45 protein-coding genes (2 of these 45 only partly in view) are annotated in these 57,671 nt (G+C 64.0%); 16 read left to right on the top strand and 29 right to left on the bottom strand.

Going from position 1 to position 57,671, the window contains the following annotated elements; genetic code table 11:
• Together ATE67_RS02540 and ATE67_RS02535 are read right to left on the bottom strand one after the other, a co-directional pair.
• Positions 1-597 carry the start of an ATP-binding protein gene (locus ATE67_RS02540; RefSeq protein ID WP_058815091.1) on the bottom strand. The gene continues 708 nt to the left of window position 1, outside the view, so only the first 597 of its 1,305 coding nucleotides appear in the window; the start codon lies at positions 595-597; its stop codon lies off the left edge, out of view.
• Positions 590-1,300, bottom strand: coding sequence for a response regulator (locus ATE67_RS02535; RefSeq protein ID WP_058815090.1), 711 nt, complete (start codon positions 1,298-1,300; stop codon positions 590-592). Before ATE67_RS02535 ends, ATE67_RS02540 begins: the two co-directional genes overlap by 8 nt.
• Before the next feature lie 176 nt (positions 1,301-1,476).
• Here ATE67_RS02535 and ATE67_RS02530 point away from each other — a divergent pair, with 176 nt between their 5' ends.
• The 4 genes from ATE67_RS02530 (at position 1,477) to ATE67_RS02515 (ending at position 4,374) form a co-directional block, all read left to right on the top strand.
• Positions 1,477-1,986: a hypothetical protein gene (locus ATE67_RS02530; protein WP_058815089.1), complete on the top strand. Its 510-nt coding sequence runs from the start codon at positions 1,477-1,479 to the stop codon at positions 1,984-1,986.
• A 103-nt stretch (positions 1,987-2,089) separates the two neighbouring features.
• Positions 2,090-2,557 (top strand): EF-hand domain-containing protein, encoded by a 468-nt coding sequence (locus ATE67_RS02525; RefSeq protein WP_058815088.1) that lies wholly within the window; start codon positions 2,090-2,092, stop codon positions 2,555-2,557.
• A 32-nt stretch (positions 2,558-2,589) separates the two neighbouring features.
• Complete coding sequence (locus ATE67_RS02520) at positions 2,590-3,369, top strand: sterol desaturase family protein (RefSeq protein ID WP_231728018.1); 780 nt, start codon at positions 2,590-2,592, stop codon at positions 3,367-3,369.
• A gap of 135 nt (positions 3,370-3,504) precedes the next feature.
• Complete coding sequence (locus ATE67_RS02515; protein ID WP_058815086.1) at positions 3,505-4,374, top strand: TauD/TfdA dioxygenase family protein; 870 nt, start codon at positions 3,505-3,507, stop codon at positions 4,372-4,374.
• An 86-nt stretch (positions 4,375-4,460) separates the two neighbouring features.
• Here the strand turns inward: ATE67_RS02515 and ATE67_RS02510 are convergent, their stop codons facing one another.
• The 4 genes from ATE67_RS02510 to ATE67_RS02495 form a co-directional block, all read right to left on the bottom strand.
• On the bottom strand, positions 4,461-5,582 hold the full coding sequence (locus tag ATE67_RS02510; protein ID WP_082660155.1) for a serine hydrolase domain-containing protein: 1,122 nt from the start codon (positions 5,580-5,582) through the stop codon (positions 4,461-4,463).
• 39 nt (positions 5,583-5,621) lie between these two features.
• Positions 5,622-5,954, bottom strand: a complete 333-nt coding sequence (locus ATE67_RS22085; RefSeq protein ID WP_058807261.1) for a PaaI family thioesterase — start codon at positions 5,952-5,954, stop codon at positions 5,622-5,624.
• Positions 5,955-6,019: 65 nt separating this feature from the next.
• Positions 6,020-6,439, bottom strand: a complete 420-nt coding sequence (locus ATE67_RS02500) for a PaaI family thioesterase (protein ID WP_058815084.1) — start codon at positions 6,437-6,439, stop codon at positions 6,020-6,022.
• Between the two features lie 172 nt (positions 6,440-6,611).
• Positions 6,612-7,535: an extracellular catalytic domain type 1 short-chain-length polyhydroxyalkanoate depolymerase gene (locus ATE67_RS02495; RefSeq protein ID WP_058815083.1), complete on the bottom strand. Its 924-nt coding sequence runs from the start codon at positions 7,533-7,535 to the stop codon at positions 6,612-6,614.
• Between the two features lie 531 nt (positions 7,536-8,066).
• Here ATE67_RS02495 and ATE67_RS02490 point away from each other — a divergent pair.
• The 3 genes from ATE67_RS02490 to ATE67_RS02480 all read left to right on the top strand — a co-directional run bounded on the left by ATE67_RS02490 (position 8,067) and on the right by ATE67_RS02480 (position 13,538).
• On the top strand, positions 8,067-9,695 hold the full coding sequence (locus ATE67_RS02490; RefSeq protein ID WP_197411866.1) for a long-chain fatty acid--CoA ligase: 1,629 nt from the start codon (positions 8,067-8,069) through the stop codon (positions 9,693-9,695).
• Positions 9,696-10,119: 424 nt separating this feature from the next.
• Positions 10,120-12,726: a TonB-dependent receptor gene (locus ATE67_RS02485; protein ID WP_058815081.1), complete on the top strand. Its 2,607-nt coding sequence runs from the start codon at positions 10,120-10,122 to the stop codon at positions 12,724-12,726.
• A complete protein-coding gene (locus tag ATE67_RS02480) occupies positions 12,726-13,538 on the top strand; it encodes a hypothetical protein (RefSeq protein WP_058815080.1) in 813 nt (270 codons plus the stop codon). Before ATE67_RS02485 ends, ATE67_RS02480 begins: the two co-directional genes overlap by 1 nt.
• A 117-nt stretch (positions 13,539-13,655) precedes the next feature.
• On the opposite strand, the gene ATE67_RS02475 is transcribed toward ATE67_RS02480, so the two are convergent.
• From ATE67_RS02475 to ATE67_RS02445, 7 genes are all read right to left on the bottom strand, one after another.
• A complete protein-coding gene (locus ATE67_RS02475; protein WP_082660153.1) occupies positions 13,656-15,002 on the bottom strand; it encodes a DUF1254 domain-containing protein in 1,347 nt (448 codons plus the stop codon).
• Between the two features lie 87 nt (positions 15,003-15,089).
• Positions 15,090-16,328: a serine hydrolase domain-containing protein gene (locus ATE67_RS02470; RefSeq protein WP_231728016.1), complete on the bottom strand. Its 1,239-nt coding sequence runs from the start codon at positions 16,326-16,328 to the stop codon at positions 15,090-15,092.
• Positions 16,329-16,386: 58 nt separating this feature from the next.
• Entirely contained in the window at positions 16,387-17,934 is a 1,548-nt protein-coding gene (locus tag ATE67_RS02465) for a carboxylesterase/lipase family protein (protein WP_082660151.1), read from the bottom strand.
• Between the two features lie 54 nt (positions 17,935-17,988).
• Entirely contained in the window at positions 17,989-20,229 is a 2,241-nt protein-coding gene (locus ATE67_RS02460; RefSeq protein ID WP_058815076.1) for a TonB-dependent receptor, read from the bottom strand.
• A gap of 92 nt (positions 20,230-20,321) precedes the next feature.
• Positions 20,322-21,530 carry a hypothetical protein gene (locus tag ATE67_RS02455; protein WP_156416862.1) on the bottom strand — a complete coding sequence of 403 codons (1,209 nt, stop codon included), beginning with the start codon at positions 21,528-21,530 and terminating at the stop codon, positions 20,322-20,324.
• 101 nt (positions 21,531-21,631) lie between these two features.
• Positions 21,632-22,642: a GntR family transcriptional regulator gene (locus tag ATE67_RS02450; RefSeq protein ID WP_197411864.1), complete on the bottom strand. Its 1,011-nt coding sequence runs from the start codon at positions 22,640-22,642 to the stop codon at positions 21,632-21,634.
• Positions 22,629-23,693, bottom strand: a complete 1,065-nt coding sequence (locus tag ATE67_RS02445) for a TauD/TfdA family dioxygenase (RefSeq protein WP_058815073.1) — start codon at positions 23,691-23,693, stop codon at positions 22,629-22,631. Before ATE67_RS02445 ends, ATE67_RS02450 begins: the two co-directional genes overlap by 14 nt.
• A 95-nt stretch (positions 23,694-23,788) precedes the next feature.
• On the opposite strand from ATE67_RS02445, the gene ATE67_RS02440 reads away from it, so the two are divergent.
• The 4 genes from ATE67_RS02440 (at position 23,789) to ATE67_RS02425 (ending at position 29,025) form a co-directional block, all read left to right on the top strand.
• Complete coding sequence (locus ATE67_RS02440) at positions 23,789-25,048, top strand: spinster family MFS transporter (RefSeq protein ID WP_058815072.1); 1,260 nt, start codon at positions 23,789-23,791, stop codon at positions 25,046-25,048.
• Positions 25,041-26,543: a carboxylesterase/lipase family protein gene (locus tag ATE67_RS02435; protein ID WP_058815071.1), complete on the top strand. Its 1,503-nt coding sequence runs from the start codon at positions 25,041-25,043 to the stop codon at positions 26,541-26,543. Before ATE67_RS02440 ends, ATE67_RS02435 begins: the two co-directional genes overlap by 8 nt.
• Before the next feature lie 210 nt (positions 26,544-26,753).
• Entirely contained in the window at positions 26,754-27,578 is an 825-nt protein-coding gene (locus ATE67_RS02430) for an enoyl-CoA hydratase/isomerase family protein (RefSeq protein WP_331458737.1), read from the top strand.
• Between the two features lie 46 nt (positions 27,579-27,624).
• On the top strand, positions 27,625-29,025 hold the full coding sequence (locus ATE67_RS02425) for a GntR family transcriptional regulator (protein WP_058815069.1): 1,401 nt from the start codon (positions 27,625-27,627) through the stop codon (positions 29,023-29,025).
• 385 nt (positions 29,026-29,410) lie between these two features.
• On the opposite strand, the gene ATE67_RS02420 is transcribed toward ATE67_RS02425, so the two are convergent.
• The 10 genes from ATE67_RS02420 to ATE67_RS02375 form a co-directional block, all read right to left on the bottom strand.
• Positions 29,411-30,430, bottom strand: a complete 1,020-nt coding sequence (locus ATE67_RS02420) for a sugar kinase (protein ID WP_331458736.1) — start codon at positions 30,428-30,430, stop codon at positions 29,411-29,413.
• Positions 30,427-31,224 (bottom strand): 2-keto-4-pentenoate hydratase, encoded by a 798-nt coding sequence (locus ATE67_RS02415; protein ID WP_058815068.1) that lies wholly within the window; start codon positions 31,222-31,224, stop codon positions 30,427-30,429. The genes ATE67_RS02420 and ATE67_RS02415 overlap by 4 nt, the downstream gene beginning before the upstream one ends.
• The gene (locus ATE67_RS02410) at positions 31,224-31,970 is read right to left on the bottom strand and encodes a FadR/GntR family transcriptional regulator (protein ID WP_058815067.1); all 747 of its coding nucleotides are present in this window, start codon (positions 31,968-31,970) and stop codon (positions 31,224-31,226) included. The genes ATE67_RS02415 and ATE67_RS02410 overlap by 1 nt, the downstream gene beginning before the upstream one ends.
• Positions 31,971-32,050: 80 nt before the next feature.
• Entirely contained in the window at positions 32,051-33,001 is a 951-nt protein-coding gene (locus tag ATE67_RS02405; RefSeq protein WP_058815066.1) for an alpha/beta hydrolase, read from the bottom strand.
• 2 nt (positions 33,002-33,003) lie between these two features.
• Positions 33,004-35,892 (bottom strand): TonB-dependent receptor, encoded by a 2,889-nt coding sequence (locus ATE67_RS02400; protein ID WP_231728015.1) that lies wholly within the window; start codon positions 35,890-35,892, stop codon positions 33,004-33,006.
• A 115-nt stretch (positions 35,893-36,007) separates the two neighbouring features.
• Positions 36,008-36,847 carry a rhamnogalacturonan acetylesterase gene (locus ATE67_RS02395; protein WP_058815065.1) on the bottom strand — a complete coding sequence of 280 codons (840 nt, stop codon included), beginning with the start codon at positions 36,845-36,847 and terminating at the stop codon, positions 36,008-36,010.
• Positions 36,847-37,599 (bottom strand): SDR family NAD(P)-dependent oxidoreductase, encoded by a 753-nt coding sequence (locus ATE67_RS02390; RefSeq protein ID WP_058815064.1) that lies wholly within the window; start codon positions 37,597-37,599, stop codon positions 36,847-36,849. Before ATE67_RS02390 ends, ATE67_RS02395 begins: the two co-directional genes overlap by 1 nt.
• Before the next feature lie 13 nt (positions 37,600-37,612).
• Positions 37,613-38,896, bottom strand: coding sequence for an MFS transporter (locus tag ATE67_RS02385; protein WP_058815063.1), 1,284 nt, complete (start codon positions 38,894-38,896; stop codon positions 37,613-37,615).
• Positions 38,893-41,055, bottom strand: coding sequence for a heparinase II/III domain-containing protein (locus ATE67_RS02380; RefSeq protein ID WP_058815062.1), 2,163 nt, complete (start codon positions 41,053-41,055; stop codon positions 38,893-38,895). Before ATE67_RS02380 ends, ATE67_RS02385 begins: the two co-directional genes overlap by 4 nt.
• Positions 41,052-43,235 carry a polysaccharide lyase 6 family protein gene (locus ATE67_RS02375; RefSeq protein ID WP_058815061.1) on the bottom strand — a complete coding sequence of 728 codons (2,184 nt, stop codon included), beginning with the start codon at positions 43,233-43,235 and terminating at the stop codon, positions 41,052-41,054. Before ATE67_RS02375 ends, ATE67_RS02380 begins: the two co-directional genes overlap by 4 nt.
• Positions 43,236-43,412: 177 nt before the next feature.
• Here ATE67_RS02375 and ATE67_RS02370 point away from each other — a divergent pair, with 177 nt between their 5' ends.
• On the top strand, positions 43,413-46,445 hold the full coding sequence (locus ATE67_RS02370) for a TonB-dependent receptor (RefSeq protein WP_058815060.1): 3,033 nt from the start codon (positions 43,413-43,415) through the stop codon (positions 46,443-46,445).
• A gap of 625 nt (positions 46,446-47,070) precedes the next feature.
• Here the strand turns inward: ATE67_RS02370 and ATE67_RS02365 are convergent.
• Both ATE67_RS02365 and ATE67_RS02360 read right to left on the bottom strand, forming a co-directional pair.
• Positions 47,071-47,964 (bottom strand): alpha/beta fold hydrolase, encoded by an 894-nt coding sequence (locus tag ATE67_RS02365; RefSeq protein ID WP_058815059.1) that lies wholly within the window; start codon positions 47,962-47,964, stop codon positions 47,071-47,073.
• Between the two features lie 5 nt (positions 47,965-47,969).
• Positions 47,970-50,306, bottom strand: coding sequence for a TonB-dependent receptor (locus tag ATE67_RS02360; RefSeq protein WP_058815058.1), 2,337 nt, complete (start codon positions 50,304-50,306; stop codon positions 47,970-47,972).
• Positions 50,307-50,508: 202 nt separating this feature from the next.
• On the opposite strand from ATE67_RS02360, the gene ATE67_RS02355 reads away from it, so the two are divergent.
• On the top strand, positions 50,509-51,138 hold the full coding sequence (locus tag ATE67_RS02355) for a TetR/AcrR family transcriptional regulator (RefSeq protein WP_058815057.1): 630 nt from the start codon (positions 50,509-50,511) through the stop codon (positions 51,136-51,138).
• A 308-nt stretch (positions 51,139-51,446) separates the two neighbouring features.
• On the opposite strand, the gene ATE67_RS02350 is transcribed toward ATE67_RS02355, so the two are convergent.
• The gene (locus ATE67_RS02350) at positions 51,447-52,070 is read right to left on the bottom strand and encodes a GntR family transcriptional regulator (RefSeq protein ID WP_058815056.1); all 624 of its coding nucleotides are present in this window, start codon (positions 52,068-52,070) and stop codon (positions 51,447-51,449) included.
• A gap of 67 nt (positions 52,071-52,137) precedes the next feature.
• Positions 52,138-53,343 carry a CaiB/BaiF CoA transferase family protein gene (locus ATE67_RS02345; RefSeq protein WP_058815055.1) on the bottom strand — a complete coding sequence of 402 codons (1,206 nt, stop codon included), beginning with the start codon at positions 53,341-53,343 and terminating at the stop codon, positions 52,138-52,140.
• A gap of 522 nt (positions 53,344-53,865) precedes the next feature.
• On the opposite strand from ATE67_RS02345, the gene ATE67_RS02340 reads away from it, so the two are divergent.
• The 3 genes from ATE67_RS02340 to ATE67_RS20900 all read left to right on the top strand — a co-directional run bounded on the left by ATE67_RS02340 (position 53,866) and on the right by ATE67_RS20900 (position 56,530).
• On the top strand, positions 53,866-54,825 hold the full coding sequence (locus ATE67_RS02340; RefSeq protein WP_228765587.1) for a DMT family transporter: 960 nt from the start codon (positions 53,866-53,868) through the stop codon (positions 54,823-54,825).
• A gap of 208 nt (positions 54,826-55,033) precedes the next feature.
• Positions 55,034-55,921, top strand: a complete 888-nt coding sequence (locus ATE67_RS02335; RefSeq protein ID WP_228765588.1) for an IclR family transcriptional regulator — start codon at positions 55,034-55,036, stop codon at positions 55,919-55,921.
• A 63-nt stretch (positions 55,922-55,984) separates the two neighbouring features.
• Positions 55,985-56,530 (top strand): TIGR02444 family protein, encoded by a 546-nt coding sequence (locus tag ATE67_RS20900; RefSeq protein WP_082660146.1) that lies wholly within the window; start codon positions 55,985-55,987, stop codon positions 56,528-56,530.
• On the opposite strand, the gene ATE67_RS02325 is transcribed toward ATE67_RS20900, so the two are convergent.
• Both ATE67_RS02325 and ATE67_RS02320 read right to left on the bottom strand, forming a co-directional pair.
• Complete coding sequence (locus ATE67_RS02325) at positions 56,478-56,837, bottom strand: c-type cytochrome (RefSeq protein ID WP_058815053.1); 360 nt, start codon at positions 56,835-56,837, stop codon at positions 56,478-56,480. The two genes, ATE67_RS20900 and ATE67_RS02325, sit on opposite strands and share 53 nt — an antisense overlap.
• A 22-nt stretch (positions 56,838-56,859) precedes the next feature.
• Positions 56,860-57,671: the 3' portion of an FAD-binding oxidoreductase gene (locus ATE67_RS02320; RefSeq protein ID WP_058815052.1), read on the bottom strand. Its footprint extends 649 nt past the window's final position; 812 of the gene's 1,461 nt are visible here — the last part of the coding sequence; its start codon lies off the right edge, out of view; its stop codon occupies positions 56,860-56,862.

Below are 57,671 nucleotides of genomic sequence, written 5' to 3'. Positions count from 1 at the left end.
GCCTCCGGCATCTATCGGCTCGGGCGGATGATCGGGGCTATAGGCGTCGACAGCTGCAGTCAGGCGCCGCAATGGTCGGTCGAGACGGCGCTGGATCAACAGTCCCGCGAGCGAAGCGACGACGAAGGCGACACCGAGCGCGGTCAGGAGGCTGAACATGGCGCTCCGCTTGCGCGGCGGCGTCATACTGACCCAATATTCCTCGCGCCCCAGCGTCAGGCGCACCCATAATCGGTCGCCGGGATCGGTGATCCAGTCGAGACTCTCCTGTCTGTCCAGGCGTCCCGCGAGGGCACGCATGAAATGGACTTCAATGATCGACGGGAAGCGTCGCCCGTCCGCAGGCGGATTCGCGAGTGGCCGAACGAGCAGATTGTCGCCGCGATTCAGGTCGGCGAGCACTGCGGCGCGGCGCGACCGCGGCATGTCGGCCATGGCGTTAGACAGCGCTTCGATCATGTCGGCCGTCACGTCCGCGACACGGGCAGTCTGCGGTCCGATGACAAGCAATTGCACAAGCAGCCCGGCAAGCAGCTGTCCCGCCAGCACGATGCCGACCAGCATCGCGACCTTTCGCTTCGCGAAGCGCTCAACCATCCGGGCTGCAGGTCAGCATATATCCTACTCCCCATATGGTGCGCACGAAGCGTGGCGCATCTGCGTCATCGCCGATGGCCTTGCGCAGACGGCCGACCTGGACATCGATCGCGCGGTCGCTGATTTCTGCATCGCGACCAAGCGCGCGATCGATGAGCTGGGCACGGGTGAGCGGACGCCCGGCGCTTCGCGCGAGAGCCCCCATCAGAGCGAATTCCCGCGATGAGAGCGCGACGGGGTTACCGTCGCGCAGCACCGTCATCGCCGAGTAGTTTATCGTGAAGGGGCCGACGATCACCGTCTCGTCGCGCGACTGGGTGCGCGCTGGGGACAGTCGGCGAAGCAGGGCGTTGATGCGGGCGACCAGCTCACGTGGCAGGAAGGGCTTACCGAGATAATCGTCCGCCCCCATCTCGAGGCCGATGACCCGATCGACGGGATCGCCCCGCGCGGTCAGCATGATGACCGGAATGCCGTCGCCGCCTTCACGAAGACGGCGCAATATTGCGAGGCCATCCTCTCCCGGCATCATCAGGTCGAGGACGAGGAGGTCCGCGGGCTCACGCTGCAACCCCGCCTCCATGGCGCGCCCGCTATCCGCCACGCGAACCTCGAAGCCATGTTCGCGGAGAAAGCGCTGCAGCAGGGCTCTCAGTTCCGGGTCATCGTCGACCACCAAAATGCGGGGCGCCTTGCCGTCCATCCGCGCACAGTGCCAGCAAGCCCGCGCCCGGGCCAGTGCAGAAGATGTGACAAGTCATGACAGGCGCGCGCACCCGTCGCACCCTGTCGCAACTTGGCTCATCGGCGACATCATCATGATATAGTTTTGCGCGATGAGGGGGCGTTCCCATTGATACAACAGACAGGAGTATCGGCATGACCAACACCCCGAAAATGTTCGCTGCCCTCGCAGCGACACTGGCCCTCGCCGCGGCGGGCACCGCCGACGCCCGCCAGGGCTCGATCAAGGCGCGGGGCGCAAACGGCTCGGTTTCTGCCAAGAGCGGTCCCAATGGCACGATGGTCCGCGGTCGCGGAACGGTCCAGAATGATGACGGCTCGGTGACGACCCGCTCCGGCGGCGCCTACCAGGGGGCGAACGGAAGCCAGGCCAAGCGCGCTTCGACCACGACGGTCTCGCCCGACGGATCGGCCAGCCGGAGCGGCGAGGCCTATGCCAGCGGTCCGAACGGCAGCGCAAGCAGCGCCGGCGGCTTCCAGCGAGACGCGAACGGAAACTGGTCTGGCGGGCGTACGACGTCGGCCACCAACGCGAACACGGGTAACAGCTATTCCGGATCGACGGCGATCGATCCTGCAACAGGCAAGCCGGTGCACAGCGCAAGCTGCACCGATGCAGCCGGCACCGTCATACCCTGCCGCTAACCGGGGCCGCCTTACCCCCTCCCCCCGGTATGCGAGGGGCGGCCACCGCGAGCCGCCCCTCGCTTTTCCGGCCGCCTGTTCCTCCCTTGCAGGAGATTCGGTCATGAAGATGAATGCCAAGTCCATCCACGCCCTGCGCAGCGCCTCGCTCGGCCTTGCACTTACGCTCTCGCTCGTCGCGAGCGCCGGGAGTGCGCAGTCTTTCCCCGGCGCCCCGGGGAATTTCGATCGCGTCGAAGAGCAACTGCGCGCCGCCGACAAGAATGGCGACGGCTCGGTCAGCCGAAGCGAATATAGGCAACAGCGAGCGGCGCAATGGTCCAACCTCGACCGTGACGGCGACGGCGTCTTCAGCAAGGACGATTTGCCGTCATTCCTCCAGTCGCGCTGGGATGGCGAGCGGATCGCCGATTTGCGACGGCAGTTCGATCGAAACGGCGACGGCCGCATTTCCCGGACCGAGTTCGTGGACGGACCGATGCCGGGATTCGATCTCGCCGACGCCAACCGCGACCAGCTGGTCACAGAAGCCGAGATGAAGGTCGCCGCCCAGAAATTCAAGGCGAAATAGCGATGCGGCTTGCGATGCAATATCCGGTCGTGATGGTCGCCATGCTGCTTCTTATCGTCGCCGAATTTGCCTGGCGGCGCGCGGGCAGGGGTTATGATTTGCGCGCGGCGCTCGCGAGCTTCGGCGTAGCGATCGGGCAGGCAGCCATCCGCCCGGTTACCGGTATTGCGACTCTTGCAATCCTGCAGGCCGCGCACGGCTGGGCCCCGTTCCGCCTCCCCGTCGATGACTGGCGGACATGGGCGGCAGGATTTTTTGCAGTCGAGTTCACCTACTACTGGTTTCACCGCGCGAGCCACCAGATACGCTGGATGTGGGCGACCCATGCCGTGCACCACAGCACGCGCGAACTGATCCTGCCTTCGGCGATCCGCCTCGGCTGGACAGAGTTTTTTTCGCTCGGCTGGCTGTTCTTCGCGGCGCTCGCGCTTGCCGGTTTCCCACCTGTCGTGATCGGTGTGCTCCTGGGGTTGAACCTGATCTATCAGTTCCCGCTCCATACCGAGGCGATAGCCAGGCTTGGACCGCTCGAATGGGTGTTGAACACGCCCTCGCACCATCGAGCCCATCACAGCAGCGACGCCGCCTATCTCGACTGCAATTTCGGCGGCGTTACGATCATCTTCGATCGCCTGTTCGGCACGTTTCGCGCGGAACCCGTCGGCGGAGGGCTCACCTACGGTCTCGTCAAGCCGGTGAACTCGAACAACCCCCTGCTGATCGCGCTTCATGAATGGGGTCGCATGTTCTCCGACATGGTGGCCGCCCGGGGCTTCGCCGCCAGGCTGCGGATCGCAATCGGGCGGCCCTGACGCCGAAGCGTGGGACGTCGCGGGTCGCGCCAACGAGGCTATATTGTCAATAATCGACATAGCTGATATTGCGCGCGGATCGATCCGGTCCGAGGCGGTGCCGAAAGAGCGGAGTAATGTCTCGGAGCCGACGCTATGCCCGCCAGCCGCGCCCATCTACGGACCTTCACCCCTGCCAGCGATCCCTATCGCGAGATCGCGGTCAAGAGACTGACGCCGGCCATTGGTGCGGAGATTGGCGGAGTCGACCTCGCTGCGCCGATACCGGACGCCGTCTTCGCCGAGATCGAACGCGCTTTCGCGGAGAATCTCGTGATCTTCTTTCGCGACCAGACGCTGACGCCCGAGGCTCATCTCGCGTTCGGCCGCAAATTCGGGGAGCTCCACGTCCACCCTGCCGCGCCCAGTGAAGCCGGACATCCCGAGTTGATGGTGATCGCGACCGACGAGAATAGCCCCCGCGCAAATGGTGAAGGCTGGCACTCGGATGTGTCGTGCGATGCGGAGCCTCCGCTCGGATCGATGTTATACATCCGCACCTGTCCCGAAGTCGGAGGCGACACGCTGTTCGCGAACATGTATGCGGCGTACGATTTGCTGTCGGAAGGCATGAAGCGCCGCCTCGAAGGCCTGCAGGCCGTTCACGACGGGGAGCATGTCTATCGCGGCCTCTACGCGAACTTGGGTGTCACCGATCGGCCGGTCTATCCGCGATCGGTCCATCCGGTTGTCCGCACCCATCCGGTGACGCGGCGCAAAGCGCTCTTCGTCAATTCGGGGTTTACGACCGCCATCGTCGGCCTGTCTCCGGACGAGAGCGACGCGCTGCTGCGATATCTCTTCGGTCACCTAGCCCATCCGCTATTCCAGTGCCGGTTCCGCTGGACGCCCGGCACTCTCGCCTTTTGGGACAATCGCTGTGCCCAGCACCAGGCGATTTGGGACTATTGGCCTGAAAGGCGTTATGGAAATCGCGCGACGATCAAGGGCGACGCCCCTTTCTGAGGCGATTATGCGCGGCCGCCCGGCCATCTGTCGTAGCAGCGATTCGACGCCTTGCTGCCCCGCCGGCCTGGCCCGGAACCGACGCTTCAGTCCAGCAAGAGCCTGAGGAAGTCGGCATCGGACCATTTGGTCGCGGGGTCCGCGCCGGGGCCGAGCGCGGCGAGGTCGAGCCGCGCCTGGCGCACGATGACAAGTCCGCGCGAAGGGATGACGTATAGCCGTTGGTCTCCGGCCCCCGCCGCGAGCACCAGGTCGCGAGGCAGTTCGGCGGCGCGGCGGCCGATGTCGGTCGACGCCGTGACGGGATCGGCACCTGGCGCAATATGGGGGAGCCACCAGGTGAGGCCATAACCGGGATTGGCCTTGCTGCCTTTGAACAGCTCCGCGAATGCCCCGGGATCGACGAGCGATTTCCCGTCCTTCGTGCCGCCGGCGCGGATGAACTCACCAAATTTTGCCCACTCGCGCGCCGTCAGGACCATCCCTTGCGGCAGCAGCGGATTCCCGTCGGCACCTCGTCGCCACTGCGCCACCGTGATTCCCAATGGCTTCAATATCCGGTCACCTAGATAGGTTTCGATGTCGCCCGGCCGGCCGGCGGCGACAAGCTTGCGCCGGAGGACCTCTCCGAACAACTGCATCGGGGCCGGCCCATAATGAAATTCGGTTCCGGGCGCGGCGACCAGATCCTGCGCGGCTGCTTCCGCATATGTTGGCGGCTTGCCGATCGCGCTGACCTGTCCACCCGTCATCGAAAGGAGATGCCTCAAGGTGACGTCCTTCTTCAAGGGGGTCCCGGACCATTCCCTGATCGTTGCGGCGACCGGCTCGTCGAGGGTCAGAAGACCGTCCTGCACCGCCGCTGCGGCGATTATCCCGACAAAGCTCTTCGTCCCGGACCAGAGTTCATAGGCTTCCTCCGCGGCGCCCTTATGGGTGTCACAGACGATTGCTCCATTCTGCAGGACCAGGACGGACAGGCCCCGGCGGCTGTCCGAATAGGCGGTCGCCGCCGCGCAGCCGGCCCCGGTCGCGGCGATCGCGTGGCCGGGGGCTGCCAACGCCAATGCCGCGAGTATAATCCTGTATCTTGCCATGAACCTGCTCCCACCTGCTCGGCTTTGCCTACATTCTGGCCGCGCCTGCCGTTTGTGAGAAAGACCGCGGCCATTGTCAATAATTGGCAAAGAACCGGCCGGGATCGGCATTCGGAGACATGGCACCGATGTCGCGAGACATGCCTGCCCTCAGATTCTGAACTCGCACTGCGCAGCGCAAATCGGCTTGTCCGGCCCGAGCTGCCACGCCTCGCCGTGAACGACGGCAACACGGCGGCCAATGCGCCTCACCTGTGGCTTCGAGAAGGTCGGGACCGGGCCAGCGCTGGCGATATATTGCAGGTTGATGCTGATCGGGCGCGGCGGTGTGTGAAGCCCCGCAACCCGCGCCAGTTCAGCGGCGCAGCAGAGTTCGAGAAAGGCCGCTATCGCCCCGCCATGCAGCGCCGGGAGCTGCACGTTGCCCACCAGCCTCTCGCGTTCGACAAGCCTATAAAGATGCGCGCCATCGCTTTCGTCCATCTCGACCCCGAGGAAAGCCGCGAACGGAGAATGGGCGAGGATGTCACCTGATGGGAACGGCTTGTTCACGGCGAGGGGTGCCTCCTGAATGCGAAACTTCCCTGAGCGGCGGCGACGAGCGCGCCGGGGTCCGTATCCCACACGTCTGCACGCACGAAGGCGATGTTGCGGGTCATGTGGTAGCAGCGCGCCTCGACCGTCACGGACGATGCCGTAGCGGCTGGCCGTACATGGTCGATTTTGAGGTTGAGCGTCGAGATTACGACCTGTCGATCGAAGCGAGCCATCACGGCCATCCCGCATGCCTGGTCGATCAGTGTCGCGATCGCGCCGCTGGCAAGCAGCATGGCGTCCTCAAAAGCAGCGAGGTCGTCGCGCCAGGGCAGTCTCATTACCGCGCAATCGGAGGATATCGTCAGAAATTCGAGGGCGAGGGCGCCGCTCCATGGTGTAACCCGGTTGAGCATCTCGGGCCGCGACGTCATGCGTCACCCTTCTGCGGATATTCCCCAGGCCCGGTAGCCACGGGGCGATGCACGCTCGTGCTGACGATCCGGTGAACCGATTGCATACCGCAGAATCCCGAGGTGTCAGACCGCAGCTCGCCCGGAGAAAGCAGCGGTACGTGCCCGAAGTCCGGGACGAACTGCGGATCGTTCATCTCCTCGGGAGCGCCAGGAAAAACTCCACTATCGCACGGCTTGCGTCCATGTCCCGGTTCGTTTTGCCGATGAGGAAGACCGGGGCATATTGCGGCCCCCCGGGCCAGCTGTGGCCCCCGCCCACGACCGATACCAGCCTTACGGGGGCGCTGAGCGGACAGGCACGATAGTCCGTTGCGACGGTCGACGCGGATTCGGCGCGCCTCGTGGCCGCAGCATTGTTTCGCACCGTCATCGTGCCACATCGATTTTTCTCCGCCCAGAATTTCGCGCTGTCGTTAGCGGACAGGACGATACCGCCCTGCCCCCTCCCGCCGAAGTCTTCAACCTTCCCGCCGCCATAGGGCACGATCGGATCGGCGTCGCCGCTGATCTGCAGCAAGGCCACGGCGCGCCGGGGGTTGCACACCGCCGCATAGTTGGCGGCGAGCATCCCGGCGACAGCAGCGACAGCCGCAATCCTGTCGGACATGTCGCAGCCCAGCCTGTGCGCCATCATGGCTCCGTTCGACATACCCGTCACGAAAATGCGGCCGCGGTCAACAGGGTGGCGGCGCCCCACATCATCGAGGACCGCCCCGATAAAGCCGACGTCGTCGACCTTGCTTTTGACCGTTGCGCGGCCGTCGTTCCAATGTTTGCCGATGCCGTTCGGATAGACCGATATAAAGCCCCGTGCATCCGCCAGCGGATCAAGCCGTGCGAGCTTGACCATGCTATCGGCCTGTCCCCCGCCCCCATGAAGAATGACCACCACCGGATAGCCGCCTTCGGGCGGAGCCTTGGCCGGGACATGCATCAGGTAGCTGCGTTTCAGTCCGCCATGATCTATCGTGACTGCTGTGTCGGCTTCGACGGCGGAAGCGTGCGAAACGCCGCTGCCCGACACCGGCAGGGCCATCAGGGCGGCCGCGACCATGAAGTATCTCCGCATTGCTCAAACTCCCCCTTCGGTCCGCCAACGGAATTCCCCCGCTCGCTGCCCAGTTCGACTTCTGAGCGGGCCGGGCTGTCGTCCCGGGCAAGCTGGCTCGCCGGACCATTTTCCATCGCCGTCACGAGCAGACAGGCTCGTTTGACACTTGTCAATAATCGACCTAGCTTGCCGTCACAAAAGATGAGAGACAGGAGGAAGGCCGGATCAAGCGCCGTTGGCACGGGGAGCGTTAGATAACGGCAATCGTGCTGCCAGCATTTTGACGAAACGTTGAGCGAGGCAGGTGGAACAGTCGCTCCTGGATTGCAGCCGCTCGGAAGCTGAGATCATCATGGCAACCGGCCGTGTCGATGCCGAGGGCCGATATATTTGTACCTGGACGAAGAGGTCAGAGCAGGCGCAGGTCGATGATCCCTGCAGACGAGGTACTCGATTCTAGCTCGATCACCCGATATCGAGCAATTGAAAGGCGCTTTAAAGCATCGACCGCTTGGCAGCGAAAAGGGAGGCGGAATGACTATCGCGGGGCAAATGCAGCCGACCCAGCTCCTGGTCGGATCGATTCTGGACTATGCGGCGAGCGCGCACGGAACCCAGACGATCGTTTCCCGGGAAATCGGCAGCGACAGAATCTGGCGTTACACCTATTCCGGACTCGCTAGCCGTGTGGCGAAACTGGTCAACATGCTCGATGTGCTTGGCGTCCAGAGCGGCGAGCGTGTGTCGAGCCTTGCCTGGAACTCGCACCGCCACCTCGAACTCTTCTTCGGCGTACCCGCATTGGGCGCGGTCCTGCACACAGCAAATCCACGCCTGTCGGACGAGCAACTTACATATACTCTAAACCACGCCGAAAGCCGTATCCTCGCATTCGATGCCAATCTCGCGCCGCTGGTCGAACGAATCGCCGACAATCTCGAGCATATTGAACATTTTATTCAGCTTTCTGACGGATCCGCCGATCTCGGCGGCGGCCGCGAGGCCAAAGCCTATGAAGCGCTGATTGCCGCGGCGCCGACCGGTTTTAGCGCTCCGGCGATCGACGAAAATGCCGGAGCTTTTCTCTGCTATACCTCGGGGACGACCGGCGAACCTAAAGGTGTACTCTATAGTCACAGGTCAGTCGTGCTGCACGCCATGGGCGCCGGCCTCGCAAGCGCATTCGGCCTGACAGCCTTCGACAGCGTAATGCCTTGCTCTTCGCTCTATCATGCTACGGCCTGGGGCTTGCCCTTCGTCGCGCCGCTCTGCGGATCGAAGCTAGTGCTGCCGGGGGATCGCATGGATGGGCCAAGTCTTCAGGCGCTGATCCGGGACGAGGGTGTGACCTTTACCGGAGGCGTGCCGACGATATGGACGATGTATCTCGCGCATCTCGATGCAGCGGGCGAAGGGGTGGGCTCGCTGAAGCGCATCATGATCGGGGGTTCGGCCGTGCCTCGCGCCATGGCCGAGAACTTCAAGTCTAAGCATGGCGTAGATGTGCTTCAACTATGGGGAATGACCGAGACCTGTCCGCTTGGGGTCATAGCGACCCCGACCCCGGCGATCGCGGCGCTCGGGCCAGACGAGATGCAGGATATTCTCTGGACTCGCCAGGGCCGACTTCAGTTCGGCGTCGAGGTTCGCCTCGTCGGAGAGGATGGGCAGTGCTGCGACCATGATGGACAATCAGCGGGCGCCCTGCAGGTCCGGGGACCGTGGGTGGTCGAACGCTATTATCGTCAACCGGCAAGCTGTACCGGCGACGGGGACTGGTTTGACACAGGGGACGTCGCGACGATCGACCCGTTCGGCTTCATGCGCATCACGGACCGCACCAAGGATGTGATCAAGTCGGGAGGCGAATGGATCAGTTCGATCGATCTCGAAAATTGCGTGGCGGGCTGCAGCGGGGTCAAGGTTGCCGCGGTCGTCGGCATCCCGCATCCCAAGTGGGAAGAGCGCCCGCTGCTTGTCGTCGAACCGCATCAGGGCACAATTCCCGACGAGGGTGAAATTCTCAAGGCCCTGTCGCTGGAGTTTGCAAAATGGCAACTGCCTGACCGCATCTTGTTCGACACGGTTCCGCTGACCGCAACGGGAAAGATCGACAAGAAGTGCCTGCGCGATCGCTACGGCGATATTTTCCAGGCCGAGTGACCCAAGGCAGGACGGGAGGCCTCTGAGAGGACCCGACCCTCGCGGGCCGGGCACCCTTGTTCCCGCTGCCACGCCCGCAGGGAGACCTGGCAGAAGGTGTAGACCGCTGGGCGGCTGAACGGCCGGTCGAGCTTCGGCTGCACCGGCAAGGGCTGGAGCCGGTATCGAGCGACGCTGCCCGTATCGCAGCGTTCGCCCTCCAGCACCGCCGCACAAAATTTGTAGCTGCCGTGCTACGGCCCAGCATCCGTCGCCCCGTCCCGGTCGGCGCCTTGAGACCGCTGCACTGGCGTTGGACGCTGCAATCGGAGGTTGATGACAACCGCTGTTATATTTCCTTCTCGTTACTGACGCGGCTCCTTCTCCGACGTGTCGCAACCAGACCCTACTGGCCGTGGCGACACTGCTGGCGGGGACCACGACCATGAACCATTCTCTCCCGAAACTGCGGGCCGCACTCCTTTTCACCGCGGCCCTGATTCCTCTACCGCTTCTCGCCCAGACCGAACCCATCGACGGGGCGGCCGACCCAGATGGCGATTCCATCGTTGTGACCGGCCAGCGCCGCGCGCAATATGAGGCGACCGCCGAAAAGCGCGACGCCTTCATCGTGATGGACGCGATTTCGTCGGACGATATCGGCAAGCTGCCCGACCATAATACCGCCGCCGCGCTGCGCCGCATTCCGGGTCTGTCGGTGCAGGAGGATCAGGGCGAACCGCGCTTCCCCGTGCTGCGCGGGCTTCAGTCGACCTATAACCGCACGACCGTCGACGGGGCGCTGGTGTCGGGCGTCGATTCGTCGGGCCGCACCGTGCCGCTCGACATCATCCCCTCGGTGATGGCGGCGCGGATCGAGGTCATCAAGACGGTGACGCCGGAGAATGACGCCAACGCCATCGGCGGCATCATCAACATCGCGACGCGCAGCGCCTTCGATGCAAACCGTGCCTTCTTCAACGGCGTCGCTTCCTATGGCGTCTACGAACAAAATGGCGACGTCCGTAACAGCAAGCCGTCCTATCGCGTCGCCTTTGCGGCGGGCACGACCTTTGGCGCGAACGACGAATGGGGCGTGGTGATCGGCGCGAGCCAGGAACAGCTCGATTACGACATTCCGCAGATCGAGGTCGCGAGCCCGTCGGTCCGCGAATATACGGCGGCCGGCGCGCCAGTGAACTCGGGTGCGGCGAACGGCAACGGCATTCAGGTGCCGACCCAGCACCGACTCTTTTGGTATAACAACACCAAACAGCGCACCGGCGGCAATGTGAAGATCGAATGGCGCCCGTCGGATCGCTTTCGCTGGGAATTGTCGGGTGTCATCGCGCGCACCGAGGACGACGAAGAGCGCATCGAATATCGTATCGAACCGATCGGCAATGTCGCGAACCAGACGCCGACCAGCGGCGATTTCGCGCGCGGCCGCATCATCATTCAGCTCAACCAGCCGATCACGAAGCGCCTCGTCGCGCTCGGCCGCACCGCCTTCGACTGGGATGCCGGTGAGAAGCTGAAGGTCGACGGCGACGCCGTCTTCTCGCTCGGCCGCCTGCGCGTTCCCAATGAAAGCATCGAATTCCGTACCCGCGACGCCGATGGCACGCGCTATGCCTTTCACTTTGACACGTCGGACTTTTATCCGGTGTTCACCCCGACGAACGCGGCCGCGGCGGTCGACCCGACCAACTTCTATCTACAGCAACAGCGCAGCGACCTTCAGAAATCGCTGGAGAAGAGCGGCCAGTTCCGTCTCAACCTGACCTATGGCGACGACAGCTATGACGGCGGGTTCAAGATTAAGACGGGCGGCGTCGTTCGCCTGACCGACCGTGAGAACAGCAACCCGCGCACCGATTATCGTGCTGCGACCGGCTTTACCTACACGCTCGACAAGGTCGTCGCCGACGGTCCGACCAAAGCGATCCGCGATCAATTCTATATCCCGATCCGCATCGATGCCGGTGCCTTCCCCGCCTTCTACGAAGCGAACAAGGCCAGCTTCACGACGACGGTCGCATCGGCCGCGGGCAATTACGACGTCAGCGAGGATGTCTATGCCGCCTATCTTCAGGGCAGCACCCGTATCGGCAACGTCACCTTGCTTGGGGGGCTGCGCTATGAACGCACCGATGTTTCGTCGAACGCCTTCCGCGCAGTCGGCTCGACGCTGACCGAGATCACGACCGACGGCAGCTATGACAATTGGTTGCCGAGCTTCCATATCCGCTGGGACGTCGCGGATCGTTTCGTCGTGCGCGGTGCCTATACCAACACGATCGGCCGTCCCGATTACGGCTCGATCGCCGCGACCGAAACACTCAGCTTCGATGGCAGCCAGCCGACGCTGTCGCGTGGCAACCCTGGGCTGAAGCCCCGCGAAAGCCGCGGCTTCGACCTGTCGTTCGAATTCTATCCCAAGGATGGTGTGATCTCGGCCGCGCTGTTCCACAAGAAGATCAAGAACGAGATCTTCACCCTGTCCAACGTCGAACGGATCGACGTGGGCCGCGGGGTCGAGGATGTGCAGGTCTCCGAACCGCGCAATGCCGAAAGCGCGACGATAAAGGGACTGGAGCTCAATCTCCAGCAGGCGCTGACCTTCCTGCCCGATCCGTTCGACGGGTTCGGCGTCAGCGCGAACGCGACCTTCCTCGATACGAAGTTCACCTTCCTGACCAGTGTCGGGCCGCGCGTGACCGGGCTGTTCCTGCAGCCCGACACGGTTTGGAACGCGTCGGTATACTATCAGAAGGACAAGTTCGAGGCGCGCCTGTCGTATAACTATATCGGCGGCTTCCTCGAAACGATCAACGACACGATCCCCAACGCCGATCAATATTGGAAGAGCCGCGGCACGCTCGACGCGAACCTCAACTTCCGCCTGACGCCGAATGTCACGCTCTACGCCGAGGGTCAGAATCTCACGAACAAGGGCCGCCGCGAGCTCGTCGGGCCGGGACAGGCCTATCTCCAGGAATCTGCCGAATATGGCCGCACCTTCTGGTTCGGCGTAGCAGCGAACTTCTGATGCTCGGCGCGCTTCTGCTCCTCGCATCGACCGCAGCAACGCCTGCCGCCGTCGTTCCGCAGGGGGAAGCGGCCGAAACCATTCGCCGCATCCCTGCAGCAGAGGCGCGGCAAGGTGTAGCCGCCGGTCCCGCCGGCATCTACGCCGTCGCGAACTGGACGATCGCGCGTTACGACCGCAAGACCGGCGAACGCGTGACCATGTGGGAGGGCGATCCCGCCCGCTATCCGCACATCAATAGCTGCGCGCTGCTCAAGGGCGAGTTGGTGTGCGCGGCGTCGAACTTCCCCGCGGTGCCGCAGGCCAGCTCGGTCGAAATCTTCGATCCCTTCACGCTCGCGCACAAACGCACGGTATCGCTGGGACAGGGCACGGGCTCGCTGACCTGGGTCGACTGGCACGACGGCCACTGGTGGGGCATGTTCGCCAATTATGACGCCAAGGGCGGCGAGCCGCCGCGCGACCACCGTTATACCACGCTGGTCAAATACGATCCCGAGTGGCGCCGCACAGAAAGCTGGGCGCTGCCCGCGACGATCCTCGAACGGATCGCGCCGATGAGTATTTCGGGTGGCGGCTTCGGGCCCGATGGAAATTTGTGGCTGTCGGGACACGATTTGCCCGAACTCTATGTCACGCGGCTGCCCAAAGGGGGCGCAACGCTCGACCATATTGCGACCGTGCCGATGGAGGCCGAGGGACAGGCGATCGACTGGGACGAAAGCCAGCCGGGCGTGCTGTGGGGGATTTCACGCAAGAGCCGGGCGTTGATCGCAATGCGCGTGGCGGCGGTCGACAGCCGCGGCCGCTGAGGCGACCTGCTGCCACCAGCCCGGGGTGGCGGGACGTCCGCGCACCGGTGGCTCACGGTTCAGGGGCGTTTCGGGGCGCAACCCAACGGCCAACGTCGCGACCCCTAGATGAATTGGTCAGGCAACGCGCTCGATCGCCGGGAGCCGCCATGCGAGCGAACGAAGAGCGGGCAGCGCGAGATAGCCCCGAAAAAGCGGCCGGAAGGCACCGGCGGGTGTTGGCAGCCAGTTACCGGCCATGGCCGCCTCAGGCGCTTCGCGCTGAAACAATATGTCGATCGAGCCATCGCGATTGGGACGGATCGACCGGGTTCGGTCACCTATCGAATAGCGGGAAATGGGATTGGGAACGAGATACAGCCGACCGTCAGCCTCTTCACTGTACATGGTGAGCGACCAGAAGGCCTTCACCGGAACGCCCCCGGGTGGCAGGCGGAGACGGTAGTTCCGGTCGCCTCGCAGTGCTTCGCCATGATCGTCAGCGAGCCCGTGAGCGTAAAGCGCCTCCTCCGGCGGCAAGGCGGCGAGGCCCACGAGTGCGACACGCGCTCGCTCCTCGTCGTTTTCCCCAAAGTCGCCCGTCGCGTCGGCGGAGTAGCTCCAGCCATCAATTCTCCGCTCATTGGACGACGCGGCGGCTAGCCGGGTCAGCCCGTCGGCAATCGCGGTGCGCCACGACCGAAGCAGGGGCGCGGACCAATCTTGTGCAGGCGGCATGGCGCCCGAGAACTCGGGAAACCGCCTTGCTCTTAGTGCACGCGGGTCTCCGGGGTCGCATCGATCGAGCATCGCCTTCACCACCGCGAGGAAATTTCCGGCATCGGCTATGTCACCCGGCTCGACCGGCAGGATCGGTCCGTCCTTGCGGGTTGCCGCATCCTCGATCCGGATGGCGTCCTGAAGCGCATTGACCGCAGCGACATCTTCGGGTCCGTCGATCAGAATGCGGATCAACATCCAGACGTCCGAAGTCGCGGCACGAACAGGATAGGCGCCCTCGGGAACCGCGCCTTTCGGCCAGCCGGGCGGTATAATGGCAAACCGTCCGCCCCTGCCTCCCGATGCCCGTGTACCTGCAAAGAAGAAGTTATCGGTGAAGGCATCCATGAACGCCGCGCTGAAATAGCGGTCCGGAATGTCCGGTATCTCGACAACGACCGGGCCGCCCGTGAGATCAATTCGGGCATTTGTGACGAGGCAATCATTGTTGACGGCGGTTATTTGCCGCATGGCGGGATCAGACAGGGTGCGCCGACTCATCGGCCTGTTGAGAATCCAGGCCCCTCCCGCAGTCCGCGGCCTAGCCGAAACATAGGCGGTGCGGGCGAACTCGAAAAGCGGAAAGCCGGCGCAGAAGGCTGCGAAGCGATCCTCGGCCGCGGTCACCGCAGCGACCGCCTCACCACCGGGAATGACCGCAGCGGCGGCGGCAAAGCGGATCATGTCGCGCCTGCTTACTGTCATGGTGCGCGCCTGGCCCACGCTAGATGCAAAAGGACGACGCGGCGGCTGCTGCCGCCGCGCCGAGGTATTGCTCCCTCGGAGGTGAGGTCAGGGAGCCGGAGTACGGTTCGCGATCGCAACTTCGATCAAATCCTGCATGACCTGCTCGAGCTCGACGCCCTTGCGGTCGCCGCCGGTCGAGATTTCCGTGGCGATCAGGCCATAATAGCCGGTCTGGCGATCGATCCATCCGGTCCATCCATAGGCCCCTGGCGAGGAATTGATCTTCGAGGTCGCGCAGGCCGCTGGGGTATCGCATTCGACGAAGGAGCCGAGCGCATATTCCCAGTTGGTCGCGCCGGACGGAACGAACAGCCGCGGCAGGCCAGCCGTTCGCTGCTGCGTGAAGGCAGTCATGTCGGTCACGAATGTGCCGCTCAGAAGGGCGCGCAGGAGCTTCGCATAATCGCGCGGCGTCGAGTAGGCGCCGCCGGCGATCCACGGATTGGTCGGGGCACTTCCGCCTGGATCGTACCAGACCGTGGAGGTCATGCCGAGCGGCGTTGTCACGTGCTGGCTGAACAGCTCGTGGAAATTGCGCTGACGCGCGGGGCTCGTCCCGGGCTGGATACTGGTGTCCTTCGCCTCGAGATAGGCGGCCGCGATCTGGATACCGTGCGGCCCGTAGCTGTACTGGGCGCCAGGCGCATTGCCTGGCCTCAGGCTGTCATAGCGCAGGTCATGGATGCTTTTCGCGCAATTGTAGAGCGTCCAGGTCGGAAGCAGCTGGCATCCGCCGACCAGCGGGCTCGCATTGAAGCCCGAGGTCATGGACAATGTGTGCTTCAGCTTGACGTCCTTCTTGGTGCCGCTCGTCGTCCAGAAGGCAAGCGCCGGGGCCATGGGATCCTCGAGCGTGACGATACCCGACTGGACCATTCGCATGGCGAGCGCTCCGGCCATCCATTTCGAAGCCGAGGCGAGCGGGGTTACGCGATCGATCCCGAAGCTCCCCTTCTCATGGGTGAACAGATATTCCGGATCGTTGGCGTTGCCGACGATAAAAAAGCCGTTCGCGACCTCCGTGTCGGCTTCGATCGCGGCTTCCAGCGCCGTCCAGTCATAGGTATAGCCTCCGACCGTGGTCGACAGGCTGGCGCTCGCAGCGGGTGCAGCGGCGGTCGCGCTTCCGGATGCCCGGGCCATGGGGGCCTGGGGAGGCAGCTGCACCATCGGGCGCGCGCCGTCCTCCTCCCTCTCACCAAGGACGGATTGCGCGGCAATCGCGCCCGCGCCGATCAAGGCGGCACCGGCGGCGCCCCAGACCAATATTCTCCTCTGCACCATATTCTCTCTCCCAGCTTCGTTGCACGTCGTCGAAACGGAGCCCGCGGACCCGTGGGCGCTATGGAGCAGTGCCCGATGCTTCGGCATGCACCTTCAGAAGATGATCGATCTGCGCCTTGCGAAAGCCGGAAGCCACGATCGGGTTCGGAGCGAGCAGGGCCAGACGGTCGTCAGCCGCGTCATAACGCGGCCAATCCGGGACGAGCGCGCAGCGCGGATTTCCGAATTTCGCGAAAGCCACCCAGCATTCGGACATTGCGGCGCCGAACCGGCGGTCCTCTTCGCCGATCGGTCCCGCGAGCGACGCGAAATAGTCCAGCGATCCGAACAGATAGGGAATTTCGGAGCCATGGGCGGCACCTTTCGCCTGCGAGCGACGACCGGCCGCGACATAGTCGAAATGATAGAGAAAGGAGGGCTTGCCCCGTGCCGTGCGTGCGGCCAGCCATCGCGCCGGCCCGACGAACCAGGCGTCGCCGAGGATCTGGCGTGCAAGTTCGTCTTCGGCGAGACCAGCGCCATAGGCTGACCGCCCCCCCGCCTGGTCGGCGCCGAGATAGACCATCGCCATCGCGGGCGGCACACCCATTGCGAGGATCACGCTGGCCTCGTTGCTGTTTGCGCCGACGAGGAGCGGTACATCGACCGGTTCACCCTTGGCGAGCGTCCGCCAGGGGGCTTCGCGAATGAGCGTCCCGTCGAGTATGGGGCCTGTCATCTCCCCCGGTGACCGGACTTCGCTTGCGGAGACCAGCGCGGCGACGGGAAGCGCGCGCAAATCGGCTGCCGATGCTCCGGGTTTGGCTCCAGCCCGGACCGCCAACGCGGCGCCGAGGGCTTCCTGCTGTGCGAGCGGTCGCGGGTCGAGGAGGCCGACACCCGACTGGACGATCGCGCGCGCGAAGAGCCCCTTGGCCTGCTCCTGCGCGAGGATCGTCGTTACGCCGATCGCGCCGGCCGACTCCCCGAACAGCGTTACCTGCTTCGGATCTCCGCCGAAGGCCGAAATATTCGCCTGGACCCAGCGCAGCGCCGCCAGCTGGTCCATGAGACCATAGTTGGCGAGCGCTTCACCCTTTGGCCTGGCGGCGCTGAGCGCGGGGTGAGCATAATATCCCAGCGCACCGAGACGGTAGTTGATGGTGACGAGAACCACGCCCTGGCGCGCGAAGGCGGAGCCGTCGAAGGCCGGAAAGACACCCGATCCGAGAACATGGGCGCCGCCGTGGATCCAGACCATGACCGGGAGTTTGCGCGCGTCCTTGGGCCGCCAGACATTGAGTTGGAGGCAGTCCTCGGACTGAAGGTCCGCGACACCACCGGCGACGAGGGCGGGCACGACCCGCTGCGGGCAGGCCGGTCCCGGCCGTGAAGCATCGCGGGAGCCCTTCCACGCGGCCGCGCGCTGGGGCGGACGCCAGCGCAGGCTCCCGGTCGGGGCGGCGGCAAACGGGATGTTGTAGAAGCGATCGATCCCCGATGCGCTGCTGCCGACGAGCCTGCCCTGTGCGAGGCCGACCGCCGGCCCCGCGTCGCCTGCGAAGGCGGACGCGGGACAGAGCAAGCCGGCGGCCAGGCAAAGTCCCAATGATCTGCTCAGCCGCAATTCGGCCTCCTCATTTCTGCTGCCAGGTGCGAAGGCCTCCTCCGCCGTGCCGTGTCAGAAGGTTATGCGACCCTCGACACCGATTACACGCGGCTGGCTGTAGCGATTGATCGTGGGGGCCTGAGCGACATAGTAGAGCTTGTCGAACAGGTTGTTGGCGAAGGCGCTGATGTTGACCTTCCCGAACTGTACGCCGACGCGCAAGTTCACCAGAACATAATCGTCAAGATCGACCGAGGTGGCCGTCAGCTCCTGCTTGCCGCCCCATTGACCGCTCACGAGGACATTGCTCGTCAGCGCGACATCCTTGGCGACGGGATAGCGAAGGTTGAGATTGGCGGAGGCGAGCCAGTCCGGCACCTGGGCAAGGTCGAGCCCGTCATAGCGTCCGCTCTTGACCTTCCCGCCCTGACGCGACCCGCTGAGCGCGAGGCGGCCATTGCCCTCCCCGAGATCGAAGCCCTGCGAATATTCCGCTTCGATGCCCCAGCTCTTCGCATCGCCTGCATTGGCGAGATAGGTTACGGCGGCCACCGGGCAGGTGGGATTGGTGAGGGCGCAGCCATCGTCGAGTTGGGCGATCAGATCATCCAGCTCGGTATAATAGCCGGCGATCGCGAAGTAGCCGCGGCGAAGGGGGCTGCCCTTGATGCCGACTTCATAGCTCCGGCTCCCCTCGCTCCCGAACGGCACCTGAACAGGGCTCGGCGCGCGCGGATCCGACAGGCGGGTGTTGAAGCCGCCGGCGCGGTAGCTGGTTCCCACCTTACCATATGCCAGCACGTTCGGCGTGAGCTTGAACGACAGGGTCGCATTGTAGGAAAGATTGTCGTCGCTCAGCTTCCCGTCGATAATGCGGCTCGGCCCGCCGGTCGGGAGGCCGGTCGCCAGATCGTAGAGCCGCGCCGTGATCGACCGGCTGTCGCTGGTGTAGCGAAGTTCGCCCGTGATGTTGATCGTGTCGGTGATGTCGAAGCCGAGCGATCCGTAAGCGGCATAGCTTTCGAAGTGGAGGCGCGACGGCGCGATGTTGCCCGGCGACGGGTTGGCGAGCGTCGGCGTCCGCGTCGTGGTCAGCGAGAAATCGCTGTCGAGAATCAGCGCCTCCGCGCCCAGGAGCCAGGCGAAGCGCCCGCCCGATCCGTTGACGTGGATGTCCTGCGAGAAGCTGTCGGTGGTATCGATCACAAACGACCCGCTGCTGGGATCGATCGGCGTCAGCGCGCCGACCTGGCCCGCTGCCCGCGCACGCGCCAGCTCGGTCGGGCTGACCGCGTCGTTGTCGAGGTCATATTCTGAATGGCGTTTGCGGAAACTGGTCGTGGAACTGAGCTCGGCGCCGCCCAGATCGACGCGCACCAGGGCCTGCAGTCCGTCGATATCCTGAACGGCGCGCGGGGCGGTGCTCCAGGGATAGCTGAAGCGGTCCTGGATATAACCTCCCGGAAAGCCCGGCGTGCCGGCCGGGATGAAGATCTGGTAGTGGATGCTGGGCGTCGTGAGGCGCTGCGTCTCGGCGAGAAGCACGACATCGACGGGACCGCGTCGAAGGCGGAGCTGGCCGCGCAGACCGTGGCCCTTCTGCCGATCGAAATATACGTCGTTGTCCGGATTGTAGAAAAAGCCCTTGTCCTGCTCGACAAGGTCGCCGCTTATGCGCAGCGCAGCGCCTTCGCCAAGCGGCACATTGACTGCGCCCTGCAGCTGGAGGCTGTTGTTCTCGAAGGCATAGCGTGCGCTCGCCCACCCCGAGAGATCGAACTCCGGCTGTGCCGAAATGATGTTGATCGCGCCGCCGACGGCGTTGCGGCCGTAAAGGGCGCCCTGCGTCCCGCGCAGCACCTCGACGCGACCGATATCGAGCATGTCGAGCCGCGAGAAGTTGCGGCCGCCGACGGGGCCGCCGCCGATATAGGCCCCGTTGCGGTAGAGGCCGATGCTCGGATCGCCGTTCGTCGCCCGCGCCGTCGACGATGCGCGAATGGAAATTTCGGAGGTCAGCGACGAGTTGAGGTTGTTGAAACGAACGCTCGGCTGATCGGCCAGGAGTTCGGGGGTCGACGTCGCGCCACCGCGATCTGCAAGCGAGGCTGCGTCGATGACCGAGGCCGCCGTCGGGACGTCGGCGAGCCGCTCCTCGCGCCGCCTCGCCGTTACGACGATCGAGCCGTCATCGACGGCGGCCGACGCGGTGTCAGCCGGGGCGGGCGCGTCGCTTTCCTGGGCCAGAGCCGGATCGGCGCCGACGACCCAAAGGGCGGCCGAACAAAACAACGTGCACGCGTAGCGTCCCATAAATCCCTCCCATGTCATTTCTCATTATTATCGATAATTTTGAACATCGATATAATTCTGTCAAGCCGATTCTGCCCGCCTCGCCTCTCTAATCAGCGATGAGCCGGAACCAGCGCGGAGATCAAATCGCGGATCCCGCGTGCCGTAGCGGCAAGCGGCTCGGAGGCGACGACGTCCAGCGTATCGGTCGCCGCATGATGATGTCTGTGGGCGCCGAACACGCCGGCATGCCGAACATAGCCGGCGCCGATGACCTCGGCGAGTTCGCCCGCCACGCCCTGCGAAGACGGATAGGCCATCTCGAGTCCGGGTTGCCCCTTGAAGATCGCGCGCGCGCGATCGACGAAGTCCGCCGAGGTCATCAGGAAGCGGTAGGGGTCCGCACTCGGCAGCGGCAGAAGCGCGGACGGCGTTTCCTGAAAGTCGCGCGTGGCGACATTGGCTCCGAGGTGGAGCCAGAGGTCGGTCTCGGCCGGCGGCGGCCCGATGCTCTCGACGACGTGGCTGGCTCCGAGATTCTCATACTCATGTCCGCTGTTGCAGAGGAACAGCAGACTGTGACCGGTGAAAATACGTGGCATCCAGTCTGCCAGCGCCAACCAGACGGCGATCCCGGGACCCCGTTCGCCGGCGCAATCGGTCCAGCCCGAACGGGGGGTCGAGACGACGATCCAGCGGCGGCCGGCGCGCTCGACACGCCCTATTATATTGTCCGCCCGGCGAACGCCCCCGTCGCCCGTTATCGTGAGGCTCGCGCGCGTGCCGTGGCGAGCCGCTTCGATTACGGGCGCCGCATGACGCGGCGCGAGGAGGGCTATCGGCCTGTCGGAAAATGGCCCGTCCGCGGGAGCATTCAGCAGAAGCGCCTCCCCGCTCGGGCCGGTCGTGACGAGGATAACCCCGCTGGCTCCACGCGCGAGAGCGTCGGCCAGTGGCTCGCGCACGGCCCGGTCCAGCAAACTCGACCAACGGCGGTACGGGAGCCGGATAACCGCGATCGCGCCGTCGAGCCGCCCGCCGGCTTCGGCCAGCCGCAGCGCCGCTTGAACCCCCCGGGGCTCGGTTACGGCAGCCAGCGGCTGCGCCGCGAGCCCGATCTTGATATCGCCGAAGGCGAGCTCGCAGACGGAGCCATCGAACCAGGGCACCTCGAATCCTTGCCGTTCGACGTTGAAGCCCGCGACTTCGAGGCGCTTCGCGGTCCAGTCGGCCGTCCAGCGGTCTCCAGCTCCGCCCGACCTCTTGTTGCCAGCTTCCGCATAGGTTCTGACGTCCGCCAACAGTCTTTCGGGCCCGAACATCGCTTCACCCCCGGTTGCAGCGCCAGCTGTCGTTGCCTCGAACGCCAGCGGAGCGGCGAGCCCGGCCTTGAGCAGCGTCCGCCGATCGGTCCGGACGCGGGTCACGCCGACTTCGCGCGGCGACGGCTCGCTCTCGGCTTTGAGTGGCGCGCCTTATACTCCTCGAGGGCCTGCTCGAAGCTCTCCTGCGTCACACCGATCAGGGCGCGTGCGGCCGCGTCGGCGGCATCGCCGTCGCGGGCCACGATATGGCGGCATAGCGTCTCGTAGAGCGCGGCCGAGCGCCGCGCGGCCTCGTTGCCATGGGTCTCGATATAGCTGTTGGTGTAGACATTATGCTGCCATCGCGCGAGCAACGCGACGCGGTCGAGGAGTTCGAGAGCGAGCGGCGCATTGCTGCGCTTCGCGATGAAGCGGCCGATGCGGTTCGAGACGTTGAGATGCTCAAACGTATTTTCGGTGCGCAATGTGACGTCCTTGTATTCGACAAGGCGATGCATGAGTTCGCGGCCGTCGCGGTCGCTCATTTCCGCGCAGGCAAGGCGGCAGGCCACGCCGAACAGCGCCTTCCAGAGCTCGTAAACCTCGTCAGCGGCATGTTGGTCGAGATCGATCACGAAGGCGCCGCGCCAGGGGACGACCTTCAGGAGACCTATGTTTGCCACCTGCCTGAACGCCTCGCGCACGGGGGCGTGACTGACCCCGAAGCGCGCGGCTATCTCGCGCTCCCGGATCCAGGCTCCCGGCGGAATGCGCCAGGCCACGATGTCATCTATCAAGAGACGCGCGATCACCCTGTCCTGGGTCGGCGCGCTATCATCGTCGCCAGTATTTCTCGCCATGAAGCTCCGCTCGAATTCCGTTCCGGGTCCATTGTGTTGGCACAATGTTTCCCGGAAATCGATGATTGCGAGAGGCATTATTATCGATAATTTTATTTTTTCACAAGCGGTAGTGCGCCATCGGCATTCAGCCTTCAGGTGCCGGCTTCGGCGCCATGCTGCGGGGCCCGGTCGCCGGCCGATCTCCGTCCGGCCCAAGGGCGTTCGCCGCGGCAGCGAGGGAGGCAGGCGATCGCCCGCGGTCGGCGGAGGATCGCTATCGTGCATCATCGTCCAGCTCCTCGCGCCGCCGCTGGCTGGCCATGAATTCGCGCGTGGTTCGGAACGACGGCGGCAGCGACCGGCGCTTGCGGCGCATCGTCGCCCAGATCCGCAGCATGTGTCGCCTGCGTTCCGGCTCGACATGGTCCTCGAACGCAGTCCGGGCATGAAGGACGGTGTAGTTATTGGCGATTTGAAGGTCTCCGGGGACCATCACGAACTCGAAAAAATGCGCCGGGTCGTTCAGCGCCGCATCGAGCGCGTCGAGCGCGGCGACTTGCTGCGCCGTCAAACGCGGGACACCGGGCATGGCTTGCGCGAGATCGATATAGCCGCGCTTGTGCAGAATATTCAGCAACCCGCGATGCTCAGCGAAGATGGGCACGGCCTGCACCGGCCGTTCGGGGCCAAGTTCGCCGCGGGTATCGAAATAGAATTCATGCTGAAGGACGAGCGCAAGACCGGGGTCGCGGGCAATGACGGCATTGAAGGCCGCCCCGGCGCTCACGATGCGGCTATGACCGCCCGATTTTCCCGCGTTGCGGCAGAGAAAAAACAGGGCGTCGGACCCGTCTCCGTGGAACTGCAGCTCGACGTTCGTCTGATAGCCCCGGATATTGCTGCTGCGAAAGGCGGTACGCGCTTCGGCTTCGTCGGCGAAACTCTGCTCGGCGCGGACGTGATGCAGTCGCTTCCCGCTGGCGTCTTGCGGCTCGGGATAGCCCATATGGCTCACGATGCCCCAGAACAGCCGTTCGACATCGGCAAGCTCGAGCCCCTCGATCGGGACATTGCGCAGGAGCGCAAAGCCCGGCCCCCCTTCGATCCGGTCGATGATCGCGTCGAGCCGGCGCGCAAAACCGGGCAGCCGGAAAGTCTCGGGCCCAATCTCGTCGCGCGCGACGCCCATCCGGTTGACATCGGCGAGAGCTGCCAGGGCCTCGGCCCGGTCCGCCGGGGACAATTCGACGATCCAGCTCCGGTCGCTTTCGATATCCGCCGAAAGCCACACCGAAGGCCCGGTAACCGGCGTCGTGCGAACTGAGTCGGTCTGGATCATTCAGCTTGTGTATTGTCAATAATCGACATTGGCTATAGGAATCTTTCACGCGGCCCCAATGGGCCCGGAGACAAATAGGTGAAGCGGGGGTGGTGATGGCATCGATTGCGAAATCCGGAACCTGGACGGGCCGGCTCGCCTATTTCCTCTTCCTGATGTTCCTGGTCTCGACCCTCAACATGGCCGACCGCCAGATCATCGGTATCGTCGCGGAGCCGATCAAACGCGAGTTCGGCCTTTCCGATACGCTGCTCGGGCTGCTCGGCGGCACTGCGTTTGCGCTGGTCTATCCGCCGCTTGGCCTACCCATCGCGCGGCTGGCCGACCGCTTCAACCGCCGGAACATTCTCGCGATCTGCCTTGCCTTCTGGAGCGGGATGACCGCGTTGTGCGGCGCCGCTACGGGCTTCTGGTCGCTGCTCTTGGCGCGCGCGGGCGTCGCGGCAGGGGAAGCGGGTTACGCGCCCTGCACGCATTCGCTCATCGCGGACGAAGTCGATGAGCGCTACCGTGCTACGGCGTTCGCGGTGCTCGTGACCGGCATCTCGGCGGGCGGCTTTCTCGCCTCGGCGCTCGGAGGCTATGTGGCACAGGAATATGGGTGGCGGTGGGCTTTCGCTGCAATCGGAATTCCGGGCCTGCTTCTCGCCCTGCTCGTTCGCCTGACCGTCCGCGAACCGCCCCGAACCGTCGCACCGCGCGGCGCGACGGCCTGGAGCGTCTATCGCAGGCTCCTTACCAACCCCGCCTTCTCCTGGTGCATTGCCGGTTCCGCGTTGCATCTTGTCGTAACGTACGGGCTCGGTGCGTGGGCGGTGGTCTGGTTCGTGCGGGGTCATGACATGCCGCTCGCCACCGCAGGCCTGGCTTTGGGCGGCCTCGGCGCAGTCGCCGGTGCGCTGGGGAGCTTCTCGGGCGGACTGGCAGGCGACTGGCTGGCCCGGCGCGACAGGCGCTGGCTCGGCTGGTGGCCATCGATCACGGTGCTGATCGCGGCGCTCGTCGGAGCGCCGGCTTTCCTCACGGACAATGTTGCGCTGGCCATCGCCGGCGTCACGCTGGCGGTATTTATGAACGCGCTCTACCAGCCTTCGACCTATGCGTTGGTGCAGGGCGTCGCCGACCCGGGCGCGAGGGCCAGCGCCGCAGCGCTGATGATCTTCGCCCAGAATATTGTCGGGCTCGGACTGGGGCCGGTTGCGATCGGCGTCGCCAGCGACGCGTTGACGCCGGCAATGGGCGAGGCCGGCCTGGGACTGGCACTCGCGGGGGTCTTCTTATTCAACGTGCTGGCCTGCATCGCCTATTTCATGGCCGCCCGCTTTTTGCGAACCAAAGGAAACGACGATGCATAAGATCCTCATCTCGGTGCTGCTCGCCGCCGCACCCGCCAGCGCGTCCGAGCCGGTTCGACGCGACACGCCGCAGGGCGTGGTCGAGGGCCGAAGCGACAATGGCATAGAGATGTTCAAGGGCATCCCCTATACGGCGCCGCCGCTGGGACCGATGCGATGGCGCCCGCCCGGTGATCAGCCGCACTGGACGGGCGTCCGCGACGCCTCCGCATTCGGCCCGGTCTGCGTCCAGAAGGCTCCGGCCACCGCGCGCGTTCTCGCCTCCAGCCCCCAAAGCGAAGACTGCCTCACGCTCAATATCTGGCGCCCGGCCGATGCGAAGAATGCCCCGGTGATGGTCTGGATCCATGGCGGGGCGAACATGTTCGGGTCGGGATCCGAGCCATTCTACGATGGAGCCGCCTTCGCGCGGCGCGGCATCATTTTGGTGACGATCAACTATCGGCTGGGCTATCTCGGCTTTTTCGGTCATCCCGCGCTCAAGGAGGGCGGCGGCAACCTCGTCAACTATGGTCTTCTCGACCAGATCGCCGCGCTCAAATGGGTCAGGGACAATATAACGGCCTATGGCGGCGACCCGGCGCGCGTCACCATGTTCGGAGAGAGCGCGGGCGGCGGCGCAGTCCTGAACCTGCTCGCCGCTCCTTCGGCACGCGGCCTCTTCGCGCAAGCGATCGTGCAGTCCGGCGGGGGGCTTCCGGCTCGCAAGGACGCCGGGGACGCCACAAAGGCCGGACAGGCGATCGCCGCGGCCCTCGGCCTGAAGGACGCGACTGCCGATGCGCTGCGTGCCTTGCCGGCGGAGCGGTTCTTCGATGCTGCCGTTCCCCGGCCGGAGCCGGGTTTCGGCGCGGTACCGGGAGGTGCAGAGGTGGCGGAACCTCCGCTCGCCGCAATTCGCGCGGGGCGTGCGGCGAATGTGCCCCTCTTGATCGGCGTCAACAGCAACGAGGGCAGCCTGGTCGACAGCTGGGGTATGAAGGACGAGCAGGTGCTGGCGCTTCTCGGGGGCCGCGCGCCGGTCATCGCGGACGCTTACGGGTCTGCGACGACAAATCGCGGCGACTTTGCCCGCAGGCTGTATGGCGATGTGATCTTTCTTTATCCTGCGCGTGCGATCGCGCGGGCGCAGCAGCGGCGCGCGCCGGTCTGGCTCTATTATTTCGACTATCTGCCGGAGGGCCTCCGCGCCCAGCAAAAGGGCGTGAACCATGCGGGCGAGATCCCGTTCGTCTTCGACATGTCCGCATCGCTGGCGCAGATCCCGCGCACGGAGCGGGACTTGTCCTTCGCAAAAGGCGTGAACGGATGTTTCGCCGCCTTCGCGACGGGGGGCAAGCCCTCGGCGTCGCCCTTGTGCTCGGCGTGGGCGCCCTATGACGCTAAGGCCGACAACTGGTTTGTTTTTCGTGACCCGCCCGCCGGGGCCAACCGCTTCGCGGAGCGGCAGCTCGACGCCATTGGCGCCGTCCTTCGTCAGCTCGGGCTGGATTGATATTGGCTGGCGTTCGTCGAACTGCCCCGCGAGGCGGGGCAAGAGGCAGCCGTTTGCCTGCCGCGCGGCTTGCTTGTCCTGTCGCTGAAAATTCGGGGTGGACGATCAGGCCGCGCGGCCGCTGGCAGCGCGCGCACGCCTGCATATGATCGAATTCTTACGGCACGGATCGCAGCGGAACCCGGCCAGGCCGCCTGCGGGTTCTCGCCAATGCCCCCATCCCATCGCGTACCGCGCGCCAGGCTGACAAGGAGAGACAAGATGCTGCGTATCGAGGAAGATGGCGGGATAGCCGTCGTTCGGATCGACAGGCCGGAAGCGCGAAACGCCCTGAACGCGGAAACGCTTTCCGCCTTGACGGATACCGCGCGGACCCTGGGTCGGAGATCCGACATTTCCGCCGTTATCTTGACGGGCACCGACAGGTTTTTTTCCGCTGGCATCGACCTCAAGGCCGAACCGAGAGCTTCAGCTACGCTTCTCGAGCGGCGCGATGCCGCGCGCGCGGGTCCTGATCTGTGCCGTGCATGGGAAGCGATCGAGGCCGTGACGATCGTTGCCATCGAAGGCTATTGTGTCGGCGGGGCCTGCGCGCTCGCACTCGCGTGCGACTTCCGCATCATGGCAGCGGGCGCGATGATGCGGCTTCCGGAGGTCCCGCTCGGCATGAACATGAGTTGGGGGACCCTGCCAAGGCTGGTCGCTCTGATCGGGCCTGCACGGGCAAAGGTTTTCGCGCTCTTCGGAGAGCCTGCCCATGTATCGGAGTGCCTGGCGTGGGGGCTTGCCGACCGCTCGGCCGAGCAAGGCGAGGCCTTGGCCGAGGCAAGGCAATGGGCCGAGCGTGTCGCAGCGCTTCCACCACTACCGGCGCGCATGACCAAGGAGGCGATCAACGCCAGCGCCAACGCGCTGAGCGCCGCGGCAAGCTTCATGGACCGCGACCAGTTTCTCCTCACGTCGCTCACCGGCGATTTCGGTGAGGGGGTCGCCGCCTTTCTGGAGAAGCGCGCGGGGCGCTTCCGCGGGGACTAGTAATGTCGCTGCATATCGACATATAGCCTCCTTGTAGGGGAAAACAGTGGTCGAGCCTAAACCAGCGGGACGCGTCGCGGACAATCGCCTCGCTCCGGACGATGTCGTATTCGTTGCCCTCGAACGGATTATCGAAGGCGCTCTCGTCGCTGGCGCGCGCATAACCGAGCGTTGGATTGTCGACCAGGCGGGCGTGACGCACGCGCAGGCGCGCGAAGCCCTTCATCGCCTCGACAAGCTCGGCGCCCTCACGCTCTCCGCGCGCCGCGGCGCAACGCTGATACGTCCCGATCATGTTGACCCGTCCGACATCCGGCCGATCTGGCTTGCACTGCTCGGGATGGCAGGCCGAAAGGCTGCGGGGCGCGAAGTGGTCGCGCCAGCGCCCGTCCTCAGGACCCCGTCAGCCCGCTGGCCGCGATATCTGGCCTTGCGAACGAATATCGACCTGATCGGGCGAGCCGCCGGAAGCGAGCGACTGACGCACGTCCTGCAGCGGCTGGCGCTGCAAAGCGTCGTCGGCCGTGGCGGTTTCGGCGCGATCGCCCCGGACGCCGTCGCGCAATTCGCTGCCAGCGTTGCTCGCGGGGCGTTCGACGAAGCCGCGCTCAACGCCAGTTTCGAGGAAAGCTCTCCGCGCGCTCCCGCGCGTGACGAGGCGACCTCATTGCCCCGCGCGGTCGGCAGCGCAATCATCGACCTCGGCAACACCGCTTCCTCGGCGCGCACATATCTCGACCGGATCGCGAAGCGCCTTTCGCTGTCGCCAACGGCCGCGCCCTCGACGTCGGATCAACTCGCCTCTGCGATCCTGCAACGAATCCAGTTCGGCGAGATCAGACCCGGGGAGGCGGTGCGGGAGCTTCCGCTCGCCCAGGAATTCGGCGTCAGCCGGGGACCCGTGCGGGACGCACTGCGCGCGCTGGACCGCCAGGGCATCATCGATATCGAGGGGCGGCGCGGCGCATTCGTCCAGCGATTTGCGGCACGGGATGTTGCCGACCTTTTCGAGATCCGTGCGACCGTATCGGGGGTTCAGATGGCGGAAGCGGCAATCGCCCCGGACCGTCCGGACTGGATCGATGATGAACTGCGCGCGGGCGCCGCCCTTCTCGATGAAATCGCGCATGATCCGGATAGTCCGCTCGGAAACTATATCGTAGTCCGCCGGGCGCTGGCGATGGTCACGCTCGCTGCCGGAGGAAACATTGCCGTGGGACGATTGGCGGCCGAGCTTGAGGGCCAGGTTTCGATCCTATGGACCACGGTCCTCAGGAAAAGCCGCCAGGTCGCCTCTGCCAGGACCTGGCGATCCATTGTCGAGGCGATAATTTCCCGGGACGCAAGCGCGGCGAGGTACAACGGACAGCGCATCGTCGAGGAGGCCGCGGTCGAGGCCCTGAGCGAAGCGAGAGCGATCGAGCGGCGAAGCGCTCCCGGTCCATGACCGGCGATATGGGCTGTCGCCCTTCCCGCTGCGAGGTTCGAGATTGGGACCGCGTATGCGCCCGGCAGGCTTTGTCCAGACACGGAAGGTCCGGTTGCATTCGTGAGGGTGCGGAAGGCTGGTCCCTCTGCCCGTGTCGAGGAGCGACATTCGGCCGCGCGCAATGCTGCCCTGGCGCAAGGGCGCAGCGCGCGATGGTCCGGACGCGGGGACATTATTTTTCATCGGCAAGGCCTTCGAGCCCTGGAAAGAAAATCGCGGCTGCTACGCCCGTCCGCGGTCCTGTGACGCCGGTTCGGCCGCTTGTGCCATGGCTGGCAGCGACGCCGCCGCTTCTCGCTTCGCGAGCGCTACACGCGTCGCCGACCCGCCATGCGGGCAGCTTCTAGCGCGAGATATCCTGCGCATGATTGGAGGCGCCATCGACGGCTGCGCGTGAAAATGGCGCGAAATCCCCGCGAATGCCGTGCTTGAGGACTGCCAGCGAGAGGCCGTCGCGCGCCGCTTCTGCGAGGCCCCTGCCCGCCCACAGTCCGTCGAGCGCGCCCGCCGCAAAGGCATCGCCAGTGCCGACCCGGTCGATCACCGGCGCGACGAGAACCGAATCGGTCGAACCGCCCTCGTCGCGCGTATCGACCCGGGCCACGAGCCGGTGCGCGTCAGGCCCGATGATTTCGCGAGCCGTCGAGGCAACATATTCGAGGGCTGGAAACGCCTCCAGCAACCCCAGAGCCGCTTCGCGCCGCCGGGTTTCTCCATCACCCGAAAAGGCCCGTCCCAACAGCAGCCCGGCGTCGCGATGATTGCCGAACAGCACGGTTGCGTGTGCAACGATCGGCTTCAGTATCGCCGCCGGTTCAGGCTGCCAGCGCTCCCAGAGCCGGCCGCGCCAATTGCCGTCGAACGAGACCCCGATCCCGGCAGCGCGAGCCCGCGTCACGGCATCGAGTGCCGCCTCGGCACTCTTCGGTCCGAGCGCAGGGGTAACGCCCGAAAGGTGCAGCCATCCCGCGCCTTCCAGCAAACGATCCCAGTCCCAATCGCGCGGCCGCATCTCCGCAAAGGCCGATCCGGCGCGGTCGTAGACCACTTGGGCCGGGCGCATCGGGCCGCCGGGGAGATGATAGTAGAGGCCGATGCGGCCCACAGGCCGCGGCACCGCTGCGACATCGACGCCGTGGCGGCTAAGTTCGCCCAGCACGCCGTCCCCCAGGGGCCCCTCGGGGATCGCGCTGATCATTTTGGTGCGGCGCCCGAGCGCCGCAAGCGCCACCGCTACATTTGCTTCCGCGCCGCCGACATGCGCGTCGAAACGCGCCGATTGCAGCGGCAGTTCGCCGCCGGGGACCGAAACCCGCATGACGATTTCGCCGAAGCAGGCGATGGGACCGGGGGTCTCGATCACCCGCGGAACCCCGTCTCGCCGACGGCGGAGCACATGATCTCGACGCCTGCACCGAAGCGCGCGATCGCCATCTGTCCGATGGCGACCGAATGGACCCCGGTAATCGCACCGGCCGAAATCCACTGCCCTGCCTTCAATTCGATGACACGCTCGCGGTGGAGACCGACGAGAAAATCGAGCGATCCAAAGGGTCCGTCGAGGACGTCGATCGGACGCCCCGTCCCGACGACGACATCGTCGATCAGCGTTTCCACCTCCAGCGTCTGAAAATCCTCCATGTGCAGCCCCGGCCCCAGGAGCAGCCCGTTGTTGATACCCATGTCAGCGACGATGCCGAAGGGAGCATGATCGTGAACGTCGGGTGCCGGGGAGCTGGCGACCTCGAAACCGGCGCGGATCGCATCGATCCAAAGGTTGCCGGCCTCGCCGGAGCCGCCCTCGTCCGGCACCGCGCGAAGGCGCAGCATCACCTCGGCCTCGATCGCGCCCGCCCCGCCCTCGAAAACCGACGCATCTCCGGGCGTACCGGGATCGAGTTCGGCAATCCGCATGACAGGTCCCGCGACGCGCTCGGCACCGAGCGCCTCGACAAGCGCCGGCGGAACCCGCCCGACTTTCCATCCGAGCACCGGGGCGCCGAGCGCATGGACCAGTTGCCGCTGGATCGCATATGCCTCGGCCAGGGTCGCGGGAACCGGGGTCGGAAAGGCAGCCAGCGAACGCCCGGAAAGGCGCGCATCAAGCAGCGCCGCGACGACATCGTCCGCGGCCGGCGGGAGCGAATGTCCAGACATCAGGCCAGTTTTGCGCTCAGCAAATAGCGCTCGCGACTTTCCGCCGACTGGCGGCGCAATTCGACCATCGCGCGTTCTTCGGTCTCGTCGAGCATCGATTCGAGCAAGCGGTTGAAATGCCGCCGCATGGCGAGGCGTGCGCCGGTCGCATCGCGCTTGCGCAAGGCTGCGACGACGTCGGCATGCTCGGACTGCCGCGCGGCGCCGTCCTTGCGACAAACCAGCGAATGGCTGTGCCGCACCTCGGGAAGCTCGAGGCGCATGCGCCAAAGGCTCTCGATGACATGGACAATCGCCTTGTTGTTGGAGGCGGCCGCAATGGTCATATGAAACTCGTGGTCGATCGCGCTGATCTCTTCCTCGGTGGCACCGTCGTCGGCCATCGCGGCCAGGAGGTCGTCGAGCCGGGCGAGCTCGCTGGCGGCGATGGTCGGGGCCGCCAGCGCCGCGGCTTCGGCCTCGAACAGCGACCGTGCCTCGGTCAGCTCGAACGCGCTGACCTTGGGCAAAATCGCGTTATCGCCCGGAAGCTCGGGCGCCACATAGGCTCCGGCACCGGTGCGGATCCGAATCCAGTCGGTGGCCTGTAGCGCTATTTCCGCTTCCCGGATTGTCACACGGCTTACCTCGAACTGCTCCGACAGCTCGCGCTCGCCGGGAAGCCGCGTTCCGGGCGGCCATGTTCCATCCAGGATCGAGCGACGAATGGAATCGGCGACATCTTCATAAAGGCGGCGTTCAGCCATAGCTCATGGTTCTCCACACAAGTAAGTGGAGAAGGTCATACAATGTGGTAGGACATGTTTGAACCCCAACTTTCAGGCTCCTACTCTTTGCAGGCGCGCGGCGCGGGCAGTTTGTGCAAGCAGAGAAATTTCATCAGCCGGGCGTTGACAAGCGCCTTGCCTTCCGGGTCGAACTTGCCATGTCCGCCGCGCTCGACCGTTACATAGTCGTGGGACACCCCAAGCCGGGTCAGGCGCTGCTCCAGATCGATCGACTGGCTGATCGGTACGACCGGATCGGCATCGCCATGAACGATGAAGATCGGCGGGCTGTCCTTGGTCAACCAGTTTACCGGCGACATATGCTGTGCCATTTCGGACGCGTCGCCGCGTTTGCCGATCCAGTTGGCGACCGAGGGATGGAGATCGCCGGTCACGGGTCGCAACGCGGCTAGATCGGTCGGGCCAAAAAAGTCCAAGATGGCGGCAGGGCGCGGCGCCGCCTCGCATTGCCGGGCGTCGATATCATTTCCTTCCGGCAGCAGGCCTGCCATCAGGGCAATGTGACCACCCGCCGAAGTCCCGAACACGACAATCCGTTCCGGATCGAAACGGAGACGCACTGCATTGGCGCGCACCCAGCCGAGCGCGCAGCGGGCATCCTGTACCGCTGCCGGAGCCGGCGCCTCGCCCGCGAGCCGATATTCCACCGCGATGACGGAGAAGCCGGCCTCGATATAGGCCCGGAAGCTGTCCGCATCGGACGGGCGGGCGCCCTTGGACCAACCGCCGCCGTGGAAGTAGACGATCACCGGGGTCGGGGCGTCCCTCGAGCCGGGATGAATATAAGCGTCGAGGTGCAACGACCTCGCGCCGATCTCTCGATAGACGATATCACGGATTTCGGTTCCGGCCGGACCGTACGGCGCCGCAGCCGAAGGCCAGGCGACGGACAGGAACAGAAACAGCCCGGCGAGGCCGAGCGTCCGCCGCCAGTTTCCCTCAACTGGCGGGATGCGGGCGTCGGCCGAGTTTGTGATTGCCTGCCCCATGGTCAGATCCGCGCCCGGATGCCGACGAAATATTTCGCGCCATAATAGTGATACTGACGGCTGCTTCCATAGACCGGCATGTAGGTCGCTTTCGGTTCGTTGAAGATGTTGAGCGCCTCGAAGCGGAGCGAAACACCTTGCATCAAGTTTATCGAGGCGCGGAAGTCGAATGTTTCGCTGGGCGCGACAAAGCGCAGCTGGCTGTTCCCGCCCACGAAGTCCTGAAAATAGCTCGACCGGTAATTGTAGATCGCCTGCAGTGACACCGGGCCGATGTCGTAATAGGCTTGTGCCGACAGCACATGCTTTGAGTAGCCCGAGAGCCCGGCCGGCGGGATGATACCGGAGCTGACGGTGTCGGTTTCCGGATCGTAGACGTCACCGAGGCGGATATCCTGCGTTTCGAAATTCGAGTTGGCGTAATTGTAGCTGACTTTCGCGCCGAGCCCGTCCAGCGGCTTGGGCAGGAACGAAAAGCGGGTAGCTGCGGTCAGTTCAAGCCCATAGACGCGCGACTTGTCGGAGCTGTTGCGCGTCTGTGTCACGGGGATCGACACCGACTGACCGTCGATCGTGAAATCCTCGTTGAATACGACGGGCTGGAAACCGCCGGTGAACTGCTTGTAATAGACGGTCGCCGAGAGAAGGCTGTCCTTGTTCGGATACCATTCGACCGCCAGGTCGCCGTTCCACGACATCAGCGGCTTCAGGCGCGGGCTGCCGTTTGCAGTGATGTTCCGGATGGCATCCTCCACCGAGCTGAAGCTGGTGCCGTCCTCGAGCACGATCGTCCGGCCCGCGCCCAAGGCGCTGGGATTGGGGCGAGACATCGCACGATAGGCGGCCGCACGGAGCAACATGTTCGGCGCAACCTCGAAGATCGCGTTGACGCTGGGCAGGATGCGCGTGCTGCCGCTCTTGATCGTCACCGTATCGAAATCGCTCGACGCGACGAGGCGGATCGACCCGTCGGGATTGTTGACGATACTGAGGTCGCTGCGCAGCCCGTTCGACGTCACGTCGGTCTTGACGACGCGGACACCGAAATTGCCTCGCACCGGCATGCTGCCGAGGTCGCCGCCATATTCGGCCATGACATAGCCCGCGAGCGTGCGCTCGGTAACGTCGCGGTTGGCCACCGAACGAATCTCGGCGGGAAGTCCGGGATCCTCGGTGCCCATATATTCGCGGAACAGACAATCGACGTCGAAGGTCGCCCAGCTATGGATGCTATTGCCTTCAGCGGCGGACAGGTAACTGGTCTGGGGAAACGCCTGACGGCAGAGGTTGTTGATGCGACGATCCTCGGTCATCGCCGGGTTCAGGTTGAAGTCGCCATTGCGTATGTCGTAATCGCGGTACGTCAGGTGCGACCAGCGGACGCCGGCTGACAGCGCCTTGAGGAAGCCGTCCATCTCGTATGCGGCGTCGAACCGACCGGCATATATTTCGTTGCGGCGCTTGCTCTCGTCGCGCCGAAATCGCGCATCGTCCCAGAAGAGATTGTGATTGTTCAGGTCGAAGCGCGGATCGATCGTGATGGTCGGAACGAAGCTGCCAGGCGCGATCGAATATGTATAGGGCACGCGCATATTGCTCGACGTGAAGCCGTTGCCCGTGACGCTGAAGAAATTGCGAACGTTATTTACGTCGAACGGATCGGTGCGCAAGCGGACATTCCGCTCCAGTTCGGTGCGGATCGTGCGCGAATAGCTGCCGTCGAGGGTGACGGTAAGCCGGTCGGTTGGCTGCCATGCGACCGAGAGGCCGCCGCCCAGATACTCCTCGGATCGCGACAGTTCCGATCCGTTGGACTCGAGCGATGAAAGGCCATTGAGGCTCTGGATGATGCCATTCTCGTCGAAGACGACGTTGGTAAGGCCGAACCGGCCTTCGGATATATTCAGGTCGCGCCGGCTCTCGACGAACGTGCGGTCGGAATATTGGACGTCGAGATTGACATCGATCGTGTCCGACGGCTGCCACTGGATCGCGCCGAAGATCGCGTCGCGCTTGTCGGTCTCGCTGATCTGGCGGAAGGTGTACGCATTGGGGACGAGGTAGAAGGCGCGGTTCTGGCCATATTCCGCGCGCGTATATTCGTCGCAATTGTTGTTCGCGACGACCGGCGCTGCCTGGCAAGCGGTCCAGGTCGACGAGGCCGCATAGGTTTCTTCGGGGTTATTCGTATCGTTGCGCTGGACGCCGATCGCAATGCCGATCGTGTCGTTCGCGAACTGGTCGACGTAGCTCAGCGTCCCGCGCCAGCCGACGCCGCCCTCGCGGCCGGTGATGCGGTCCCCATAAGGATTATATTGCGCTTTGAGTTCGCCCTGCAGACGCCGCTTGCCGAAGTCGAGCGGTCGAAGCGTGCCGATCTCGATAGTGCCCGCCACGCCGCCCTCGACGAGGCTCGCCTGCTGCGTCTTGTAGATTTTGATGTTATTTACCAGTTCCGACGGGAACTGGTTGAAGTTGACCGACCGGTCGCCGCTGCCGTTGGTCGCGTCGCGGCCATTGAACGTAGAATTTGACAGGAACGGGCCGAGCCCGCGCAGCGCGATCTCCGAGGCATCGCCCTTCTCGCGGTGGGTCGTCGCACCGGTGATCGTCTGGATCGCCTGCCCGACCGAGATCGCCGGGATGTCACCGATGTCGTCGGACGACAGCGCATCGACGATCGCGGTCTCCTCGCGCTTGGTGTTGATGGAATTCTGGATCGTCTCACGGATACCGGTGACGATGATCGCCTCCTCCTCCACCTTCTCCTGCGCTGCAACAGTCGCATCCTGCGCCATCACGGGCATTGCGGCGACCGCCATCGTCGAAGCTGCACCCGCCAGCAGCGCGGCACGCAAGCTGCGCGCGCGCAATGAATTGCGAGAATTCACATCGTCTCTCCCTGTATATCGATTCTGTTCTGGCAACTGCTGTCCAGCATTATGACCAGTTTGTCAACAATTGTGTATGCTGGATTGGTTAGTCCACTTTGTCCGACCTATTTCGTCAGCGAACAAGCTGGCTCCTTAGTCCTGGCACTGCCCGGGCGAGCGCTTGAGTTACGAGCTTTGCGGTCACCTCGGCTCCCACATCGCCAAGATGGGTGTAATCGAATTTACGCGTCACCTGTCCGCGCGCACCGTCGCCGGTGATCGGCGCCGGCTCGGGGGGCGCAGGGCGCGCAGTCAGCGTTGTGCCCGCCTTCGCCGCAGCAAGTTCCTCGGCGGTGGGCGGTTCCTGCGCGAGTTTGGTCGCCATCTCGGGGCCCATTTCCTGGGTCTGCGCAGCGCTGAGCGCATTCAGGTCGACGAGCGGCACGTCCAGCGCCTTCGCGACGCCGCGAACCTGATCGGACCAGGTGGCGAGCGTGTTCTGGAGCTTGCCGTCCTTGAATTCGCGGCGTGTCAGCGGGGTGACGAGCACCGGCGTCGCGCCGACGGAGCGTACCTCTTCGACAAAGCGGCGGAGGTTGGCGGGAAACTCGGTCGTCTCGTCGGTCCAGCGCTCGGGCCGCGTCGACTGGTCATTGTGGGCAAACTGGATCAACACCCAGGTGCCGCGATAGCCGGGCACCTTCGCTTCGGCGAGGGCGATGTCCCAGCCACCTTCCTGACGATAGCTGCGCGTGCTGCGCCCGCCGCGCCCGGCGTTGAGGCACGCGACCGACGATTTGACGTGACGCGAGCAGAATGCCCCGCCCCAGCCGCTGTGCGGCGCCATGGTGGAATCGCCGACAAGGATGATCTTGTACGGCTCGAGCGGCGGCGCATCGGTGCGCTCACGAGTCTGAGCCTGTGCTCCGCTCGCGAGCAGGGCGGCTGCGGCGACAGTGGCAACCCCGCGCATCACGAGAAAGCCAACCCGCCGTTGATGTCCAGGCAGACGCCGGCGAGGAAACTTGCTGCCGGTGACGCGAGGTAGACGATCGTGTCGGCGACCTCGTCGGGATGGCCTTCGCGGCGCAGCGGTGTGTTTCCTGCCACTGCGGCGCGGCCCTCGGGCTTCGAGAAGATGTCGTGAAAGCTGGTGCCGATCAGTCCCGGGCAGACGGCGTTGACGCGGATGCCCTGCGGTCCGAGCTCTTTGGCCATCGCGCGCGTGTAGGTCATCAGGGCACCCTTCGCGGTCGCATAGACCGAGGCTCCGGGGCCGCCGCCGTCGCGGCCCGCGAGCGACGAGACATTCACCACCGCCGAGCCTTCGCCGAGGAAGGGCAGTGACGCCTGCAGCACGAGGAAGGCCGACTTGAGGTTGAGCGTCATGACATGGTCGAAGAAGGCCTCGTCCATCTCGCTCAAAGTCTTGCGCGCGACCATGCCGCCCGCAAGGTTGACAAGGATGTCGAGTCGGCCGCTGAACGCGGTTCCGACTTGTTCGAGCATCGCCTTCACCGCGGCGCCGTCGGTCACGTCGGCCTGGATCAGGAAAGCGTCGCCGCCCGCGTCCTTGATCGTCTTCAGCGTTTCTTCGGCGGCTTCGCGGCCGCTGTTGTAATTGATTGCGACGCGAACACCGGCGCGGGCGAGCGCGATCGAGACCGATCGGCCGATGTCGCGGCCACCGCCGGTGACGAGCGCGGTTTTCCCCTGGAGAGTCATGTGATGCAGTTCCTTATTCTTGGATGTTGGCAGGCTTGACGGAGACCGGAGCGACGCGACCGCCGACCAGCCAGAAACACAGGAAGGAGATGGGCACGATCGCCGCGGAGAGCGCGAAGATCGGCGCATAGCTCGTCTCGGTGAGCACGGGGACGAGCCAGGTCGTGATCAGCGTGCCCGCGACCGCGGCGGTACCGCTGATCCCCGCAAGGCTGCCGACCGCGCCGCCGCCGAAATAGTCGCTGGGCAGCGTCTGGATATTGCCGATCGCCATCTGGAACCCGAAGAGGATGCACGCGATCAGCAGCACCGCGGTGAGCGGATCGCTGGCGCCGATCGTCAGCAGCAGCGCGGGCAGCATGATCGTGCAGCCGATCGCGATGGTCGTCATGCGCGCCTCGTGCACGCCGCCGCCCTTGCCGATGATCCGGCCCGCGAGCCAGCCGCCGAACAGGCTCCCCAGCATCGCGCCGACGAAGGGCACCCAGGCAAAGAGCCCGATCTGCTTGACGTCGAAGCCGAAGGTCTCGGCGAGATAGATCGGCAGCCACGAAACGAAGAGCCACCACACGGGGTCGAGGAAGAAGCGCGACAGGATGACGCCCCAGCTCTGGCGATAGCGGAGCAACTCGCCGAGCGGCACGCGGCGGTCGTCGTCGCGGCCCGCCTCGGTGCGCCCGGTCAGGATATAGTCACGCTCTTCCTCGCTCAGCCCCGGATGCTTGTCGGGGTCGGCCTTGTAGAACCAGAGCCAAGGGACGAGCCACACGAAGCCGAGCACGCCGATGAGCAGGAAGGTGCCGTGCCAGCCGAACTGGACGAAGAGCAAGGCGATCAGCGGCGCCGACACGATGCCGCCGAGCGAGGCGCCCGCATTGAAGATGCCTTGCGCCAGCGCGCGCTCGCGCGAGGGGAACCAGAGCGCGTTCGCCTTTGCCGCGCCGGGCCAGTTGCCCGCCTCGCTGATCCCCAGCGTCGCGCGGAGCACCATCAGCAGCGGCATCGAGCGCACCAGCGCATGCGCCGCGATCGACAGCGACCAGATAACGATCGAGATGGTGAAGCCCATCCTTGTGCCGATCGCGTCGAAGATGCGCCCAAAGAGCGACTGGCCGAAGGCGTAGAAGATCATGAAGATCGTCACCAGCAGCGCATAATCTTCCTTCGAGGCGCCGATTTCCTTCGACACCTCGGGCCACATCACTGCGAGCGCGTTGCGGTCGATGTAATTGATGACAGTCGCCAGCGCGATCAGCCCGATCACGCACCAACGGAAGCGGCCCTTGATATTGCTCATTTCTTCGCTCCGGTCTTGGCGAGGTCGAGGCGGCCGACGGGGCCGGTCCAGACGAGGGTCCGGCCCTCGACGCTGACGCTGTGCTTGGCATCCGCCGCGACATCGTCCGCGACCGCGAGTGCGATGCGGCGACCATCGACGAGGGTCACGAGGACGAGATCGACGCCCTTTTCGCGGCGATGCTCGAGCCCCGCGACGCGCGCGCTGCTCGCGATGACGGTCTCGGCCGAGGCATCGTACGCGCCATGCGGTTCGAGCAGGCTGACGAAAGTCGCGTCGCCCGCACCGTCGAGCCGCTGAATGACCACCGGCTCGCGGCGGAGGTTGAAGTCGGGATCGTTGGCGCCGCTCTCGGCGACGATGAAGCGCGCGCCCGCGGGTGGCAGCATATGGTAGGAGTAAAAGCGGCTGCCCTGCATCCAGGTGAGCCGCGCCTTGTCCGCCTTGCTCCCCTCGCCGTCGACCCACAGATGCTGATAGCCGTTGGCCTGGCCGAGCACCGGGCGCTCGGCGAGCTTCCGCTCGAAGGCGATGTCGCTGTCGATGATATGCCCCGAAAAATGCAGCGGCAGGTCATAACGATGCCTGCCGCTGCCAGTCCCGTGGAGGATATCGAGCGTGAGGGGATTGGCGAGGCCTTCGACCTCGGCGAGCAAGAGAGCGCGGCGGATCTGGACGCCCTTATAGGCGTGGTCGATTTCGCCGATCGCGTAGCGCGTCGGGCCATCGAGCGAGGCCGCGAGCTGGCGCGTGCCGAACTTCTCGCCCGCCTTCCAGTCACCCCCGAAGTGACTTTGTTCGTCGACGACGAGGGTATTGTGCGCAATCGTCGCGCTCGCCCAGCTGTCGTTTTCGGGGAGATAGCGCCCACCCTGCTTCGCCTCGACGTTGAGGAAGCGCGCGGCGCCATAGTCGGTCACGACCGCGCCGGTTTCATCATAATAGAGCCATCCGAGCCTGTCGAAATGGCCGTGCCCCATGCCCTGGACGGTGTTCTTGGCGACGAGCAAGGGACCGGTTGGATCGGCCTTGGTGCGCAGCAAAACGAGCGCGCCGCTCTGGCCGTCGGGACCGTCCGAAAGCAACCGCGAACCGAACCGCCACGGCTTGGCCCTTCCCGCGGCGAGGTCCGCGGCCATCGCCTGCCCCGCCGGCGTCAGCACCGTCCGCCCCTGCCAGTCGGCGATCGACAGAAAGGTCGGGTCCCTTGTCGCACCATAGGCGATGGCGACGGCGTGATAGAGTTCCTCGGTGCGCAGACTCTTGTCGGGCATCGCGTCGTTGATCGGCAGGAAATAGCCGTCGTGCGTGATGTCGATCGCAGTGCGGATCGCCTTCAGAACGATGCCGTCGCGATACTCGAAAATCTTGCGGTTCGGGTCATTCCTCGCAATCGCTTCTGCAAAGACGACAAACGGCTGGAGAGCGTAGCGCTGATAATAGGGACCTTCGGCATAATAGCCGTCGGGCGAGAAGAGCAAATCGAGCTGGCGGAGGAAGCCCGCCTTGCCGCTCTTGTCGAGCCCCAGCAGCGCCTTGTCGACAAGGTCGCGGTCGCCGAGCAGATAGCCCGACAGGCCGACGCCTGCGGCGGCCCAGGTCGCATGATTGTGAATGCGATCGATCACCTCGGGCGAGCCGTCCGACAGGAAGCGCGCCATCGGGCGGATCACATTGTCGTCGATGCGCTTGCGGTCGGCGGCGGAGAGCGCATCGCGGATTTCAGCATAGCCCTGCACCGCGTTGACCAGAAACACGCTGTCGTTGAGGCTCTGCCAGAACAGGCGCCCCGGCACCTGGTTCGACGCCGCGGGATGCGGCCCAAGCTTTGGATAAAGATCGGCATAGGCGAGCAGCAGGTCGCGGACATGGTCGCGGTAGCGCGCGTCGCCGGTCAGGCGGAAAAGCTGGCCGCCTTCGAAGATCACGCGATAGTTGCGCTTATGCTGCTCGTGCGTGAAGCCGCCGCCCGGATCCTTGGGCACCGGCACGTTGACGCCGGACTTGATCGATGCCTCGACGTCCCGCCGCGCGCGATCGACCTCGCCCGCGAAGAGGGGCGCATAGGCTTGCGGCGACGCCGCGGGCGGGGCTTGTGCGGCCGCGGGCGACGCTGGCAGCGTCGCGGCAGCGAGCAGGAGTGCAAGGGTGCGGGTCACGGACGCGCCTCCACGACATTGCCGGTGACCTGACCGCGCGGCGGACCTTTCCACGCAAGTTCCTCGATCCGCGGCGCGGGCGTCGCAGCGAAAGCGTTCGACGCGATCCGCGTTTCGGGCGCACCGACCGAATGGATGACGAGGATGCCGTCCGATTTCGCAAAATTATTCTGTGCAATTTCGGTGTGCTGAGCGCCCGAGATGCGCAGCGAAGCGCCGTCACGGCCGCTGCCCGCGACCCTCGATCCGGTCATCGCGAACCACGGACCGAAGGTGCTTTCGTCGGTGCCCTTGCGGAGCAGATCGGCGACCATCGCGACGCGCGCGAAATTGCTGTCGGCGATCGTCAGCCGCTCGATCGGATACCAGCCCTTTGGTTCCTGCTCGCCCGTCGCGGCAACAACGACACCCATCTCGGCGAAATCACTGTTCGTGATCTTCACGTCATCGGCGAAAGTACCCGGCGCCATGACGATGCCGTCGACACGCCCTTTGCCCGGTCCGCGCACAGATACGCCATCGAGCGCAATACTGTAGTTGGGAGCGGCGCCGGACCCGACGGTAATCAGGGCGGCTTCGCCGGATACGGAGCTGGCATCGACGGCCAGATTTTCAAGGCGGAGCCCGCCGCCACCGGCGATATCGGCAAGAGCCGACGCGACACGCAGCACCGGCTTGGCATCCTTCACCCCGGCAATGGTCAGCCGATGGCGGAGTATCAGCGGTGCCGAGACTTCGTAGGTACCGGCCGCGAGCGCGAGCGTGTCGCCCGCCTTCGCACCGGCAAGCGCCTGCGCAAGCGAAGCCCCGTCCGTGAGCGGCCGCGTGACCCCGGTGCCGAACGCAGCTTCGGGCGGATCGCCGCGATACCAGCTGGCACCGACTTCTTCGCGGGTCACGGGCTTTAAATCGCGCGGCGCGCCGACCGCGGCGAGCGCGGAGTCGGTTGGGTAGAGCAGGCCGTTGGCGGCGCGCTCGAGTATCACGTCTCGCTGTTCGACACCTACACCCAGCAACGGTTTTTCGACCTTGGCCTCGACATTGCCGGCAAAGGCGATGCCTGCGATCTCACCCTCGGCGCGGAACGGATCCTGCCCCTTTGCGCCAACGATCAGGTTGCGCTCGAACTTGCTGTCGACGGGCGCGGCGGATCGCTCGGCGTCGGCACCGGCGGCCAGCGTGATGCGCGCGCTGTCGATGACGCTGTTGTTCTCGATCCGCGCGTTCGCCACCTGGTGGTAGCGATTGATCACCGAATTGGGGACACCGTTCATCACGCTGAGCGCGCTTTTGAACGAGGTGCCGGCGAGTCCCTCGAAATAATTGCCGCGAACGGTCTGGTCGCGATTGATCACACGCACGCCCCCGGTATCGGCGACGCCCTTGCCGAGGAAGATATTGCGCTCGACAAGGTTGCCGTTGCCGTGGCGCAGCACGAACGCGCCCTGCGCTTCGAGTACCAGATTTTCGCGCAGGATATTGCCGCCCGACTTGACCGAGACGATCTCGACCTCGCCGCTCGTGCGGTCGAAGATGTTGCGCTCGACGATGGTATTGGATGCGGACAGCGATTCCTCGCTGGTGCCGATACGGATCGTCTCGCCGCCGTTCGAACCCAAGGGCGGGCGCGGGCCGAAATAATTATGATCGATGCGGTGGCGGTTGTCGAGCGGATCGCCCGCGCGGCGGATTACCGCGAGCGTCACGCCCGAATTGGTCTTGCCCTCAAAATGGGAATGGTCGACGCGGTTTCCGGTGCCGTAGAGCGCGACCCAGATATCCTCGGCGCGGCGGTCGGCCTTGCTGAAACCGTCGATGACGACCTCGGTCACGCGCGTATCGCTCGCGAGCGTTTTGGAATCGCGGCGGAAGCTGATCACCTCGCCCGTCGGACTCGCACCATTTTTGAAGACGAGGCCCGAAACCACGAGGTGCTGGCCGCCGATGCGCAGGTTCGACTGGCCGGTGACGAGCACCTTGCCTTTGCTCTGGGCGGTCAGCGTGATCGGCTTGGCGGCGGTCCCGGTGCCGGTAAAGACGATCTGGAAATCGCGCCATTCGCCGTCCGCGAGGATGATCGCGTCGCCCGGCTGCGCCTTTTTCACTGCCGCCCGGTACTGCGCCTGGTCCGATACCAGCATGTCGCGCGCCCACGCCGGATGCGCCGTCGAGGCCAGCATCGCCCCCACAAGAATCGCCTTTATCTGCACGTCACCTCACCCTTTTTTTGATTCTCGGAAAGTGGTCTATACAAGAGGTATGACAATATCAACTGGTTTGCGGTATGTAATAAAGGTTGACATATTGGTCTGACAAAGCGAGCGTCCCGCAAAACAATGCCGAATAGGGAGAGTGGGATGATTCGGGGCAGCCTCGTGCGCGGTTCGCGCGGCAACATCAATTTCGCGGCGGCGCTGCTGGGTTCGACCGCGCTCGCGATGCTCGCCGTCCCTGCGTTTGCGCAGGGCACAGAGGCGCACGGTACAGACGAGACAGGCGATGAAGCGATCGTCGTCACCGGCATCCGCAGCTCCCTTGCCACCGCGCTGGGCGAGAAACGCACCTCGGACAATATCGTCGAGGTCATCCAGGCCGAGGACATCGGCAAGCTGCCCGACCAGAACCTCGCCGAAGTGCTGGAAAATGTCACCGGGGTCCAGATCACGCGCCAGGCCGGCGTCGGCAATGCCGTGCAGATCCGCGGCACCGACGCCAACCGCACCGAGATCAATGGCGTATCGACTGTCGGATCGGGCGCCGGCCGCTCGGGCATCAGCTTCGAGGATCTTCCGGCAGCGTTGATTGCCTCTGTCGAGGTCACCAAGGTCCCGACCGCTCAGACGATCGAGGGATCGGTCGGCGGCACGATCAACCTGCGCACGATCCGTCCGCTCGACCTTAAGGACCCGCTGATCGCCGCACGCGCGCAGATGGAAAACAGCGACCTGTCGAAAACGACGCTTCCGCGCCTCTCGGCGACTCTCGGCAACCGGTGGGATACCGGCATCGGCGAGATTGGCATCGTGGTGAGCGGCAGCTATGCGCGGCAGGACGTCGCGTCGTTTCGACCGCGCGTCGATCGCGACGCCGTTGTTCTTCCCGGATCGGGCCCTAGCGCAGAAGCCTTCCCGTTTCTCCGTATCCAGTTCCTGCAGCAAGGACTCGAAAATCTCGAATATGAGACGTACAACGGCACCGCCGCGCTGGAGTGGAAGCCCAACGACGATCTCAAATTCTATTTCGACGCGACGCTGAACAACCAGCAGCGTGGGCAACAAAGCCACCGCGTCCAGGTGTCGGGCACCGCGACGCCTTCCGTGGTCGACGCTATGAACAATACCGATTTCGAGACCGTCGATTTCGGAACGCTCGACGGCCCGAACGGCCCCATAGATCTCGGCTCGGTACAGGCTGCAGTTGCCGGCACGATAGGGATCGGCGGTTCGACGGGAACGGTCATCGACCCGAATCTCAGGATGTCGAGCGACACTGGCGCCCGAGTGACCAAAAGCCGTGTGTTCGACCTCGGAACCGAGTGGCAGATCACCGAAAAATTGCATATGCGGGCGGAAGCTTCGCTTTCCACTTCAAAGTCGGACTTCCCGAACTTTTCGACGACCCTCGACTTCATCAACCCGCGCGGACCGCAGCCGGTTATCGGGCGAAGTATCGATAATGGCGTACCGCTCGAATTCGACCTCAGGAATGGGACGTTGCAGTTTGGGATCGACCAGGCGAGCCCCTTCGCCCCATCGACCGCCGAACTACTGGACCCGGCAAACTATCAACTGCAGCAGGTCACCCAAGGCGCCAATTCTACCGATAACCAGGAACGCGCGGCGCGGCTCGACTTCACCTACGACACCACCGACCTCAACCCCTTCGTGACCTCGATCGACTTCGGCTGGCGCTGGAACCGCACCTCGGCCGAGAACAGCGAATTTTCGAACAATGTCAGCCTGACCAATACCACCACCGCGTGGAACCGGCCGTCGGGCGACCTCTTCTCCGACATCCTGATACCGGGGCCGAGCAACTTCAACGCCGCCGACGGGCGCCGGCTCTATTTCCCCGACTTCCTGCTGATCGACGGCGGCCTCGCCTTCCGCGATCCGGCGAGCGTCCTCGCGGCGCTCAACGAAGCGATTGCGGCGAGCAATGCCGCGCGCACGCAGGGCCCCGCGGTCGCCTCGCTCGCGACGCCGACCGAATCCTTCGCGGGCTTCTTCAGCATCAAGGAGACGACCAACGCCGCCTATTTTCAGGCGAATATGGAGGGCGAAATCGCGGGCATGCCGGTGCGCGGCAACGCGGGCTTCCGCTGGCTGCGCACCAGGTTGTCGTCGACCGGCAACAATATTGCCAACGGCACGGTCACCGGCCAGACGGTGGCGAAGAGCAATTATAATTTCCTGCTGCCGCGATTCAGCCTGGTGCTCGAGCCCGCGGACAAATTGCTCGTCCGCGCCGGCATCGCGCGCGATATCCGCCGGCCCAATTTCGACACGCTGTCGACTTCCTTCTCCTTCGGGACGGGCGCGAACACGCCGGTCGCGGTCGGCAACCCCGATCTGGTTCCCGAGGCGGTGTGGTCGTTCGACCTGTCGGGCGAATATTATTTCGCGCCGTCGAGCCTGGTCAGCATCGGCTTCTTCCACAAGAGCCGCACCAATTTGTTCGCGCAGCGGCAGGAAGATCCGGCGCCGAATCTCGATGCCAACGGCAATCTCAACATCTCGATCGACCCCGCCTGCCCCGGCGGCGGCATCTACAACCCGATCGCCAATCGCAACATCAACAATCCGGTCCAGGGCGTCGGCATCTGCGTGCCGCGCAGTTCGACCTTCAACGTGCCCGGAAGCACGACGCAGACGGGGATCGAGGTCGCCTTCCAGCACGATCTGTCGGCGTGGGAAGACACGCTCGGTTTCGCCTCGGGCTTCGGCGTGATCGGCAATTTCACCTATCAGAAGACCGGCGGCTCTGCGCGCGAATATCGCGTCGCCGACGGCCCGCGGACTGTGTTCACCCAGCTCGGATTCCCGAATTCGCGCGACCTGATCACGCTGACCAACCTGTCGAAATATGCCTATAACGCGACGCTTTTCTACGACAAATATGGGTTGAACGCGCGTCTGCGCTACACATGGCGGTCGAGCTATGTGTCGAACGACCCCTTCTTCTTCGGCCTGCCGCTGATCAACGGTGCGCGCGGACAGCTCAACGCCAGCATCAACTATGACATCACCGACAATATCAATGTCGGGGTCGAGGGCATCAACCTGCTGCGCGGCGACCAGAACCAGTACTGCGTCAACAACAAGGCACTGCTTTGCTTCCAGGGGCTTACCGATCGCCGCGTTACCGCAGGGGTCAGCGTGAAGTTCTAACCGCCGATTCTGCGGGGGCGCGCGCGGTGGATGCGGCTGCAGGACGGATGGGATTTGCCCCGTGAAAATCTCGCGCTGGCGACTGGCTCCCGATGCCAATGGTCGTCGCGAGGCGGATCAAAGATCGGGCAGCCCTGAAAGTCGCGCACACGACAGTGTTGGCCCGAGCAGGTTCGTGCCGTTGCCATTATGACTTATACAGGCGAAGCTGCACCAGTGCAGCGCGATGGATCCTACCCGTGCATCGCAAGATTTCGGCAAGATGTTCAGGACCTGCAATGGGAGTGGGGCGAGCCATGGCCCTTCCGGGTGGCAAGACGCGGCAGGGCGACGCCGATGCGCGCTGGGGCCGAGCATAGCGGCGGCTGCGCCAAATTCGAGCCCGGAAGCGAACCCAGCGGGTTTGCGTCACTCGAGAGGCACAATAGGAATCGGGCGTGCATCTCGCGGAGCGGGCCGAAGACCGGTCGTTCGAGAAGGCTTGCAGCAGAGCGATAGAACAGGCCGTCGACGCTGGCGGAGTCGAGTTCACCGACCCGGTATTTCGCGGAATGATCTACCTGACAAGCGCGTGATCCTCCACACCGGCCGGGGATGTACGTTCATATTTGGCCTGAGCGAAATATCAGGGTAGCGGCTGTAGGAAGTCGAACAGAGCCCTTTCGGCGTCCGGTTCGCTCAGCATCGGAGCATGCCCGACACCTGCGATTTCGGCCACCGTGATAGATGGAGCCGAACGCTGCATCTTCGCGGCGATCGCTGCGGTAACCAGATCCGAATGCTCACCCCGCATTAACAAGACCGGACGTCTGGCAAGTCTTCGAAAGAGCCACCAAGCGATCCAGGACGAGCGCTTGACGGGCTGGGCGCTAAGCGGCTTTCGAATTTCCGGATCATAGTCAAGTTCAAGACTGCCGTCCGCATTGGTACGAAATCCACGGCGGGCCATCAAATCCCAGTCGGCGCGCCCGCCTTGCGGGAAAGCATCCGCCATGATCCTTTGCATATAGGCGGACGCTTCATCCCAATTTCGGATAGCTTCCGCCTTTCCGGCGTATCCTGTAATCCGATCTATACCTTCCTGAGCAATCTCCGGCCCTACGTCGTTCAAGACCGCCGCAGCAACAACGCGCCGCCGCAGCCCGCCGATCGCCATGGTTATGAGCCCGCCCATAGATGTTCCGACAAATATCGCGCGGCCTATGCCCAGAGCGTCGAGAAGCGCCAGCAAGTCACGAGCATAGGTAGGGACGGCGTAGCGACCCGCGTCGGGGCTTCTTGCCGATTTGCCCCTGCCGCGGACATCCGGCACGATCACCCGGCGGCCTTCGGCCGCAAGCTGCGGCGCCAGAAGTTCGAAATCACTCGAATTGCGGGTAAGTCCGTGAAGGCAAACCACCGGCAACCGCGCTGCGCCGGCCGCGGCTTCATAGTCGCGCGCGTACAGCTCGAGACCGTCACGCGACAGCCACCAGCGATCGACATAGCCAATCTCGCGCACTGCGCTTTCGATTGCCATCTGCCTCAAAACTTCACCGACGCTGCGACAAATATCTGGCGAGGATTGCCGTAGAATGCTGTAAGCGTCCCTTCCCTTCCGAGAGCGGGTATGAGATTCCCGGACGCATTGCGGAGCAAGGCGCCCGTGCGGGCGTCAACTGCCATGAATGTGTAACCCGACGTCTTGTAGCGCTTGTCGAGCAGATTCTTGCCGTGGAGGCCGACCGACCAGCGCCCGCCCGGCGCGCGGTACACGAGATTGGCGTCGAACAGGGAGTAGCCGTCCTGATCGAGGAACGGGTTGGGAATCTCAAACTGGTAAGTCTTCGAACGATACGACCAGGTGGCAGACGCGTTTATGCTCCCGTCACCGACTGGCATCAGATTGGCAGCCGTAACGCTCGAGGTCCACTTCGGCGTATTCTGTACCTGCCGGAAATCTGCGACATCCACGGGCGCTCCCGCCACGAGCGTCACATACTCCTTGTACTCGGCATCGATATAGCCGAGCGTCCCGGCGAGGCTGAAGCCGCCGGGGAGCCGGACATTTGCTTCCGCCTCTACGCCGCGAAACCGAGCCTTGCCCGCGTTGCTCACGACGCCGCAGAAGCTTGGCACGCCGGCGACCGTGCAGCCGACCGATCCGGGAATCTGGACATTCTTGTAATCGGCATGAAATGCTGCGAGCGCCAGCGTCAGTCGCCGGTCGAAAAGGGCGCCCTTGTAGCCGATTTCGTAGCTGTCGACCGACTCGGGTGCGAAGCTCAGGAACGCGGCGACCTCGTCATTTTCCCGGACGCCGTTTCCATTCAGGTCCGGTGCGTTCGCGCCAACCCCGCGTGGATCGAAACCGCCCCCTTTGAAGCCCTGGGAGTAACTGGCGTAAAGATTGTGATCGGGCGTCGGCTTGAAGCTGATCGAGGCGCGGGGCGTGAACTTGCTGAACACACTACGTCCCCTGAAATTGGTCGACGGACCGCCCAGCGGCACGCCCGCGCCGCCAAAGACAGTAGATCCGCCGCCGAGATAATTCTGGCGAAGTATCTGGGCTTTACGTTCATCCCACGTGTAGCGCCCGCCGACCGACAAGCTGAACTGATCAGAGAAGTCATATGTAAAATCGCCAAAGGCGGCGAGCGTGTTGGTCCGCACGTCTGCGCTCGTATATGCCGCAAGGGTCGGCACAGTTGTGAAGATGCGCGCATCGAACTGCGTCAGCGCCGATGCGTCGAGATAGTAGCCGCCGATCAGACCGTGAAAGCGATCGGTGTCGATCAGCAGCTGAATTTCCTGACTGAACTGCGTATTGTCATATAGCCCCGGAACGTCCGTATCTTCCGATGGGAGCGCGTCGAAATCGATCGGGCCTGCCGATTTGTCAGCACGGTATGCCGTGATGGACCGGAACATGATGCTGTCAGCCGGACGCGCCTCGAGGAAGAGCGACGCGCCCCACGCTTCGACGTCCTGCTTTGGGGTGTTGAGAGCTCCTCGCGTGTCATAAACATCGGACAAGACGGGCGCGCCGGTAAGCTGGCTCACGATCAGCCTGTGCCCTCCCCTCGGATTCGACATGTCATGGGTATAGTCGCCGGTGAGCCGGGCGAAGATCTGATCTCCGTGCACCTCGGCGGTCCCGCGAGCCGCGATCACCTTTTTATCGTAATTGTCCAAGCCGGTCGTCAGATTATCGCCGAAACCGTCCCGATTGAGCGATGCGAACGCGCCACCGACACGAAGGATACGGCCTGAATCGACGGGCATGCTCGCGCTTACTACCGCGTCACGCTGATCGTAGCTTCCGTAGGCGGCTCGCAGGTTGATCTCGGCTTCGTCGGGAAGCTTCTTGGTGACATATTTGACCGCGCCGCCGACGGTATTGCGGCCATAGAGCGTTCCCTGCGGTCCTCGAAGGATTTCGATCCGTTCTACTTCATAAATATCAAGAACGGCAGCCTGGGGACGATTCAGATACACGTCGTCGAGATAGATGCCCACACCCTGCTCGAAACCCGAGACGGGATCTTGCTGCCCGACGCCGCGAATGAACGCAGTCAGCGTCGAGTTGGTTGCGCGCGACGCCTCGAGGGTGACGTTGGGCGTGACGTTCGACAAATCGGTAATGTCGATCGCGCCCTGTGCTTCGAGCTTTTCCCCGCTGAACGCGGTGATCGCGATCGGGACATTGATGAGAGTTTCCTCGCGGCGACGAGCCGTGACAACGATCTCGCTACCGTCGTCCGCCGCCGCCGCACTTTCTGTCCTGGCAGGCGCCCCCTCCTGCGCATGTGCAGCCGCGACGGCTCCCGAGGCCACGCCGGCAATAATGACCGCACGCACGGCTTTTCCCAGAATGATCATCTACCCTCTCCCCTAATTGATTCTATATGGTATGAGAAACTCGTACGCCGAGGTGAACGAGTCGTCAACTTCGTATGTTCCTAGGAAAATGACGATCGGCACCTTCAGCATCGGGCGTATGCCGACGAAGCCGATTAATCCATTCCTCTAAGTATATATGATAACTTGACCGTCCGGACAGCAGTCCGATAGGCAGGCCGCTATGTCCGGTACCCGATCAATCAAGCGCGCGGGGCGCGAAGGCGACGGTACGCCTCCTTCTCGCGCACTGAAGCGCGGTCCCAAGCGCAAGCTCGACGAAGATCACTGGTTTGAGGCAGCGCTGGACGCGATGGCGATCGGTGGTGTGGAGCGGGTGAGGATTGACCGCCTTGCCGCTGATCTTGGCGTCACCAAGGGCAGTTTCTATGTCCTTTTCCGGTCACGCGAGGCGTTTCTGGACGAACTTCTTGCCCATTGGCGCCGGATTTCCACCTTGCAGGTGATTGCAGAACTGAGTGCAATCAACGAGCCGCCCCTCGATCGCCTGGCCCGCGTCTTTGCCATCTCAACCTCCGATCGCGCCAAACGACGGGCGCGCATCGAGGCAGGCTTTCGGCTTTGGGCTTATGATGATCTCCGCGCCTCCCAAACGATGAGGGAAATCGATCACCATCGCCTCCTCTATTTCCAATCTGTGGTCGCAGCCTCTGGGATATCGGCAGATGATGCCCGGCCACGGGCGTTTCTCATCTACTCCTACCTGATTGGCGATGCGATGCTGGCGGCCGGGCAGGATGATCTACGGGAAGTATGCAGAGCCTTTCTGTCGACTGGAAGCGAGCGGCAATAATCGTTTATGGCCCGGTAGCGTCTGGTCCGCTCACCAAAGCACTCGTCAACTATGGCTGCGAACGCGCGGTCGGCTGACACACGAGACCGCAATGCTTCACAATTTCCGCTGAGCGGGCTGACGGAATCGCGAAGACTGTCGGGTGCTCCAGCGACATGCCGGCCTCGTCATGGACATCGAGGAGCTCGGGCGAGATATTGATGTGCTTCGGCCCTCGGCGGAGCGCTCCAAGCGCCGTGGCGGGAGGGGACGCCGAAGTTCAGTCGGAACCGAACCTACCGCGGCTCCAGAACATAATGGCAATTGCATCAAGAGAGACAGGATTTCGCCAGACCCTCGATGTGGATCCGGGCGGCGGCTTTGGATCCTTCCACATCTCCTGCGGACACATTTTCGATCAGTCCGTTCAGCCGGTCCTGAAATCCTCGCAAGTCAGGCGCTGTGTCGGAGGATTGCATGACGAAGAAATTCGCCATGCTGATTAACGATCCGAATTTCTGGTTTATGAGCGGCGATCCAGCCATCGCGTGAACAATGTCCAGGAGTTCCTTGCCTCGCAGGAGCTTTTCGCTATCCGCAAGGCCGTCCCATTCACTGGCGAGTGTGCGCATGGCGACGATGATGGCCCGTCGCCCTCCTTCGCCGCGCGCAGCCGCAAGGCCGGCAAATTCCTCCTCCACAAGGACGAGGCAGCGGAAAAAATCGTCGATTCTTCCCGGACTCGGATGGACAACATCACAGCCGACCTGAGGCACGACGCGGACATATCCCTCTACCGCCAGCGCATTTAGCGCAGCTCCGATCGGTTGCCGGCTGGCACCGGTTTCCGCAGCGAGGTCGTTCACGATTATCCGATCGCCGAAGCGATATTTCCCGCAGATCAGTCGGCATAACAGTTCGTCATAGAGCGTGTCCCGCTTGTTGGCGCTCATCGCTCGAGCCTCGCGCTCGCTATTCGGACGTTGGTTAGCCCCGCCCGGACCCAAGCGATCCCTAGTCTCATCCGACAATGCCCCGAGCCCGCAAAGCGGCGATTTGGCCGGAGTTCAAACCGAGGTCGCGAGCCAGAATTTCGTCGGTGTTTTCACCGAGCATCGGTGGCGCGCTCGAAGCGACAGCCCGCTTCCCGTCGATCATGATCGGGCTTGCGACGCCGGGAAGGTCACCGAGATGTTCATGTTGGAGTTCGACCTTCATTCCCCGGTGCCGGACATGAGGATCGGCAAATACGTCGGCGATCTCGTTGATCGGCCCTGCCGGGACACCGGCCGCGTCCAGCCTCTCGATCCATGTGTCGGCGCTGGCTGCGGCGAACAACGGGACCAGTTCGCACTCAAGCGCAGACTTGTGAGCGGCGCGGGAGCCATTGGTGGCGAAGCGGGGATCTTCTGCAAGATACGGGCGGCCGACCGCTTCACACAATCGCCGGAATTGCGAATCATTTCCTATCGCGAGATTGATCCCGCGGTCAGCGGCCAGGAATGATTGATAGGGAACGATATTGGGATGCGCATTCCCGTAGCGGGGCGGGTTCTGCCCAGTCGCAAAATAGTTGAAGGCCTGATTTGCGAGCGTCGCGACCGTTACGTCGAGCAAGGAAACGTCGAGATGACAACCGGAGCCGGTGCGACCCTGCTTGAAGAGAGCGGCAAGGATCGCAGCCGTGGCGTATAGGCCGGTCATGATATCCGAGAGCGCGACGCCTGTTTTCATGGGACCGCTTTCGGCAGAGCCCGTCACGCTCATCAGGCCTCCCATGCCCTGAGCGATAAAGTCGTAGCCCGGGCGGCCGCTGTAGGGGCCATCCTGGCCAAATCCCGTGACCGAGCAATAGACCAGCCGGGGATTAAGAGAGCGCAGGCTTTCCGCGTCCAATCCATATCGCTTGAGCACGCCAACCTTGAAATTCTCGACGACGACGTCCGACCCGGCGGCCAGGGTCCGGACGAGTTCCTGACCTTCGGAGCTGGCGAAGTCGGCGGCGAGCGCCAGCTTGCCGCGATTTGCGCACAAGTAATAGGCCGAAGTCTGCACATCATTCCGGTGCAGCCATGGGGGACCCCATTTGCGCGTATCGTCCCCCTCCTGCGGTCGTTCGACCTTGATCACGGTGGCCCCCATATCGGCCATGAGCTGCGTCGCCCATGGCCCAGCCAGCACGCGACTAAGGTCAAGAATCCGGACGCCCGCGAGCAACCGGTTCATTGCTCACATCTCTTCGCGAAGGGCCCGCTTGTCATCTTAACGTCTCGACCCGGACGTCGCATGGCGCATCACGCCGCCCCGCTCGTGGCGAAGTGACATCAGGCCCGGCTTCCAGATTCCCAAGCCCGAGCAAGCCGTTCCACGACGCCGACTGCCCAAGATATTTCACATCCGAATCCATCAGCACTCCATCTCGGCTCGCGGTGGAGACGCCGGAGCGGACCGGGAAGAATTGCCGGCGCGTCGCGCTGCGATCGGAGCGATCGTCGCGCTGACGGATCTACCGGTCCTTTCCGGGTCAGCATGTCCCCATCGGGCCAGCTCCTCGACAAGCCCGCCACTTCGCTGTTCGTCCCGGAAATCCATGTCGCCCCCCACCCCGCTATTGCATTACGACGAATGTGATGCACTATGTGCAATACTCAATGGCTCAGCAAGGCTCGTTATTCAAGCCTGTTCGCCTGATCCGGAGAGCGACCGCGCAACCCGGAAAAGGAGCTGTTGAATGTCGGTAAGCATATGATGGCCGTTCGCGACCGGATTTGGGGCTCGGCGAGCCTGCTACTGTGTTCCGCGTCGCTTTTCTGGGCACTCAACCCCATCGTCGCGCGGGCCGTCCACCATCTGGTGTCACCCTTGGGGATGGCGTTCTGGCGGTGGGTCGTGGCTATGGGCGTCGGTATGATCTTCGCCTGGCCGCATCTTGTCGACGACCGCAGGGAAATCCTGCGCGAGTGGAAAATGCTCGCGCTGCTCGGAACCTTGGGTATCGGGGCGTTTGCCCTCGTCGTCTATTGGGGGCTTCAATATACCACGGCGACGAACAATCTGATGATGCAAGGCGCGATGCCGTCTATGATCCTGCTTCTTTCAACACTGGTCTTCAGAGACAAGATCACGCCTGGCCAGCTCGTGGGCACTCTGGTTTCCCTCGCAGGACTATTGGTGATCGTGGCGCAGGGCAGCATGGCGAACCTGCTCGCCATGACATTCAACCGCGGAGATGCCGCCGCGCTCTTCGGCGTCTTTCTATATTCGCTATACTCGACGCTGCTGCGCAAACGGCCCGCGATCCATCAGCTAAGCTTCCTGGTCACCCTGTTCGGTGTCGGGGCGGCCAGTATCGCGCTGCCATATTCCCTGGAGATCGCCCAAGGCCATTATATGGCGGCACGGGCCGAGGTCGTTCTTGCCATTCTCTATGTGGGAATATTCCCGTCGCTTCTCGCCTACTTCTTCTTCAATCGATCAGTCGACCTCATCGGCATCTCCCGCGCCAGCATCTATATGAACCTGCCGCCGATATTCGGGGTTGGACTTGCGATCCTGCTGCTGGGCGAGCGCCTCGCGCCGTTTCACCTCGTGGGTGCGGTGCTCGTGGCGTCGGGCGTTTTCCTGGCGACGCGCCGAGGGGCCGAGGCCTCGCCCACGGTCGGCGAAGCAGAGCCCAAGGCAGCCGAAGCTGAGCCGATCTCACGCTAGGGCGCAGGCGGATATCCAGCTTTGCGGGGCCCTTATGGCGCCGGGGATCGCACGCGTAGCGCCACGACCGCATAGGAATGCACCCGTTCCCGACCAAGAAACGCCTTTGCATTGCGCGCGATGAATTGTATCTAGCGAGCTTATAGTGATCGTGGTTCGCGCTTTCTGTGACGGGCCGCGGACTTGCATAGACTGGAATGGAAATACTTTGGAACGACTCGGCAAGAGCGTGCGCAAGACGAACGTGGAAGACGACAACATCGCACCCTCCGAGGCGCCTGCCCAAACTGGTTCGCGGGCACCCCGATCGGCTCAGGCCCCAAGGCCCCGGAAGAGTATCCAGTCGGTCGAGACGGGCGTCCGCGTACTTGAAGCTCTCATTTCCTGCCCTGGCGGCTGTGCTCCCCTACGAGACATCGCGGCCGCTGCGGCCATGTCGCGGAGTCAGGCTCACCGTTATCTCCTGGCCTATATCAACACCGGGCTGGTTCAGCAGGAGCCTTCCGACGGCCGATATTCGCTTGGTCCGATGGCCCTCAAGGTCGGCCTATCCGCCCTTTCGCGGCTCGATGTGATCCGGATTACGACCGCCTACCTGCGGCAACTCGCCGATGACCTTCAAACCACGGGGCTGCTCACGATCTGGGGCGACTATGGCCCGACGATTATCCGCTGGCTCGACGGAGGCGTTCCCATAGCGACGTCGCTGCACGTGGGTTCGGTCCTTCCAATCCAGCACTCCTCGGCAGGCCTGACGTTCATGGCCTTCCAGCCGCCGCTTGCCTATAAAACCCTCCTCGAGCGCGAGCGGGCGGCTCGCGCGGCGATCGACGAGACGGAACTTCAGGGAATGCTGTTCGAGATCCGGCGCCAGGGCTATGCCAAGGTTGATGGTCAGGTCGTACCTGGGCTTGCCGCCATCTCGGTGCCGATTTTCGACATGCAGGGCAAGACGGTAGCCGTGATCGGTGTCCTTGGCCGGATGTCCGACAAGCACTTCTTCTGCCAGGGCAATGTTGACAAGGTGAAAGCCGCGGCCAATGAGGCGAGTCTCGCGATGGGATGGCAGCCGGACGAGGCGCGTGCTGCATCCTGAACCGGCGCTCGCGGTGTCGTCGCCTGCTGAGCCCGGTCTTTAAGGCCACTCGGTGGTCAGGCGATGATTGAACTCGACCCGGACTTTTTCTGGAATTTCTCTCTAGACGCCTACGCTCGCCCCGGTGTTGCCCGCCTGTGCCTGACCTTGCAGGACGATCATGGGCTCGACGTCAATGTCCTGCTGTTCTGCTGCTGGATCGCGCAAAGCCGGTCGGCATCGGTCGAAGAATGCGACATCGAGCGTCTCGTGGGCGAGGTCGCACCGACCAACGCCGAGGTGGTTTGGCCGCTCCGTCGCGCGCGCAGATGGCTGAAGGCGGCAGCAGAGGCCGAAGATGATATCGCTCCAGCGGCTGCGCGCACCCGTGCCCTGGTGAAAGAGGCAGAACTTGCAGGCGAACGCCTCGTACAACAGATATTGGCGACATCGGCGCGGCTATCGTCGGCCGCGAGCATTCAAAACCCCGTTGACGCGGCAGATCTGAGCCTCGCTGCCTATGCCCGTGCAACCGGTGCAATCGCCGCAGCCCCAGATCTTCACCACCTCGCGAGGCTCATCCTCCAGTCGGCCGGGCCGGCGGCTTCGGCGGAACCTTTGCCGTCTTGAGATAGGTTATGAGGAGTTGGAGATCGTCTTCCGATATCTCGGTCGGCCGAAACGGCGGCATCTCGACAAGACCGTTGCGCACGACCGAATGGACATAATCGCCGTCGAGGTCGGTTCGGCCGATCAGCGAAGCGACCGGGCGATCAAGCTCCTGAAGAAGCATCGTTCCGGGATGACCCGGACCCGGATCGTGGCAGCCCGCGCAGTGGAGGGCGTAGAGTTCCATCCCGTCCGGCTTGACCTCCCCGTTCTGCTTCGAGCAGGCTGCGAGTATCAGCAGGGCGATAGCCGGAATTCCCATCTTCATGGTTCGAGCTCCTCTGCGCCGCTCAGGCAGAAACAAAAAGATTTGCGGGATCGAGCGCGCGCTTGACCCGGGCGTGGAGCTGCGCCGTGGCGCCGCTCTCGTAACTTGCCCGGGCAGCCCCCGCCAGCGAAGCTTCCACATGCGTCTGACCGAAACCGGCGCTCGCTTGCGCTTCGATGATTTCCTGCGCGCAGGTTCGAACCTTCGCGTTACCCTCGCTGCTTCCATTCCAGCAAATATGCTGCAGATGCTGAGCGGAGCGCCAAATTGCGTTGGCTTCTGTCAACAAGTCGAACCCATGACGCCCGGCAGCGTCCCGCGACAGCTCGTAGAGGCGCAAGACGTCCGCGCCGTCGACGGGGCTCACGGGGCTGACGCGCATCGACGATCCGCCGGCCCATGCAGGCACGCGCCCCGGAGGCGCGCCGACGGATCCGCTCATCATGCCGGCCCGCCAATCCCACAACCCGCGGTTCGCGAAGTCCGTGCCCGACAGAATGCGCGCGCCGTTGATCGACGAGAAAGCATCCGAGATCATCGACCAGGCAATGGAGACATTTTCGGGCAAGCCGTAAAGCGAGCCGTAGAGCGTCCAATATCCAAGACCTAACGACGCTCCGGCCTTTCCGATCTCGCTGGCCTTCATTGGTCCGGACCCGGCGAAGTCGCGTCGGGTCTTGCCCGCGAGGGCTGCCTCATGCAGGGCATTCGCGACCGCAACGCCGTTCGGAACCACCATGTTGGTCTTGAGCGGACCGAGCACGTCGAAGAGGGCCGCAAGGTCGTCTTCTCCCGGCACGGTTACCGCGAAAGGCTTGGCCGCGGGCGGACTGG

This window comes from Sphingopyxis sp. H050, assembly GCF_001468265.1.
Taxonomy (GTDB): Bacteria; Pseudomonadota; Alphaproteobacteria; order Sphingomonadales; family Sphingomonadaceae; genus Sphingopyxis.
This window is presented reverse-complemented; position numbering and strand designations above follow the sequence as displayed.

Coding starts and splice junctions, on each gene's coding strand:
- ATE67_RS02390 (WP_058815064.1), bottom strand. CDS start 37,599: ATGACTCTCCAGGGGAAAACCGCGCTCGTCACCGGCGGTGGCCGCGAC.
- ATE67_RS20900 (WP_082660146.1), top strand. CDS start 55,985: ATGATTGAACTCGACCCGGACTTTTTCTGGAATTTCTCTCTAGACGCC.
- ATE67_RS02520 (WP_231728018.1), top strand. CDS start 2,590: ATGGTCGCCATGCTGCTTCTTATCGTCGCCGAATTTGCCTGGCGGCGC.
- ATE67_RS02515 (WP_058815086.1), top strand. CDS start 3,505: ATGCCCGCCAGCCGCGCCCATCTACGGACCTTCACCCCTGCCAGCGAT.
- ATE67_RS02510 (WP_082660155.1), bottom strand. CDS start 5,582: ATGCCGATCCCGGCCGGTTCTTTGCCAATTATTGACAATGGCCGCGGT.
- ATE67_RS02360 (WP_058815058.1), bottom strand. CDS start 50,306: ATGATCATTCTGGGAAAAGCCGTGCGTGCGGTCATTATTGCCGGCGTG.
- ATE67_RS02435 (WP_058815071.1), top strand. CDS start 25,041: ATGCATAAGATCCTCATCTCGGTGCTGCTCGCCGCCGCACCCGCCAGC.
- ATE67_RS02445 (WP_058815073.1), bottom strand. CDS start 23,693: ATGATCCAGACCGACTCAGTTCGCACGACGCCGGTTACCGGGCCTTCG.
- ATE67_RS02455 (WP_156416862.1), bottom strand. CDS start 21,530: ATGTTCGGGCCCGAAAGACTGTTGGCGGACGTCAGAACCTATGCGGAA.
- ATE67_RS02340 (WP_228765587.1), top strand. CDS start 53,866: ATGGCCGTTCGCGACCGGATTTGGGGCTCGGCGAGCCTGCTACTGTGT.
- ATE67_RS02475 (WP_082660153.1), bottom strand. CDS start 15,002: ATGACAGTAAGCAGGCGCGACATGATCCGCTTTGCCGCCGCCGCTGCG.
- ATE67_RS02440 (WP_058815072.1), top strand. CDS start 23,789: ATGGCATCGATTGCGAAATCCGGAACCTGGACGGGCCGGCTCGCCTAT.
- ATE67_RS02405 (WP_058815066.1), bottom strand. CDS start 33,001: ATGGGGCAGGCAATCACAAACTCGGCCGACGCCCGCATCCCGCCAGTT.
- ATE67_RS02395 (WP_058815065.1), bottom strand. CDS start 36,847: ATGCGCGGGGTTGCCACTGTCGCCGCAGCCGCCCTGCTCGCGAGCGGA.
- ATE67_RS02450 (WP_197411864.1), bottom strand. CDS start 22,642: ATGATGCACGATAGCGATCCTCCGCCGACCGCGGGCGATCGCCTGCCT.
- ATE67_RS02500 (WP_058815084.1), bottom strand. CDS start 6,439: ATGACGTCGCGGCCCGAGATGCTCAACCGGGTTACACCATGGAGCGGC.
- ATE67_RS02350 (WP_058815056.1), bottom strand. CDS start 52,070: ATGAGCGCCAACAAGCGGGACACGCTCTATGACGAACTGTTATGCCGA.
- ATE67_RS02525 (WP_058815088.1), top strand. CDS start 2,090: ATGAAGATGAATGCCAAGTCCATCCACGCCCTGCGCAGCGCCTCGCTC.
- ATE67_RS02345 (WP_058815055.1), bottom strand. CDS start 53,343: ATGAACCGGTTGCTCGCGGGCGTCCGGATTCTTGACCTTAGTCGCGTG.
- ATE67_RS02495 (WP_058815083.1), bottom strand. CDS start 7,535: ATGGTCGCGGCCGCCCTGATGGCCCTGCCGGTGTCGGGCAGCGGCGTT.
- ATE67_RS02355 (WP_058815057.1), top strand. CDS start 50,509: ATGTCCGGTACCCGATCAATCAAGCGCGCGGGGCGCGAAGGCGACGGT.
- ATE67_RS02410 (WP_058815067.1), bottom strand. CDS start 31,970: ATGGCTGAACGCCGCCTTTATGAAGATGTCGCCGATTCCATTCGTCGC.
- ATE67_RS02365 (WP_058815059.1), bottom strand. CDS start 47,964: ATGGCAATCGAAAGCGCAGTGCGCGAGATTGGCTATGTCGATCGCTGG.
- ATE67_RS02470 (WP_231728016.1), bottom strand. CDS start 16,328: ATGGTGCAGAGGAGAATATTGGTCTGGGGCGCCGCCGGTGCCGCCTTG.
- ATE67_RS02480 (WP_058815080.1), top strand. CDS start 12,726: ATGCTCGGCGCGCTTCTGCTCCTCGCATCGACCGCAGCAACGCCTGCC.
- ATE67_RS02375 (WP_058815061.1), bottom strand. CDS start 43,235: ATGCTGGCCTCGACGGCGCATCCGGCGTGGGCGCGCGACATGCTGGTA.
- ATE67_RS02485 (WP_058815081.1), top strand. CDS start 10,120: ATGAACCATTCTCTCCCGAAACTGCGGGCCGCACTCCTTTTCACCGCG.
- ATE67_RS02385 (WP_058815063.1), bottom strand. CDS start 38,896: ATGAGCAATATCAAGGGCCGCTTCCGTTGGTGCGTGATCGGGCTGATC.
- ATE67_RS02430 (WP_331458737.1), top strand. CDS start 26,754: ATGCCCCCATCCCATCGCGTACCGCGCGCCAGGCTGACAAGGAGAGAC.
- ATE67_RS02460 (WP_058815076.1), bottom strand. CDS start 20,229: ATGGGACGCTACGCGTGCACGTTGTTTTGTTCGGCCGCCCTTTGGGTC.
- ATE67_RS02415 (WP_058815068.1), bottom strand. CDS start 31,224: ATGTCTGGACATTCGCTCCCGCCGGCCGCGGACGATGTCGTCGCGGCG.
- ATE67_RS02325 (WP_058815053.1), bottom strand. CDS start 56,837: ATGAAGATGGGAATTCCGGCTATCGCCCTGCTGATACTCGCAGCCTGC.
- ATE67_RS02370 (WP_058815060.1), top strand. CDS start 43,413: ATGATTCGGGGCAGCCTCGTGCGCGGTTCGCGCGGCAACATCAATTTC.
- ATE67_RS02490 (WP_197411866.1), top strand. CDS start 8,067: ATGACTATCGCGGGGCAAATGCAGCCGACCCAGCTCCTGGTCGGATCG.
- ATE67_RS22085 (WP_058807261.1), bottom strand. CDS start 5,954: ATGGACGAAAGCGATGGCGCGCATCTTTATAGGCTTGTCGAACGCGAG.
- ATE67_RS02535 (WP_058815090.1), bottom strand. CDS start 1,300: ATGGACGGCAAGGCGCCCCGCATTTTGGTGGTCGACGATGACCCGGAA.
- ATE67_RS02530 (WP_058815089.1), top strand. CDS start 1,477: ATGACCAACACCCCGAAAATGTTCGCTGCCCTCGCAGCGACACTGGCC.